The organism is Streptomyces sp. NPDC058457 (genome assembly GCF_042720695.1).
In the GTDB taxonomy this organism is placed as follows: Bacteria; Actinomycetota; Actinomycetes; order Streptomycetales; family Streptomycetaceae; genus Streptomyces.
Genome location: NZ_JBHXLU010000048.1, coordinates 1 through 55140, shown reverse-complemented (window position 1 = coordinate 55140; position 55140 = coordinate 1). Strand labels below are relative to the sequence as shown.

At 70.0% G+C, this 55140-nt stretch carries 58 protein-coding genes and 2 pseudogenes; 13 read left to right on the top strand and 47 right to left on the bottom strand.

Translation table 11 applies throughout. The features are described 5' to 3' along the window. Nucleotides 1–398 precede the first annotated feature (398 nt). The 3 genes from ACFWPS_RS31360 (at nt 399) to ACFWPS_RS31350 (ending at nt 2489) form a co-directional block, all read left to right on the top strand. Complete coding sequence (locus ACFWPS_RS31360) at nt 399–1232, top strand: mycofactocin-coupled SDR family oxidoreductase (RefSeq protein ID WP_383710990.1); 834 nt, start codon at nt 399–401, stop codon at nt 1230–1232. 116 nt (nt 1233–1348) lie between these two features. Continuing rightward, on the top strand, nt 1349–2107 hold the full coding sequence (locus ACFWPS_RS31355; RefSeq protein WP_383710987.1) for an enoyl-CoA hydratase/isomerase family protein: 759 nt from the start codon (nt 1349–1351) through the stop codon (nt 2105–2107). Nucleotides 2108–2285: 178 nt separating this feature from the next. Then, nucleotides 2286–2489: a hypothetical protein gene (locus ACFWPS_RS31350; RefSeq protein WP_383710984.1), complete on the top strand. Its 204-nt coding sequence runs from the start codon at nt 2286–2288 to the stop codon at nt 2487–2489. Between the two features lie 30 nt (nt 2490–2519). Here ACFWPS_RS31350 and ACFWPS_RS31345 read toward each other — a convergent pair whose 3' ends face one another. Continuing rightward, nucleotides 2520–3755 (bottom strand): lactonase family protein, encoded by a 1236-nt coding sequence (locus tag ACFWPS_RS31345; protein WP_383710981.1) that lies wholly within the window; start codon nt 3753–3755, stop codon nt 2520–2522. Between the two features lie 261 nt (nt 3756–4016). On the opposite strand from ACFWPS_RS31345, the gene ACFWPS_RS31340 reads away from it, so the two are divergent. Then, complete coding sequence (locus ACFWPS_RS31340; protein WP_383710978.1) at nt 4017–4709, top strand: VOC family protein; 693 nt, start codon at nt 4017–4019, stop codon at nt 4707–4709. 60 nt (nt 4710–4769) lie between these two features. Further along, nucleotides 4770–5003 (top strand): ROK family protein, encoded by a 234-nt coding sequence (locus ACFWPS_RS31335; protein WP_383710977.1) that lies wholly within the window; start codon nt 4770–4772, stop codon nt 5001–5003. A gap of 221 nt (nt 5004–5224) precedes the next feature. Here the strand turns inward: ACFWPS_RS31335 and catC are convergent, their stop codons facing one another. The 22 genes from catC to ACFWPS_RS31225 form a co-directional block, all read right to left on the bottom strand. Beyond that, nucleotides 5225–5503 (bottom strand): muconolactone Delta-isomerase, encoded by a 279-nt coding sequence (gene catC, locus ACFWPS_RS31330; RefSeq protein ID WP_383710974.1) that lies wholly within the window; start codon nt 5501–5503, stop codon nt 5225–5227. Nucleotides 5504–5518: 15 nt separating this feature from the next. Next, on the bottom strand, nt 5519–6370 hold the full coding sequence (gene catA / locus ACFWPS_RS31325) for a catechol 1,2-dioxygenase (RefSeq protein WP_383710971.1): 852 nt from the start codon (nt 6368–6370) through the stop codon (nt 5519–5521). A 35-nt stretch (nt 6371–6405) separates the two neighbouring features. Continuing rightward, nucleotides 6406–7509: a mandelate racemase/muconate lactonizing enzyme family protein gene (locus tag ACFWPS_RS31320; protein ID WP_383710969.1), complete on the bottom strand. Its 1104-nt coding sequence runs from the start codon at nt 7507–7509 to the stop codon at nt 6406–6408. Continuing rightward, complete coding sequence (locus ACFWPS_RS31315; protein ID WP_383710967.1) at nt 7506–8675, bottom strand: amidase; 1170 nt, start codon at nt 8673–8675, stop codon at nt 7506–7508. Before ACFWPS_RS31315 ends, ACFWPS_RS31320 begins: the two co-directional genes overlap by 4 nt. Then, a complete protein-coding gene (locus ACFWPS_RS31310) occupies nt 8672–9187 on the bottom strand; it encodes a flavin reductase (protein WP_383710965.1) in 516 nt (171 codons plus the stop codon). The genes ACFWPS_RS31315 and ACFWPS_RS31310 overlap by 4 nt, the downstream gene beginning before the upstream one ends. A gap of 38 nt (nt 9188–9225) precedes the next feature. Beyond that, nucleotides 9226–10179 carry a PDR/VanB family oxidoreductase gene (locus tag ACFWPS_RS31305; RefSeq protein ID WP_383710962.1) on the bottom strand — a complete coding sequence of 318 codons (954 nt, stop codon included), beginning with the start codon at nt 10177–10179 and terminating at the stop codon, nt 9226–9228. 43 nt (nt 10180–10222) lie between these two features. Beyond that, on the bottom strand, nt 10223–10984 hold the full coding sequence (locus tag ACFWPS_RS31300; RefSeq protein ID WP_383710959.1) for an SDR family NAD(P)-dependent oxidoreductase: 762 nt from the start codon (nt 10982–10984) through the stop codon (nt 10223–10225). Next, nucleotides 10981–11496 carry an aromatic-ring-hydroxylating dioxygenase subunit beta gene (locus ACFWPS_RS31295; RefSeq protein WP_383710955.1) on the bottom strand — a complete coding sequence of 172 codons (516 nt, stop codon included), beginning with the start codon at nt 11494–11496 and terminating at the stop codon, nt 10981–10983. The genes ACFWPS_RS31300 and ACFWPS_RS31295 overlap by 4 nt, the downstream gene beginning before the upstream one ends. Continuing rightward, nucleotides 11486–12739, bottom strand: coding sequence for a Rieske 2Fe-2S domain-containing protein (locus ACFWPS_RS31290; protein ID WP_383710953.1), 1254 nt, complete (start codon nt 12737–12739; stop codon nt 11486–11488). Before ACFWPS_RS31290 ends, ACFWPS_RS31295 begins: the two co-directional genes overlap by 11 nt. Then, a complete protein-coding gene (locus tag ACFWPS_RS31285; protein ID WP_383710951.1) occupies nt 12736–13095 on the bottom strand; it encodes a hypothetical protein in 360 nt (119 codons plus the stop codon). The genes ACFWPS_RS31290 and ACFWPS_RS31285 overlap by 4 nt, the downstream gene beginning before the upstream one ends. 47 nt (nt 13096–13142) lie before the next feature. Further along, complete coding sequence (locus ACFWPS_RS31280) at nt 13143–14252, bottom strand: acyl-CoA dehydrogenase family protein (RefSeq protein ID WP_383710949.1); 1110 nt, start codon at nt 14250–14252, stop codon at nt 13143–13145. A gap of 114 nt (nt 14253–14366) precedes the next feature. Next, nucleotides 14367–15593, bottom strand: coding sequence for an amidohydrolase family protein (locus ACFWPS_RS31275; RefSeq protein WP_383710947.1), 1227 nt, complete (start codon nt 15591–15593; stop codon nt 14367–14369). After that, a complete protein-coding gene (locus tag ACFWPS_RS31270) occupies nt 15593–17038 on the bottom strand; it encodes an ATP-binding protein (protein WP_383710946.1) in 1446 nt (481 codons plus the stop codon). The genes ACFWPS_RS31275 and ACFWPS_RS31270 overlap by 1 nt, the downstream gene beginning before the upstream one ends. Next, nucleotides 17035–17637 carry a response regulator transcription factor gene (locus ACFWPS_RS31265; protein ID WP_383710944.1) on the bottom strand — a complete coding sequence of 201 codons (603 nt, stop codon included), beginning with the start codon at nt 17635–17637 and terminating at the stop codon, nt 17035–17037. The genes ACFWPS_RS31270 and ACFWPS_RS31265 overlap by 4 nt, the downstream gene beginning before the upstream one ends. Before the next feature lies 1 nt (nt 17638). After that, nucleotides 17639–17911, bottom strand: a complete 273-nt coding sequence (locus tag ACFWPS_RS31260; RefSeq protein ID WP_383710943.1) for a hypothetical protein — start codon at nt 17909–17911, stop codon at nt 17639–17641. After that, entirely contained in the window at nt 17908–18339 is a 432-nt protein-coding gene (locus ACFWPS_RS31255) for a nuclear transport factor 2 family protein (RefSeq protein WP_383710941.1), read from the bottom strand. Before ACFWPS_RS31255 ends, ACFWPS_RS31260 begins: the two co-directional genes overlap by 4 nt. Further along, complete coding sequence (locus ACFWPS_RS31250) at nt 18339–19166, bottom strand: ATP-binding cassette domain-containing protein (RefSeq protein ID WP_383710939.1); 828 nt, start codon at nt 19164–19166, stop codon at nt 18339–18341. Before ACFWPS_RS31250 ends, ACFWPS_RS31255 begins: the two co-directional genes overlap by 1 nt. Beyond that, nucleotides 19163–20947: an ATP-binding cassette domain-containing protein gene (locus tag ACFWPS_RS31245; protein WP_383710936.1), complete on the bottom strand. Its 1785-nt coding sequence runs from the start codon at nt 20945–20947 to the stop codon at nt 19163–19165. Before ACFWPS_RS31245 ends, ACFWPS_RS31250 begins: the two co-directional genes overlap by 4 nt. Then, nucleotides 20944–21885 (bottom strand): ABC transporter permease, encoded by a 942-nt coding sequence (locus ACFWPS_RS31240; RefSeq protein ID WP_383710933.1) that lies wholly within the window; start codon nt 21883–21885, stop codon nt 20944–20946. Before ACFWPS_RS31240 ends, ACFWPS_RS31245 begins: the two co-directional genes overlap by 4 nt. 39 nt (nt 21886–21924) lie before the next feature. Further along, a complete protein-coding gene (locus ACFWPS_RS31235; RefSeq protein ID WP_383710930.1) occupies nt 21925–23436 on the bottom strand; it encodes an ABC transporter substrate-binding protein in 1512 nt (503 codons plus the stop codon). A gap of 109 nt (nt 23437–23545) precedes the next feature. After that, on the bottom strand, nt 23546–24436 hold the full coding sequence (locus ACFWPS_RS31230; protein ID WP_383710927.1) for a sugar phosphate isomerase/epimerase family protein: 891 nt from the start codon (nt 24434–24436) through the stop codon (nt 23546–23548). Nucleotides 24437–24474: 38 nt separating this feature from the next. Continuing rightward, a complete protein-coding gene (locus ACFWPS_RS31225) occupies nt 24475–25584 on the bottom strand; it encodes a Gfo/Idh/MocA family protein (RefSeq protein ID WP_383710924.1) in 1110 nt (369 codons plus the stop codon). A 340-nt stretch (nt 25585–25924) separates the two neighbouring features. On the opposite strand from ACFWPS_RS31225, the gene ACFWPS_RS31220 reads away from it, so the two are divergent. Next, nucleotides 25925–27127: an ROK family protein gene (locus ACFWPS_RS31220; RefSeq protein ID WP_383710922.1), complete on the top strand. Its 1203-nt coding sequence runs from the start codon at nt 25925–25927 to the stop codon at nt 27125–27127. Nucleotides 27128–27537: 410 nt separating this feature from the next. Here ACFWPS_RS31220 and ACFWPS_RS31215 read toward each other — a convergent pair whose 3' ends face one another. The 4 genes from ACFWPS_RS31215 to ACFWPS_RS31200 all read right to left on the bottom strand — a co-directional run bounded on the left by ACFWPS_RS31215 (nt 27538) and on the right by ACFWPS_RS31200 (nt 31333). Next, on the bottom strand, nt 27538–28863 hold the full coding sequence (locus ACFWPS_RS31215) for a lipase family protein (RefSeq protein ID WP_383710919.1): 1326 nt from the start codon (nt 28861–28863) through the stop codon (nt 27538–27540). 154 nt (nt 28864–29017) lie between these two features. Then, a complete protein-coding gene (locus tag ACFWPS_RS31210) occupies nt 29018–29152 on the bottom strand; it encodes a hypothetical protein (protein WP_383710916.1) in 135 nt (44 codons plus the stop codon). A 194-nt stretch (nt 29153–29346) separates the two neighbouring features. Further along, on the bottom strand, nt 29347–30366 hold the full coding sequence (locus ACFWPS_RS31205) for an aldo/keto reductase (RefSeq protein WP_383710914.1): 1020 nt from the start codon (nt 30364–30366) through the stop codon (nt 29347–29349). A 55-nt stretch (nt 30367–30421) separates the two neighbouring features. After that, on the bottom strand, nt 30422–31333 hold the full coding sequence (locus ACFWPS_RS31200; RefSeq protein ID WP_383710912.1) for a helix-turn-helix transcriptional regulator: 912 nt from the start codon (nt 31331–31333) through the stop codon (nt 30422–30424). Nucleotides 31334–31640: 307 nt separating this feature from the next. Between ACFWPS_RS31200 and ACFWPS_RS31195 the strand changes: the two genes are divergently transcribed. The 5 genes from ACFWPS_RS31195 (at nt 31641) to ACFWPS_RS31175 (ending at nt 36757) form a co-directional block, all read left to right on the top strand. Further along, nucleotides 31641–32675 carry an alcohol dehydrogenase catalytic domain-containing protein gene (locus ACFWPS_RS31195; RefSeq protein WP_383710909.1) on the top strand — a complete coding sequence of 345 codons (1035 nt, stop codon included), beginning with the start codon at nt 31641–31643 and terminating at the stop codon, nt 32673–32675. Between the two features lie 118 nt (nt 32676–32793). Then, nucleotides 32794–34236, top strand: a complete 1443-nt coding sequence (locus ACFWPS_RS31190; protein ID WP_383710907.1) for an MFS transporter — start codon at nt 32794–32796, stop codon at nt 34234–34236. Beyond that, complete coding sequence (locus tag ACFWPS_RS31185; protein ID WP_383710904.1) at nt 34236–35120, top strand: aldo/keto reductase; 885 nt, start codon at nt 34236–34238, stop codon at nt 35118–35120. Before ACFWPS_RS31190 ends, ACFWPS_RS31185 begins: the two co-directional genes overlap by 1 nt. 41 nt (nt 35121–35161) lie before the next feature. Beyond that, a complete protein-coding gene (locus tag ACFWPS_RS31180) occupies nt 35162–36229 on the top strand; it encodes an NAD(P)-dependent alcohol dehydrogenase (RefSeq protein ID WP_383710901.1) in 1068 nt (355 codons plus the stop codon). 156 nt (nt 36230–36385) lie between these two features. Next, entirely contained in the window at nt 36386–36757 is a 372-nt protein-coding gene (locus ACFWPS_RS31175; RefSeq protein ID WP_383710898.1) for a DUF2255 family protein, read from the top strand. Nucleotides 36758–36896: 139 nt separating this feature from the next. Here ACFWPS_RS31175 and ACFWPS_RS31170 read toward each other — a convergent pair whose 3' ends face one another. The 8 genes and pseudogenes from ACFWPS_RS31170 to ACFWPS_RS31135 all read right to left on the bottom strand — a co-directional run bounded on the left by ACFWPS_RS31170 (nt 36897) and on the right by ACFWPS_RS31135 (nt 43371). Further along, a complete protein-coding gene (locus tag ACFWPS_RS31170) occupies nt 36897–37637 on the bottom strand; it encodes an alpha/beta fold hydrolase (RefSeq protein WP_383710896.1) in 741 nt (246 codons plus the stop codon). Between the two features lie 423 nt (nt 37638–38060). Beyond that, a pseudogene (locus tag ACFWPS_RS31165) lies at nt 38061–38273 on the bottom strand (IS5/IS1182 family transposase); the annotation flags it as partial. Nucleotides 38274–38325: 52 nt separating this feature from the next. Then, complete coding sequence (locus ACFWPS_RS31160) at nt 38326–38949, bottom strand: hypothetical protein (RefSeq protein ID WP_383710894.1); 624 nt, start codon at nt 38947–38949, stop codon at nt 38326–38328. 478 nt (nt 38950–39427) lie between these two features. Continuing rightward, complete coding sequence (locus tag ACFWPS_RS31155) at nt 39428–39790, bottom strand: hypothetical protein (protein ID WP_383710892.1); 363 nt, start codon at nt 39788–39790, stop codon at nt 39428–39430. A 763-nt stretch (nt 39791–40553) separates the two neighbouring features. Continuing rightward, on the bottom strand, nt 40554–40793 hold the full coding sequence (locus ACFWPS_RS31150) for a hypothetical protein (protein WP_383710889.1): 240 nt from the start codon (nt 40791–40793) through the stop codon (nt 40554–40556). Between the two features lie 15 nt (nt 40794–40808). Then, on the bottom strand, nt 40809–41477 hold the full coding sequence (locus ACFWPS_RS31145; protein ID WP_383710887.1) for a 3-oxoacid CoA-transferase subunit B: 669 nt from the start codon (nt 41475–41477) through the stop codon (nt 40809–40811). Next, nucleotides 41474–42169: a 3-oxoacid CoA-transferase subunit A gene (locus ACFWPS_RS31140; protein ID WP_383710883.1), complete on the bottom strand. Its 696-nt coding sequence runs from the start codon at nt 42167–42169 to the stop codon at nt 41474–41476. Before ACFWPS_RS31140 ends, ACFWPS_RS31145 begins: the two co-directional genes overlap by 4 nt. Next, a complete protein-coding gene (locus tag ACFWPS_RS31135; protein ID WP_383710881.1) occupies nt 42166–43371 on the bottom strand; it encodes a thiolase family protein in 1206 nt (401 codons plus the stop codon). The genes ACFWPS_RS31140 and ACFWPS_RS31135 overlap by 4 nt, the downstream gene beginning before the upstream one ends. A 71-nt stretch (nt 43372–43442) precedes the next feature. Here ACFWPS_RS31135 and ACFWPS_RS31130 point away from each other — a divergent pair, with 71 nt between their 5' ends. Next, a complete protein-coding gene (locus ACFWPS_RS31130) occupies nt 43443–44357 on the top strand; it encodes a LysR substrate-binding domain-containing protein (protein ID WP_383710879.1) in 915 nt (304 codons plus the stop codon). 1217 nt (nt 44358–45574) lie between these two features. Next, a pseudogene (locus ACFWPS_RS31125) lies at nt 45575–46029 on the top strand (transposase family protein); the annotation flags it as partial. Nucleotides 46030–46101: 72 nt separating this feature from the next. Here ACFWPS_RS31125 and ACFWPS_RS31120 read toward each other — a convergent pair. From ACFWPS_RS31120 to ACFWPS_RS31065, 12 genes are all read right to left on the bottom strand, one after another. Next, nucleotides 46102–46509, bottom strand: coding sequence for a nuclear transport factor 2 family protein (locus tag ACFWPS_RS31120; RefSeq protein ID WP_383710877.1), 408 nt, complete (start codon nt 46507–46509; stop codon nt 46102–46104). Between the two features lie 2 nt (nt 46510–46511). Next, nucleotides 46512–47318 carry an MBL fold metallo-hydrolase gene (locus ACFWPS_RS31115; RefSeq protein WP_383710874.1) on the bottom strand — a complete coding sequence of 269 codons (807 nt, stop codon included), beginning with the start codon at nt 47316–47318 and terminating at the stop codon, nt 46512–46514. 43 nt (nt 47319–47361) lie between these two features. Continuing rightward, on the bottom strand, nt 47362–47979 hold the full coding sequence (locus ACFWPS_RS31110) for a DsbA family protein (RefSeq protein WP_383710871.1): 618 nt from the start codon (nt 47977–47979) through the stop codon (nt 47362–47364). 177 nt (nt 47980–48156) lie between these two features. Then, on the bottom strand, nt 48157–48666 hold the full coding sequence (locus ACFWPS_RS31105) for a MarR family winged helix-turn-helix transcriptional regulator (RefSeq protein WP_383710868.1): 510 nt from the start codon (nt 48664–48666) through the stop codon (nt 48157–48159). 208 nt (nt 48667–48874) lie between these two features. Beyond that, a complete protein-coding gene (locus ACFWPS_RS31100; RefSeq protein ID WP_383710865.1) occupies nt 48875–49642 on the bottom strand; it encodes a carboxymuconolactone decarboxylase family protein in 768 nt (255 codons plus the stop codon). Between the two features lie 34 nt (nt 49643–49676). Then, entirely contained in the window at nt 49677–51155 is a 1479-nt protein-coding gene (locus ACFWPS_RS31095) for an aldehyde dehydrogenase family protein (protein WP_383710863.1), read from the bottom strand. 35 nt (nt 51156–51190) lie between these two features. Then, complete coding sequence (locus ACFWPS_RS31090) at nt 51191–52039, bottom strand: NAD(P)-dependent oxidoreductase (protein ID WP_383710860.1); 849 nt, start codon at nt 52037–52039, stop codon at nt 51191–51193. Next, nucleotides 52036–52815 (bottom strand): SDR family oxidoreductase, encoded by a 780-nt coding sequence (locus tag ACFWPS_RS31085; protein WP_383710857.1) that lies wholly within the window; start codon nt 52813–52815, stop codon nt 52036–52038. Before ACFWPS_RS31085 ends, ACFWPS_RS31090 begins: the two co-directional genes overlap by 4 nt. Continuing rightward, nucleotides 52812–53597, bottom strand: coding sequence for an SDR family oxidoreductase (locus ACFWPS_RS31080; RefSeq protein ID WP_383710854.1), 786 nt, complete (start codon nt 53595–53597; stop codon nt 52812–52814). Before ACFWPS_RS31080 ends, ACFWPS_RS31085 begins: the two co-directional genes overlap by 4 nt. Nucleotides 53598–53638: 41 nt before the next feature. After that, on the bottom strand, nt 53639–54289 hold the full coding sequence (locus tag ACFWPS_RS31075; RefSeq protein ID WP_383710852.1) for a TetR/AcrR family transcriptional regulator: 651 nt from the start codon (nt 54287–54289) through the stop codon (nt 53639–53641). 139 nt (nt 54290–54428) lie between these two features. Continuing rightward, the gene (locus tag ACFWPS_RS31070) at nt 54429–54665 is read right to left on the bottom strand and encodes a ferredoxin (RefSeq protein WP_383710850.1); all 237 of its coding nucleotides are present in this window, start codon (nt 54663–54665) and stop codon (nt 54429–54431) included. Next, on the bottom strand, nt 54665–55140 hold a 476-nt coding region (locus ACFWPS_RS31065; RefSeq protein ID WP_383710847.1), incomplete at its 5' end, for a cytochrome P450. The genes ACFWPS_RS31065 and ACFWPS_RS31070, both read right to left, overlap by 1 nt.

Below are 55140 nucleotides of genomic sequence, written 5' to 3'. Positions count from 1 at the left end.
CGGCGCGCCGGCCGACGCGGTGACAGGATGCGATGGGCGAACACGGTCGGCCGCCCGGTCATGGGTTCGGCTCCGGGGCCGGCTTGGCACGGCCCCATTTTTCGCGGTGCGCTCCTGACGTCCGTAGCACCTGGGCGACCGTGGTGTTCCCAAGTTCACGTTCCACTGAGCGGGCATCTCTCGGCTCAGGCCTGTCGTCGCCGATCACACTGCTGGCACGAGCGGGGGTCCGGTCGACGCCTGTCCCACCATTTCGATACCCGCGGAAACGCGGACAGCTGGACCGGAGCGCACCCGCCGTCCAAGCAGAAGGCAGGGCATGGCGGGAAAGCCACGCCGCCGGACAGCGAGATCGCCCAGATGCCCGAGACGTCGGCCGATCGTTGGAAGGAGAAGCGATGCCCGAGAGCCTGGCAGGAAAGGTCGCCTTCATCACCGGAATCGCCCGGGGACAGGGGCGGGCCCACGCTGTGCGGCTGGCTCAGGAAGGGTGCGACATCATCGGCGTGGACATCTGCGCGGACATCCCGACGATGACGTACCCGAACGCCACACCGGGCGATCTCACCGAGACGGTCCGGCTGGTCCAGAAGGAGAAACGACACATCGTCGCGCGGACCTGCGACGTACGCGACTTCCCCGCCCTGCAGACAGCGTTTGAAGAAGGGTTCGCCGAGTTCGGGCGCGTGGACATCATCATCGCCAACGCCGGCATCATCAGACTGGGTGACGAATCCGACGACTTCCTCGCGGACTGGAACGACGTGATCGACGTCAACCTCACCGGCGTCTTCCACACTGTCCGGGCCGCCCTTCCGGCGATGCGCGCCGGCGGGCGCGGTGGCTCGATCGTGATCACGAGCTCGTCGGCCGGACTCAAGGGCACACCCTCGCTCAACACCAGCGGGATGGCCTACACCGCCGCCAAGCGCGGCCTCGTCGGACTGATGCAGAACCTGGCGGGCGCTCTCGCCCCCGAGTGGATCCGCGTCAACACCATCCATCCGACGGGAGTGTTGAGCGGCATGAGCCAGAACCCGGCGATGGACGCCCTCATGGCCCAGGCCGCCGCCGGCGAGAACAATCTCGTCTCCGGCATGCAGAACGCCCTGCCCATCGACATCCTGCAACCCGAGGACGTGGCGAACGCCGTGGCCTACCTCGTCTCAGAACAGGCGCGATTCATCACGGGCGTCCAGTGGCCCCTCGACGCCGGCTTCGCCATCCGCTGAGGCCACCGGCCCGCTCTGTCCATCACGCCTTCGGCAGAACCGCACACCACCCACTGGCCCGCGCCACGCGCTCTGGCAGCCCGGCGGGCCCCTAGCCTCCCCAAGGAATTCTCGGCATGGAGACCCCTCAATACTTCGAAGCCTTCCCCGACTTCGCCTTCGAGCGCACGCGGAGCGGAGTCCTCACCCTACGGCTGCACAGCGCCGGCGGACCGGCACTGCTCAGCTCCCGCCTGCATCGCGATTTCCCCCGTGTCCTCAGGCAGATCGCCGACGATCGAGCAAACAAGGTCCTCGTCCTGACCGGCACCGGCGATCACTTCATGACCGAGATGGACCTGACCGAAGATCGTCAGGCGTTCAAACCCCTCAACTGGGACGAGATCTTCTGGGAGGGACGCCAGGTACTACGGGCCTTGGTCGACCTTCCCATGCCCATCGTCGCAGCCATCAACGGTCCTGCCACCATCCACTCGGAGTGGGTCCTGCTGGGCGACATCACCATCGCCGCGCAGACCACGCACTTCCAGGATCTTCCGCACCTGAGTGGCGAGGTCGTGCCGGGTGACGGGATCCATGTCGTGTGGGAAGAGATCCTGGGCATGAACCGGGCCCGCTACGCGGCCTTGACCCAGCAGGTGATCCAGGCCGATGAGGCGCTGCGGCTCGGTATGGTCAACGAGGTGGTTCCATCGTCCAAAGTGCTCCCCCGAGCCGTCGAGCTCGCCGAGGCACTCGCTGCCAGGCCATCGCTGCTGCTACGGCTGACACCGCTGGCCTTGCGGCAGCGGTTGGCGAAGCGGCTGGAAGAGGGCACGACCCTGGGCCTGGCATTGGAGGGCCTGTCCATGGCCGACAAGCCTTACCAGAACTGACGATCAGCTGGGCAGCCGCAGGCAAGAGCCCGGCCTACCAGCGGACATCGAGGAAGAGCCCGCACCCGAGGTCGTTGTCGGACACAACACGGCGGCGTTCGCCGTCGGGACCGGGCGGGTCGGCGTCCGAGTCCGTCCCGCCGCGCCGGAGACGCCGCTCCAGGCGCTCAACGACAGGGTGACGGTTCTTGCCCGGCTACCCCTGCCCGAACCACACGCCCGCTGCCCGACGCCCCGCTACGGCTTCGCGCCGGACGGCCTCACCGACGCCCCGTCCGTGATCGCGCGGATCGGTGAGGTCGTCCGCACCTGCATGGCGGACATGAGCGGCTACGACCGGATCACCTGCGCGGCGCCGAAGACCCTGCGCCCGCTCCTGTGACCAGGTCCGACTCCTGCGCCATTGCGGCTGTCAGGGACCGGCCGTTCGCGCCGGGGTACGGAAGCCGATCGAGTCGGGATACGGCACAGCCACGGCCGTGCCGGTGTCCGTCAGCTGCCCGGATCCCCGGTCCACCAGGAACAGGTCGACCGTGCCGCTCGCCTCGTTCGCGACGAACAGCCACCTTCCGCCGGGGTGGAGAGCGAGGCTCCAGGGGGTGACACCGGCGCAGGAGATGCGCTGGACCTCGGCGAGCAGGCCCGTCCCGCGGTCCGCGGCGAAGACGACCAGGGTGTTCTCGCCCCGGTTGGAGGTGTAGAGGAACCGACCGTCACGGCTGATGACCAGTTCGGCGGCGCTGGTCGTGCCCGTGTGGCCGGGCGCGTTGGTTGTCAGGCTCTGGAGCTGGGCCAGCGTGCCATGTCGGGCGTCCCAGCGCAGGGCCTGGAGGTCGGCGGTCAGTTCGTTGAGCACATAGACGGTACGGCCATCGGGGTGGAAGGCGAGGCGGCGGGGTCCCGATCCCGGCGCCGTCGCATAGGTGCCGGGGCCGTCAGGCGTGGCGTCGGACAGGGCGCGGGTGGCCTGGTCGTAGCGGTAGACGAAAACGCGGTCGGCGCCGAAGTCGGCGACCAGGGCGAACCGTCGGCTCGGGTCGATGACCATGTGGTGCGGATGCGGGCCCAACTGCCGTGGGCTGGGTCCGGAGCCTGTGTCCTGCACCCGGGACGCGACCGTGCCGAGCCCGCCGTCCGCGCCGATCGGCACGGTGGCCGCCGTACCCGCCGCGAAGTCAGCGACCAGCAGGGTCCGCGAGCGGCGGTCCACGCCGATGTACGACAGCCCGCCGCTGCCGGTCGGCACGCTCTCCGTCTCGACCTCGCCGATCTGGCGCAGGCCACCCGAGGCGTCGTCGATCTCGAAGACCCGGATGAATCCGCCCTGTTCGCTGCCGGCCACGTACAGGACCGGGCGGGTCGGGTGCACGGTCACCCAGTTCGAGCTGACCTGCGCGACGGACCCGATGGGTGTCATGGTCCCGTGGACGGGGTCGAAGCGCACCGCGTACACCTGGCGCTGTCCCCAGGTGCCGATGTAGACGAGGTCCGTGGTCCCGGTCGGCGCCGCCTCGGTCGGGGCGGCGGCGAGCAGCGGGACGGCCGCCGTGGTCGCCGAGACCGCCAGGACGCCGAGCACGGTTCTGCGGGACGGCGCGTACGGCGCGTACGGCCGGAGCCGGTGAGATAAGCGCGGGGAGTCGTTCATCGAGAAGGTGGTCCTTTCCTCGCTTGTCGGAGAGACCGTGGCTCTGGGCCGGCCGGGTGTGCGACGGCGGGCGGCCAGGCCGAGTCGTTCGAGCGCTCAAGTGTCGAGAGCGGTCAGCCCGCCGTTGACGGCGAGTGCCGTCACGACCGGGGCTGATCAGTCTGGCGAACTCGCTCACCACGTCAAGGTTCTGGCCCGCCTGGGCCTGTTTCGGAAGTACCGGCGGGCGGGTCCGGCAGTGCGGGCTGCGAGGATGCGGCCATGGAGCAGATACTGAGTCGGCAGGAAGCATCGGAGGCGGTCCAGAACTACGGGTGGCGCCTCTTGCTGGGCACTTTACGAACGTCGGTCCGGGTCAGGTCGTTGGCTCAGGCGATGGGCTTGGCGGCGGACGCTGTCGTGGTGTGCGGCAACGACGCCGACCGGCACCTTCGGGTCGATGTCCGCCCCGATCGGGTCGTCTTCACTCTGCAGTCGTCGGACCGCGCAGCGGTTACCACCCGGGACGTCGAACTCGCGCGTCGGATCTCCGCCACCGCTGACAGGTCCGGGCTTCTGGCAGAGCCAGAAATCGGAACGGGGGCGCCGCGGTCCGTCCAGCTTGTGGAGATCGCGATTGATGCACTGAATATCGCGGGGATTCGGCCGTTCTGGAAGGCAGTGCTGGGCTATACGGATGAGGTGGGTGCCGAGGGACCGGAGGATCCGCTCATCGACCCGGTCGGGCAGGGCCCGGCCGTCTGGTTCCAGCAGATGGACCGGGCGCGGCCACAGCGCAATCGCATCCACTTCGACATCTGCGTTCCGCATGACGAGGCATCCCGGCGGATCGAGACCGCGCTGGCGGCTGGGGGCCGACTTGTGTCCGCGACCCGCGCCCCCGCTTTCTGGGTACTTGCCGACCTGGAGGGGAACGAAGCCTGCGTGACCACATGGCAGGGCCGGGACGGCTGAGACTTCCTTCGAACGCGCCCTGGACGAGCCTCACTCGGGTCAAGACCGTCTCTGCCCGCCATGACATGGGGCAGCACGGTGGTGTGGGTCCATGCGTGGGACGGCATCGGTGCCGGTGTCGTCCTCAACGGCGAGTTGTTCACCGGCGCGTCCGCTACTGCCGGCGAACTCGCTCATGTCCAGGTCATGGACGACGGCCCCTGCTGCCCGTGCGGCAATCGGGGATGCCTCGCCGCACAGGCGCCCGACCGGACCTGCACGCAGCACTGGGGCAGCTCTACGGGAGACGGCTGACCCCCGCCGAGGTGGACGTACTCGTCACCCACGGGGCCCACTCGCCATACGCTTCTTCCGCGACTTCGGCCGCTTGGCGGCCCGTCCCCTCTCAGGCACCGTCACCCTCCTCAACCCGGACACGTCGTGATCGAGGCCGAACTCCGGGCCGCTGCCCGACACGGTTCGTCGGCGTTCCTGGTGCGCGGAGAACCGGTCCTCGGCGCGCCGGGCGGCCAGGCCTATCTGACGTCGGACGGGTGCCGGGCCAGCGCTGTGACCGTGATGTCCAGGTAGGGAAAGAGCGGCAGTCCCCACAGGACCTCGTTGAGGCGGTCGTTGTCCGTGACGTCGAAGACGCTGAGGTTCGCGTACTGACCAGCGCAGCGCCACAGGTGCAGCCATTCGCCGGAGCGCTGGAGCTTCTGCGCGTACTCCCGCTCGGCAGCGAGGGTCGCCGCCCGGACTTCGGTGTCCATGTCGGGTGGCAGGTTCACGGTCATCCGGACGGCGAAAAGCATGGTGACTCCCGGTGGTCAGAGGACGGCGAGGGTGAAGTCGTAGGTGACCTCGTTGCCGCCGGTGCCGTCAGGTCGCGGGGCGAGGACGAGTTCGGGCTTCACCGCGGCGGCCACGTCGGCGTCGATGTACGCGCCGTCCTTGAAGTAGAGCTGTGTGGTGAGCGTCTGGTGGCCGGGCGCCGACACCTTCAGGTGCAGATGAGCCGGGCGCCAGGCGTGCCAGCCGGCCGCGGCGATGAGGCGGCCGCAGGATCCGTCGGTGGGGATCTGGTAGGGGGCGGGCTGGATCGTGGTCACCGCGAACCGGCCGTCGTCGTCGGTGACGATGCGGCCACGGAGGTTCCACTCCGGGATGCCGGGAGCGAACTGTGCGTACAGCCCGGCGTCGTCGGCCTGCCACATCTCCAGTACGGCACCGGGGAGCGCCTCGCCCGTTGCGCCGGTGACCTGCCCCTGGAAGAGGAGCGGGGTACCGGCCTCGCCGTCGCGCATCGGCAGGGTGGCAGCGCTGGGCAGAGCGGGGGCGCTGGGCACGTAGTACGGCCCCTCGATGGTGCCCTTGCTGCCCTCGCGGGACGCGGTGGCGACCTCCTCGACGACGTGCTCGATCCACACGTCGAGGAAGAGCGGCCACTCGCCGTCCTGTCCGACGGAGATCAGCCACGACTTGAGGGCGTTGTACTCGTCGTACGTCACCTGGTGGCGGCGGATGACGTCGTGCACGGCGGTGATGACCGCGGTGGACAGGGTGTCGACGCGCGCGGTGTCGACGTCCTTGGCGGGTGCGCCGGTCTTGTCGGTCAGGAAGCGTTCGGTGGCCGTGGCTCCGGACGCGGCGGCGGTGGCTTTGAGAGTGGTTTCGGACATGGTGGGGCGGCTCCATTGCCTGGTGGTGGGTTGTTTCAGCGGTCCTGGCGGTAGCGGTCGAGCTTCTCCGGGTCGATCGCCACGCCCAGGCCGGGGCCGTCGGGCACGGCGAGCGTGCCGTCGGTGATGGCGATCGGTTCGGTGAGCAGGTCGTCGCTCATGTCCAGGAAGTTGGAGAGTTCGCCGGCACGGCGGGACGAGGAGGCGTGGGCGGCGCCGAAGGCGACCGTGCACACCGTGCCGAGCTGGCCGTCGATCTGGTTGCCCATCACCACCTCGGCGCCCATGCCCTCGCACTGGAAGAGGACCCGCTGCGAGTCGGTGAATCCGGTGCGGGCGGTCTTGATGCTGATCGCGGTGGCGGCGCCGTCGAGCAGCGAGCGGGTCACCTCGGCCGGTGTGGTGGCGGACTCGTCGGCGACGAACGGTACGGGGCTCTGTCGGACCAGCCACCGGCGGCCGAGCACGTCGTCGGCGGGGCACAGCTCCTCGGCGAGGGTGATGCCGAGTCCGTCGAGTTCGCGCAGTGCGGCGGCCGACTCGGAGGCGGTCCAGCCACGGTTGCCGTCCACGTACAACTCGGCCTCGAGGCCGAGTACTTCGCGCAGGGCCCGGCACACGTCGAGGTCCAGCCGGGCGGGGCGGCGGCCGACCTTCACCTTGAAGACGGTGATGCCGTACGTGTCCCGCATCCGCTCGGCCTCGGCCGCCATCCGCTCGGGGGCGTCGAAGCCGAGCATGTGCGCCACCCGCATCCGGTCGCTCCAGCCGCCGAGCAGGGTCGAGACGCTCAGGCGCAGGACCTGGCCCGCGAGGTCCCAGAGCGCCATGTCGATCGCGGACTTGGCCGCCGGGTTGCCGACCGTGCGGTGCAGCAGGGCGTGGATCTGTTCGCGGGCGAGGGCGTCCAGGCCGGTGAGCTGCGGGGCGAAGATCTTCTCGATCACGCCGGTCACGGACGCCTGTGTCTCGCCGTAGGTGAAGGGCCGGGGCGGGGCGTCGGCCACGCCGGTCAGGCCCTCGTCGGTGTGCACCCGGACGAGGACGTGTTCGGCGGTGTGCACCTCGCCGCTCGCGAAGCGCAGTGGCTTGGTGTACGGGATCGCGTACGGGACGGTCTCGATCGCGGTGATCTTCACCGTACGGCCTCCTCGACGGCGCGGGCCACGCCCAGCAGGCGCCCCACCCGGTCGGGGTGGCCGACCAGTTGGAGGCCGAGGGGAAGGCCCTGCGGGTCGCGGTGGCCGGGGACGGTGACCACGGGCAGGCCGAGCAGCTGCCAGGGGCGGCTGAGGACGGGGTTGCCGGTGGCTGTCAGGCCCCTCGGGGCGGGGCCGGGGGCGGCAGGGCCGAGGATCGCGTCGACGTGGGCGAGGAGGTCCAGGGCGGCGGTGCGTGCGGCGTGCGCCGTGGCGAGCGCGGCGCGGTACTCGTCGTCGGTGGTCCTGCGCCCGCGTTCGAGGAGTTCGTTCAGGTGCCGGCTCAGCGACTCCGGATGCCTGGCCTCGGCGGCGAGGCTGCGGGCAGCCTCGTAGGCCATCACGACGGCATGCGCGTCGGTCAGTTCCACGGCGCTGAAGGGCAGTTCCGTGCCGTCGGCGCGCAGCGCGTGCCCGGTGTGGCGCACGGCGTCGAGCATCGCCGGTTCGACGTCGGTGAGTTCGACGCCCTGCCATACCAACAGCCTTACGGAATCGACGTCTTCGGCCGTGGTGCCGTCGATGGCCGCGATCACCTTGGCGAGTTCGGAGACGCCGGGCGTGAGCAGCCCCGGCGCGTCCAGGCTCGGGCTGAGCCCGGTGAGGCCGCGCGTGGACCAGGCGCCCACGGGGGCGACGTAGCCGGTGACCCCGCAGAAGGAGGCGGGCCTGGTCAGCGACCCGGCGGTCTGTGAGCCCAGGGCGAGGGGGACCACGCCGGCGGCGACAGCGGCGGCCGAGCCGCTGGAGGAACCGCCGGGTGTGTGGGCGAGGTTGTGCGGGTTGCGGGTCGGACCGGGATGGAAGTAGGCGAACTCGGTGGTGACCGTCTTGCCCAGCGGTACCGCGCCCGCCCGGCGCAGCCGGTCCACCAGCCAGGCGTCGGCAGCGGCGATCCGGCCCCGGCGCAGCGGCGAGCCGCACTCGGTGGGCAGCCCGGCGACGTCGATGATGTCCTTCACCCCGAACGGCATGCCGTGCAGTGGCCCGTCGGGTGCGCTCGGCGCCGCCGCGCGGGCGCCCTCGGCGTCCACCCGCACCCAGGCGCGGATCTCCGGTTCGGTCTGCTCCAGACGCCGTAGCGCATCTTCCACGGCGGCGGTCACGACCGGGCTCCTTCCGTTACGAAGGGGGCGGCGTCGAGGCGGTGGAAGGCGCGGTTGAAGTAGACGAGGCTCTGGCCGCCGGAGCGGGTGCGGATCTGCCCGATCTCGACGAAGAGCACGCTGTGGGAGCCCGTGGGGACCGTGTGCTTGATCGTGCCGACCGCCGTGACCAGGGCGTCCTTGAGGACAGGTACGTCCTGGGTGTGGTCCCAGATGTCCCAGGTGAAGCGCTCGGCCATGGGCACCTTGGTGGCGCCGGCGAAGTGCAGGGCGAGTTCCTGCTGCTCCCCGCCGAGGACGTTGAGGCCCACGCGTCCGTTCGCCTTGAAGACGTCGTGCATGGCGCTGGAGCGGTTGACGCAGACCAGGACGGTGGGCGGGGCGTCGGTGACCGAGCAGACGGCGCTGAGCGTGATGCCGCAGCGGCCGTTCGGGCCGTCGGTGGTCAGGATGTTCACGGCGGCCGGGAGGTGCGCCATCGCCTCGCGGAACTCGCTCTGGTCGGTGGTCACGGCGGTGCCGCTCCTCTCGTGATTGGGTTCGGACTGGCTCACCACAGCTCCACCACCAGCCGCGACGACTTCGCCCGTGAGACGCAGGCGGCGATCTGGTCGCCTGCCGCCTTCTCCTTGGCGGACAGGCAGTGGTCGCGATGGTCGGGTTCGCCCTCGATCACCCTGAGGACGCAGGTCCCGCAGATGCCCTCGCGGCAGGACGTGTCCAGCGGGACGCCGTTCTCCTCCAGTACCTCGGCGATGCTCCTGCCGGGCGGCACCGCGTAGACCTCGCCGGTGTCGAGCTCGACCTCGAAGGCGGTGTCGCCGGCCGTGTCCTGCCGGGAGCCCGCCTGGAACAGCTCCGAGTGGATCCGCTCCTCCGGCAGGTCACGGGCGGCGAGTTCGCGGACGTACGCCATGAAGTCGTGCGGTCCGCAGGTGTAGACGTGGCTGTCCTCCCCCAGCCCCGTGAGCGCGGCGGCCAGGGCGTCGCCGGAGGCCTGCCGGCCGAGCCCGAAGTGCCGGACCACCCGGTTCGCGAAGGTCGACTCCTCCAGCAGCCCGGCGAAGGCCGCCTCCGCACGGCTCCGCGCCACGTAGTGCAGCGTGAACTCGGCTCCCCTGTCGTGCAGTTCGTACGCCATCGCCAGCAGCGGTGTGATCCCGATGCCCGCCGCCAGCAAGTGGTGCCTGGCCCCGTCGGTCGCGAGGCCGAACAGCTGCCTGGGTGCGCCCACGGTCAGCTCCGTGCCCGGTTCGGCCTTGTCGTGCAGGGCCTGGGAGCCGCCGCGGGAGTCCGCCTCCCGCTTGACGGCGATGGTGTAGGCACCGGAGTCGTCAGGCGGGCCGCACAGGGAGTACGGGCGGGTGATCCCGGTGGGTCCGGTCACGTCGATGTGCGCGCCGGCCGGATAGGGGGCTAGGGCGACGCCGTCGGTGCGGACGAGCCGGAGGACCTTGATGGTGTCGGTTTCGTCGTGGGTGTCGGTGACGGTGACTGTGAACATCCGTCTGCCTTCGGGTGGTTCGGGTGGGGAGCTGACGGCGTTGTCAGCGCATGTACAGGCCGCCGTTGGCGTCCCAGCAGGCGCCGGTGACCGCGTCCGCGTGCTCGGAGGCGAGCAGGACGGCCATGTCGGCGATGAACCGAGGACGGCCCAACCGCCGTACCGGAATGGACTCTTCGATGGCCGCGAGTTGCTCGGGCGGGACCATTTCGCGGACGACCGGCAGGTCCTGCGGGCCCGGCGAGATGGCGTTGACCGTCACTCCGGCCGGGCCGAGTTCACGGGCGAACACCTTGGTGAGGGTGGTCACTCCGCCCTTGGCCGCCGCGTAGTGCGCGCCGGTCGCCGTGCCGCCGTTCTGGCCGGCGAGCGAGGCGATGTTGACGATGCGCCCGTAGCCGCGTTCGGCGAAGTAGGTGCCGAAGACCTGGCAGCCGAGGAAGGTGCCGTTGAGGTTGGTGGACACGATCTCGTCGAAGCTCTCCGGGCTGATCTCCATCAGCGCCTCGGCCTTGGCACGTCCGGCGTTGTTGACCAGGACGTGCACGGCGCCCCAGCGTTCGACGAGCTGGTCGCGGGCCCCGGCGAAGGCGTCCTTGTCGCGGACGTCGAGCGCGAGTCCGACGGCGTAACGGCCCTCCGGGTCGAGTTCGGCCGCCGCCTTCACGGCGGCCTCCTCGTCCAGGTCGGTCAGGGCGACGCAGTAGCCGCGGTCGTAGAGGCGTGCGGCGATGCAGGCGCCGAGGCCGCGGGCCGCGCCGGTCACCAGGGCGACGTGCCTCGCGTCCTCCTCGTGCGGGCTCACAGCAGGAACCCCGATGCCGTGACCGCGTCCTCGGAGTTGACCAGCCGGACGATCTTGCGGGCGATGCGCGGACCGTCCCCGGGGAACACGATCCGGTGGGTGACGTCGGCGGCGAGGACGAAGGTCTCCTCACGCTTGTAGCCGACCAGAATCTGCGCAGCGGACACCTCGATCGCGTCCTCCTCACGGCCGGTCACGACGAACCTGGACACCGTGCGGACCGTGCGGGCGGCCGCCGCTGCGGAGATGGAGAAGCCTCCGGTGAGGCGCTCGACGCGCATCCGGCGCATCCGGTCGTCGTCGTAGACGAGGTTGAGGCGGTCGGCGAAGTCGGTCGCCTCGCGGTCGATGGGGACGACGTACTCGCCGCCCTCGGCCCACAGTCCGTCCCACTCCTCGTAGCGGCGGCTGTCGAGGAGATGGGCCTCGCGCCAGATCAGGGAGACGGCGGCGAGGGCGGCAGGGTCGTCCAGCGGGATTCCGACTGCCGTGCTGACGGCTTCAGTCGCCATCGGTCATCATCCTGTTCCACATGTCGTACGCCTCGCGCATCCCGGTCTCGTCGGTCGCGTGGGAGGTGGGCTGGCCGAGGTCGTCGGGCTTCTCACGGCCCAGGCCGCGGTTGACCAGGATCGGCATGTCGACCCCGCCGGCCACGCCGCGCTGGACGCGGTTCCAGGCCTCGGCGTCGTCGGGGCTGCCGAAGCCGAACGGGCCCTGGAAGTGTTCGTGGATGCGCAGCCGTTCGCGGTTGACGATCTCGGGGCCGCCGTCCAGGCCGAGCGCCACATGCCGGATCTCCGTCTCCGCGACCGAGATCGGGCGCAGGACCCGGAAGAAGGACATCGACATCGCCACGTTCGGGAACAGGTTGAGGTTGAACCCGGCGCCGTGCAGGGAGCGGACGATGCGGCGCACCTTCTCCGGGGGCAGGTCCTTGGAGAGTTCCTCGACGATGTGGCTGAAGCGGTCCTGGAGCTTCTCGGTGCCGTCGTCGACGTCCAGGTCGGCGTGTTCGGCGACGGAGACGGAGACGCTGTGGCCGTTGCCGATGGCGTGGGTGACCGCGGTCTCGTCGGTCATGATCGACAGCATGCTCGCGGTCTCCGCGTCGACGGAGGCCATCCAGGAGCGGTGCACGATCGGGAAGTGGTACCAGTCGGTGGTGTTCTCCAGCTGGATCTTCCAGTTCCCGTTGAACCGGAACCGGTGCTCGCCCTGCACCTTGATCGGGTAGCCCGCGCCCTGCTTCATGAAGCGGTCGATCCACAGCCGGGCCCCGCCGAGGAACTCCTCCAGCGGCTCGATGTCCTCGTTGAAACTGGCGAAGACCATGCCCCCGTACGAACCGACCTTCAGGCGCTGCAGCGGCAGGTCCTTCTTCTCCACGACGTCCTCGTAGCCCTCGGGGTACGGGATGCCGCGCAGGCTGCCGTCCAGGCTGTACGACCAGGCGTGGTAGGGGCAGGTGAAGCCGTTGCCGTTGCCCTTCGGGGTCTCGCAGACGCTGGCGCCGCGGTGCCGGCAGCGGTTGAGCAGGACGTTGACGCCACCCCGGCGGTCCCGGGTGACGATGACGGGACGGCGGCCGACCCAGGCCATCTTGAAGTCGCCGGCCTTGGCGATCTCGCTCTCGTGGGCGACCCACACCCAGGTGCGGTGGAAGATGCGGTCCATCTCCCGTTCGAAGAGGGCCGGGTCGGTGTAGAGGCTGCCGGCGACGCGGTCGGACTCGACGAGCGGTGAGTTCGTCATCGGGTCACCTCCGGCTGGGGCAGCGGACGGCCGAGGCGGGCCTCGATCTTCATGTACCGCCACAGGCCGTGCTCGCCGACCTGGACGGTGCGGAAGAGGTTGCAGGCCGCGGCGACGGCCGGCTGGTCGACGACGTCGGCGAGGACGTAACAGGTCCACGGCCAGGAGTCGGACGGGCCGACCATGTGCTGGTCGTCGTCCATGGTGCCGAGGACGGTCACGCCCGGCAGTTCGTGCAGCTGGGTGAGCATGCTCATGAAGCCGTCCCAGACCGACTTGCCCTGACCGGTGGGCAGGTCGAAGAAGTTCTGGTTGACGCCGATGCAGAACAGCACCCGCAGTGGCGCGTCGGACATGGGTTTCCTGCCTTTCAGAGGCCCTGCAGAGGTCTGTCGGAGGCCTGTCAGAGATAACCGGGGAAGGGCTGGACGCCCATGAGGACCGCGCCGGCGCCGTCGTACATGCCCTCCTGAAGGAAGGCGTGCTGCGGTACGACCGATGCGTCGCGCAGGTAGCGCTGGAGGGGGCTGCCGTCGGTGACGGCGCCGATGCCGCCGAGCTGGTAGGCGGCCCGGACGACCTCGAAGGAGGTCTTGGCGAGGTGCGCGGAGGCCAGGCGCAGCGCGCTCGCCTGGACGTCCGTCGCCGGGTCGCCCGTCACGGCGGTGGCCCAGGCCTCCTCGGTTGCCTCGTAGAAGAAGGCGCGAGCGGACCGGAGTTGGGCCTCAGCCTGCCCCACCGCGATGCGGTAGGTGGCGCGTTCGGCCGGCTTGGGGGCACCGGTGTAGCCGGAGCGGGCGCCCTGGGCGATGACGAGGTCGAGGGCGGCGCGGGCCACGCCGAGACCGACGACGGCCAGGACCTGGGCGGCGTAGGGGACGGTCGGGTAGCGGTAGAGGGGTTCGTCGACGGTCGGTTCGCCGCCGCGCACGAACGTCCACTCCTCGGCTACGACGGCCCCGTCGACCACCAGGTCGTGGCTGCCGGTGCCGCGCAGGCCGATGACGTCCCAGTTCTCGGCGATCTCCACCTGCTCGGGCCGCAGTACGGCGGTGAGCGGCCGGCCGGCCCGGTCCTCGCCCGCCTTGATGCCGACACCGAGGACATCCGCGCCCTTGCAGCCGCTCGCGAACTTCCAGCGGCCCGAGACCCGGTAGCCGCCCTCGACGCGCTCGGCGGGCTGGACCGGGAACAGGCCGCCCGCGAAGGCGATGTCGGGTCCGTCCGCATACAGCTCGGCCTGCGTGTCGAGCGGCAGGGCGGCCAGGTAGATCGCCGAGGATCCGAAGCTCGCGACCCAGCCGGCCGAGGCGTCGACCACCGATATCCGCTCGATCAGGCGGAGGAATTCGGCGGGCGGAAGCGCGTCGCCGCCGAAACGCTTCGGAACGCCCGCCCGATAGATTCCCGCACGCTTGAATTCAGCGATCGCATCCGGCGGGACGTGCCGCTTCTCCTCGAACTCGGCCCGCCGTTCGGCCACCAGAGCCAATAGCTGATCGAAATGCGTCATGAGGGATTCTCCTCGCATTGCCGGGCGGTTCTCTCGCCCGCCACACCATCACGCTATGCCTGGCAACCTGCCGTCCACCATTGGGAATTGACCGTGGCCGGTAGGGGAAATCCCCTATTCGTCAGCGTCCAGGAGGTTCTTCCGCACCGTTCCCGACCTCGCGACCAGCGCCACGTTCTCCGGCCGCCCGAGGACGGCGATGTCCTGCACCGGATCACCGTCGACGACCACGAAGTCGGCCGTCTTCCCCGCCTCCAGGGACCCCAGTTGCTCGTCGAGACCGAGGAGCCGGGCCGCGTTCAGCGTGCCCGCCGTGATCGCGTCGAGCGGATCCATCCCCAGTTCCACGAGGTACGACAGCTCCAGCAGGTTGCGGGCGTGCGGAACGACCCCGGCGTCCGTGCCCAGAGCGATCGGGACACCTCGGGCGATCGCGTGCGCGATGTTCTCCTTGCTGATCCCGGACCAGCGGCTCTTCTTGCGGAAGTGGTGCTCGGCCATGGCGGCCCGGTCGAGCGGGGCGAAGACGGTGGACAGGGTCGGGACGAGGAACGCGCCCTGTTCCAGGGCCAGGTCGCACAGCTCGTCGGTGATTCCGTAGCCGTGCTCGATGCTGGTGACCCCGGCCTGGAGGGCGTTGCGGATGCCGGCGGTGCCCTGGGCGTGCGCGGCGACCGGTTTCCCACGGTGCCGTTTCGCCTCCTCGACGACGGCGCTCAGCTCGTCCCGGGTCAGTCCCTCGTCGTCGGGGTCGTCGTGCGGGCTGCCCATCCCGCCGGTGGCGCAGACCTTGACGAGGTCCGCGCCCGCGCGCAGCATTCGCCTGGCCGCGATCCGGACCTCGTCCGGGGTGTCGGCGATCTCGCCCAGGTATGGGGCGGCGTCGATCCCGCCGGGCAGCGTGCAGTCGGCGTGCCCGCCGGTGTGACCGATCACCTTCACAGCGACCTGGAGCCGGGGGCCCTCGATCAGGCCCCGCTCCACGGCGGTGCGGTATCCGGCGGGCACACCCCCGAGGTCCCGGACGGTCGTCACGCCCGCGTGCAGGGTGGCGCGCATCCGCTCGGCGATCTCGAACGTCTCCACGGTCGGGTCGGCGGCCAGTCCGGCGAGCAGGCCGCGCCCCGGGGTCATGCACAGGTGCACGTGGCAGTCGAAGAAGCCGGGCAGCAGGGTCCGGCCGCCCAGGTCGGTCTCCGTCGCCGCCGGGGCGGGCGGTGCGTGCGAGGCCGGGCCCGCGTAGGCGATGATCCCGTCGTCGTCCACGACGAGGACGGCGTCGGGGACGGGGGCGGCTCCGGTTCCGTCGAAGAGCGTGGCGTTGTGGTAGCGGACGGGCATCACGGCTCCGTGGGTGGCTGGTGGGTGGGGACGGCCGGCAGCGTGAACCGGAAGACCGAGCCGCGCGGTTCGTTCGCGTGGACGTCGATGGCGCCGCCGTGGCGGGTGATGATGCGGTGGCTGAGGGCGAGGCCGATGCCACTGCCGTTCTCCTTGGCGGTGAAGACGCCTTCGAAGATCCGCTCGTCGGGCGGCGGCCCGTGGCCCCGGTCGCGGACCGCTAGTTCGGCCCGGCCGTCCTCGGCGCGCCGGGTGGTGACCGTCACCGTGCGTTCGGTCTCCGGCAGGCCGGCCGTCTCGTCCACCGCGTTGAAGGCGAGGTTCATCACGACCTGCCCGATGAGCACGTTCTCGCAGCGCACCGGCAGCGGCTCGGCGGTGAGGTCGAACTCGACGGTCACCGCGTGCTCCCGGGCCCGCAGTTCGACGAAGTAGGCGCAGTCGCGCACGATCGCGTTGAGGTCGGTCAGCTGTTCCGACTGTTCCAGGCGGCCGACGTACTGGCGCAGGCTGGCCAGGATCCGCCGGGCCCGGTCGATCTGCCGGACGGCGTTGTCCAGCCCCCAGAGCACGGACTCCTGGTCGGTACCGAGCCGGCCGCGCGTTCCCTCGACGAAGTTGTAGGCGGCCGCCAGCGGCTGGCTGACCTCGTGGGCGATCGCCATCGCCATGTCGCCCATGGCGTTGTAGCGGGCCAGGTGGTCCAGGTGCTGGGTGTCGCGTCGGTGCTGCTCCTCCGCGCGGACCCGGTCGGTGATGTCGTAGAAGAGCAGCATCCGGCCGCGCAGGTCGCTCTCGATCTCGATGTGCTGGCAGGTCGCGGCATACCAGCGGGGCGTCGCGCCGGGTGCGGCGAACCGGTAGCGGCCCTCGCGCTCGGGGACGCGTTCGTCGCGGCAGTAGGTGCTGAAGTCCGCCCCGTCGAGACCGCCGCCGAGCAGTCTGGTCGCGGACTCGCTGGCGAAGAGCACGCGGTCCGTGTCGTCGAGGACGACGATCCCTTCGGCCAGGCCGCCGAGGAAGGCGCGCAGCCGGTGCTCGGTGCGGAACAGGTCGCGCTGGACCGCCTTCTCCTCGGCGATGTCCCGGAACTGGACCATCACCGCCGTCCGCGCCGTCAGTTCGACCCGGATCGCGATCGCCTCGGTGAGGATCTCCTCGCCGCTCTTGGCGCGGTAGCACCACTCGGTGGTGCTGACGCCGTGCTCGACCGCGCGGCCCAGCCAGCGGTGGCCGAGTTCGCGGCTGTACTGACGGGCGTTCTTGCTCATGTCCGGCGCCTTGAGGGGCTTCAGCTCGTCGACGGTCCAGCCGAGCAGGTCGCAGGCGGCCCGGTTGGCCCAGAGGATGTCGAAGGTGCGGGCGTCGTGCAGCAGGACACAGTACTTGAGTGCTTCGGTCAGTTCACGGAAGTCGGCCGCCGCGAGCCCCTCCTCCGGGATCACCGGGCGTCCAGCCGGAGCACGTCCCGGACCAGGGCGGCGATGCTCTCCGCGCCGGTCTTCTCCCGGATGCGGGCCCGGTGTACGTCGACGGTCTTGGCGCTGATGCCGAGCCGGCCCGCGATCTGCTTGTTCGGCGCGCCCTCGACCGACAGGGCGAGCACGTCCCGCTCCCGTGCGGTCAGGGTGTCCAGTCTGGCGCGCAGCTCGCTGCGTCGGGCCTCGCGGGTGAAGCGTTCGCGGGCGGTGCGCCGCGCCGCCTGGACCACGTCGAGGAGGTGCTGGGGGTCGTACGGCTTTTCCAGGAAGTCGACGGCTCCGTGCTGCATGGCACGGACGGACATCCGGATGTCGCCGTGCGCGGAGACGAAGACGACCGGCAGGGGCGAGCCCGTCTCGTTGAGGAGCTGCTGGACGTCGAAGCCGCTGAGTTCGGGCATGCGGACGTCCACGACCAGGCAGGCCGGCCGGGTGCGGTCGTAGGACCTCAGAAAGGTCCGGGCGTCGTGGAAACGCTCCGAGTGGATACCGACCGACTCGAGGAGCCAGGCGAGCGACGCGCTCAGCTCCTCGTCGTCGTCGACGACGTACACGAGGCACATCTCAGCCGTCCCAGGCCGCCTGGGCGGTCCAGTACTCGCTGCCGTCGGCGCTGACGCCGTGCCGCCACTCGGTGGTGCGGCGCAGCGTCGGCTCGACGCGGGCGGTCGCCGCGTCGGCGCCGTGCGGGCCGACCTCGTCGACCGTCCAGTGGACCCAGTTGACCTCCCGGCCGGTGCGGTCGTGCGTGAACAGGTCGACGTGGTGCCAGCCGTAGCCGTGAGTGTCGGCGTAGCAGGTCAGGAACATGGTGCGGTCGGTGGTCGTGGTGGTCATCGCTCCTCCGGCAGCGGTGTGGTGAAGAGTCGCTCGGTACGGAAGACGGAGATGCGGGGGCGGTCCCCGGCGAGCCGGAAGGTCACGTCGAGACGTGCCACCGTCATTTCGGCGTCGCCGGACTCGTACCGCGACAGCTGCTGCATGAGCCAGCTGCCGTGCGCGGTATCGCCGTCGTCGTCCACCGTGCCGGGGAACAGCAGGTGGACGTTGGTGCGAAAGTGCGGTCTTGGCGGCAGATAGCCCGACAGCATCGAGACGATCGCCGCGCGGCCCTCGGTGCGGCCGAACTTCTCGGCGTAGGCACCGCCACCGCCCTCCCACACCGCGTCCTCGGTGAACAGGTCGCCCAGATCACCCTGCTCCCGCGCGGGCACGTCGCACAGGGCGAGGTAGCGGGTCAGGGTGTGCACCACGGTGGTACTCATCACGAAGCGGCCAACTTGAGGCGTTCCGCCCTGCGTTGCGCCTGCCGCTCGGGGTCCGGCACCGGAGCGGCGAGCAGCAGCCGCTTGGTGTAGGGGTGTTCCGGGCGCTCGGTGACCTGGGCCGCGTCGCCGGTCTCCACGATCTCGCCGCGGTAGAGCACGGCCACCCGGTGGCTGATGTGCCGTACGACGGACAGGTCGTGGGTGACGAAGAGGTACGCCACGCCCGTCGTCTCCTGGATCTCGATGAACAGGTCGAGAACCCGGGCCTGGGTGGTCAGGTCGAGGGCGCTGACCGGTTCGTCGCAGACGATCAGCTTGGGGTCGCGGCACAGGGCGCGGGCGATGGCGATGCGCTGCCGTTGGCCGCCGGAGAACTCGCGGGGCAGCCGGCGGGCCGCGTCCTGCGGGAGGTACACGTGGTCGAGCAGCTTCTGCACCCGGTGCTCCGCATCGGCGCGGGCCACTCCGGTCACCTGCAGCGGTTCGGTGAGGATGTCCATGACCGTCATGGCCGGGTTCAGCGAGGTGTAGGGGTCCTGGAAGACGACCTGGATGTCCTTGCTGACTTCCCGCCTCTCCCGCTTGCCGAGCCGGGAGATCGGCCGGCCCTGGTAGCGGATCTCGCCGCCGGTGACGGGGGCGAGGCCGAGGACCGCGCGGCCCAGGGTGGTCTTGCCGGAGCCCGACTCGCCGACCAGGCCGAGCGTCTCGCCGGGCGCGATGGACAGGGAAACGCCGTGCAGGACGGGGAACGGCCTTCTGCCACGGCCCTTGCCCGGGTACTCGACGACGACGTCGTCGACTTCGAGCAGCGGAGCGGTCATGACGTCATCTCCTTGAGGGACTTGGAGGACTTGAGGGGCTTGGCGGGCGTGCCCAGGGCACCGCGGGCGGGGCCGCCTTCGAGCGTCGAGTCGAGGAGCATCCGCGTGTAGGCATGCTCGGGCGACGCGAAGATCTGCCCTGCCGGGGCGGTCTCGACGATGCGTCCCTGCTGCATGACGGTGACCCGGTCGCAGATGTCGGCGACGACGCCGAAGTCGTGGGTGACCAGGATCATCCCCATCTCCCGCTCCTGCTGGAGCGAGCGCATCAGGTCGAGCACCTCGGCCTGGACGGTGACGTCGAGCGCGGTGGTCGGTTCGTCGGCGATCAGCAGCTGTGGGTCGCAGGAGACGGCGCCGGCGATGAGGACGCGCTGGGCCATGCCGCCGGATATCTGGTGCGGGTAGGACCTGAACACCCGCTCCGGGTCCGGGATGCCGACCCGGGCGAGGAGTTCGAGCGCCTTGGTGCGGGCTTCGGCCCGGGACAGCCCGAGGTGCTTGCGCATGGGCTCCACGAGCTGGAAGCCGATGCGGAAGCAGGGGTCCAGGTTGGACATGGGCTCCTGCGGGATGTAGCCGATGCCGCGCCCGCGCAGGCCGTTGATCGCGGCGAGGTCCAGGCTCTGCAGTTCCTTTCCGTCGAAGACGAGCTGGTCGGCCGTCACGTCCGCCTCGTAAGGGAGCAGTCCGAGGACGGAGAACGCGGTCTGGCTCTTGCCGGAGCCCGACTCTCCCACCAGGCCGAGGACCTCGCCGCGGGAGACGGTGAGATTCACCCCGTCGACGACGGTCTTCTCGCCGTAGCCGACCCGCAGGTTCTCCACGGTGAGCAGCCGGTCGGGCGAGGGCGCGGCGGCAGGAGCGGCCTTGCTGCCTGCGGTCTTGGGAGGCGCGGTCTTGCGGCGTACCACCGCTCCCCGGGGCTGGGAGGTGCCGAGCGCGTCCCGCACCGCGTTGCCGAGCAGGCTGGACGACAGGATCGTCAGGCCCATGGCGAGGCCCGGCCACACCAGCAGCATGGGCTCGTTGTAGACGTTGGTGAAAGCGTCGTTGAGCATCGCGCCCCAGCTGGCCTGGGACGCCTTGCCCAGGCCGAGGAAGGCGAGGCCGGCCTGGATGCCGATGGCCAGGGCGAACACCTGCGTGGCCTGGATGACGGACGGCGCGACGACCACCGGCAGGATGTGCCGGCGCATGATGCGCGCGTCACCGAGTCCGGAGACGCGGGCGGCGTCGACGTACAGCTCCTCGCGGACCGCGAGCACGGAGGCGCGGATGAGGCGGAAGACCATCGGCGCCATGATCACCCCGAGCACGGCCATGGCGACGTCGAGGTCCTGGGAGACGGCCGCCATGACCACGAGCATCACGATGATCGCGGGTACGGCCATGATGACGTTGACGATCCAGCCGGCCACGGCGTCGAACCAGCCCCGGTAGAAGCCGCTGACCAGGCCGAGCGGCGCACCGACCGCGAAGGCGACCAGGACGGCGATGGTGCCGCCGACGAGGCTGGTGCGGCCGCCGTACAGCAGGCGGGCCAGGACGTCGCGGCCGACGCCGTCGCCGCCGAGCGGATGGGCGCCCGACATGGGGGCCAGAGTGTCGGCGAGGACGCTGCGGGCGGGGTCGTGGCCGGTGAGCAGCGGCGCGGCGATGCTCGCCGCGATCACCAGGCCCAGGATGACCAGACAGGCCACGGCGACCGGGTCACGCAGCGCGCGGCGCAGCAGACCGTCCCGCTGCGGGAGGGCGGCCGGGGTGTCCACGGCGGTCATGAGACACGTACCTTCGGGTTGAGCCAGCCGTACGCGATGTCCAGCAGCAGGTTGACGGCGACGACGATCATGACGGTGACCACGACCGTGCCGAGCAGCACGGGGGCGTCGCCGCGGACGGCGGCCGAGTTGGCGAGGGTGCCGATGCCCGGCAGGCCGAACACCTTCTCCACCACGACGGCGCCGCCGATCAGGCCGATGAACTGCAGGGCGAGCACGGTCAGGGCGGGCGGGGCCGCGTTGCGCAGGGCGTGCCGGAACACGACGCTGCGGGTGGTCAGGCCCCGGGCTCGCAGGGTGCGCACGAAGTCGGCCCGCAGGACGTCGATCAGGGCGCCGCGTACCTGCATGGCGGTGGCCGCGGTGGCGGCGACGGCCAGGGACAGGGCGGGCAGGGTGATGGAGCGCAGCCAGTCGCCGGGCGAGTCGCCGAGGGCGACGTAGCCGGTGGCCGGCAGCCACCCGAGCTGCACGGCCAGGGTGACCGCGAGGACCAGGGCGATCAGGAAGCTGGGTACCGCGGTGCCGAGCACCGCGGCGAACTGCACCACGCGGTCGATCCAGCCGCCGCGCAGGGCCGCCGCGGTGCCCAGCGCCACGCTGAGCACCGCCGCGACGAGCATTCCGGCGAGCACGATGGAGAGAGTCACCGGCAGGGTGTCCGTCAGGGACTGGTTCACCGAGTCACCGCTGAACCACGAGGTGCCCAGATTCCCCTGCGCCGCCTGTTCGATCCAGTGCCAGTAGCGCTCCACCAGGGGCTGGTCGAGGCCGAGTTCATGGCTCTTGGCGGCCACCGCCGACTGCGTCGCGGTCTCCCCAAGGATGTTACGGGCGACGTCGGTGCCCGTGAGGCTGAGCAGCAGGAACGTCACGGTGGCCACGACGACCACCAGGACGGCGCCGGCGGCGATGCGCCTCAGCAAGAAGACGAGCACGGTAGGTTCCTCCTTCCGTGTGCCGGAACGGACCGGTGGCTACTGCTTGGCCGCCGGGGAGTAGTTGTAGACGGGCGGGTACTGGGAGCCGGGCTGCGGTGTCACCTTGACGTCCTTGGCGGTGGCGTACGCGTAGGTGATCACGTTCCAGGGGGCGTCCCAGGCCTGGTCGACGACGTAGGTGTTGAGCTCGCCGAAGAGCTTCTCCCGCTCCGCTCCGGTCGACTGACCGATGCGCGAGATGAGGTCGTCGGACTTCGCGTCCCCGTACTTGAAGGGGTTCCAGGTCGACGTCTTGGTCAGCTGCAGCTGGACCTTGTCCCAGGCGTTGGCCGCGCCGAGCTTGAAGTACGACATCGCGTACTTGCCGGAGAGGATGGAGCTGAAGACCTGGTCGCCGGGCACGTTGTCCAGCTTGACCTTGATGCCGATGTCCTCCAGCGCCTGGTCGAGGGCGGCCTGCTCCTGCGGGAAGAACGAGGACAGGTCCGGCATGGTGACCGTGAAGCCGTGCGGGTAGCCGGCCTCCGCCAGCAGCTTCTTCGCCTTCGCGGGATCGTACGAGTACGTGGTGTCCAGGCCGGCCTGGTAGCCGTCCTCGCCCTTGGCGAACAACTGCGTGGTGGCCGTGCCGAGCCCGGTCTTGGCGGACTTGATGATGGCCTGCTTGTCGAAGGCGTGGTTGAGCGCCTGCCGGACCTTCACCTTGCCCAGGGCGGGCACCTTCTTGCCGGCCCGGTCCCAGATGAACAGGCCCTCGACGTCACCGGACTGGTACGTGGCCACGTTGAGACCCTTGCCCTTGACGGTCTTGACCCGGTTGAGGTTGAGGGTGCCGCCGTTGACCTGCCCGGACAGCAGAGCGTTGGTGCGCGCGGTCGGGTCCGACATGTACTTGATGACGATCTTGTCGTAGGGGAACGCCTTCGCGTTCCAGTAGTCCGCGTTGCGCGTGTAGGTGTACGTCTGGCCGGCCGTGGTCGCCGAGGTGTCCAGCTTGTACGGGCCAGAGCCGACCGGGGTCTTCGGGTCGGTGAGCGCCTTGGGACTGACGATCATGCCGGAGACCTGGCCCAGGGCGGGCAGCAGCGAGGCGCTGGGGTGACTCAGCTTGATCGCCACGGTGTGGGAGTCGACGACGTCGACACCGGTGATGTCCTTGATCTCACCGGCGGCCGAGGCGGTGCCGCTCTTGGTATGCAGCAGGTTCTCCTTGACGGCCTGTGCGTCCAGCGCGGTGCCGTCGGTGAATTTCACGCCGCTGCGCAGCTTCAGCGTCAGGGTCGTCTGAGGCTTGTCGTAGGACCAGGACGTGGCCAGGTTGGGGGTGGCGTCCCCCTTGCTGTCCAGCCGGACCAGGGTGTCGTAGACGGGCTGGTAGTACTGGGCTTCGGGGCCCATGCTGGCCTTGGCCAGGTCCCACGGCGTGGCCGTGACGGACTCGGCGAGGGTCAGCGTCTTGCTGCCGCCGGAGGCCTGGGTGCCGCCGCCGCAGGCGGTCACCGACGCCGTCAGAAGTCCGGCCCCGACCAACACCAATGTCTTGCGCATGATCTCTCCACTTGTCTCATCCCTCAGATTCTGCTGTGTCTGCCGGGGTCACCGCGTTGCCGGACCTCCCCGGGCTGCACCACATGCGCGCCGCGTAACCAGGTCATGGCTACGCGTGCTGCTTCACGGCCCACTCTCCGCAGAGCCGTACGCTTTCCTCCGGCGTCGGCCGGGCTCCCCGGTCGACCTCGATGATCAGCCAGCCGTCGAAGTCCTCGGGCAGCGCGTCGACGAAGCCCTCGATGTCGGCGTTGCCGTGGCCCGGCTCCGACCAGAGCCCGGCCAGTACCGTCTTGCGGTAGTCCCAGCCGGCCTCCCTGGCCCGGGCGGCGAGGCCGAGGTCGAGGTCCTTGATGTGCACGCTCGCGACCCGGTCCGCGTAGTCGCGCACCAGCTGGGCGGGGTCCGCGCCCGCCCAGGCCAGGTGACCCATGTCCGGTCCGAATCCGAGGACCGAGGCGTCGACCGTGTCGAGGATGAAACGGGTCTCCAGTTCGGTCTCGGCCCAGGTGCCCACGTGCGGGTGGAAGGCCGGGGTGATCCCTTCCGCCCGGACGATGCCGGCGATCTCGGCGAGCAGGTCCCGCACCCGCTCCAGCCGGCCCTGCTCGGCCAGGTGCCCGACGGCGGGCCGGGCCACGCGCTCGGCGTCCTTGGCCATCCCCATGGCGAGGAAGACGGTGGGCACGCCGAGTTCCGCGTGCTGTGCGGCGACCCGCGCCGCCGAGTCCCGGAAGCCCTGCCGCTCGCCCTCGTCGTCCGTGAGGCGCACCGGTATGTAGCCGGGCGCGGCGCTGATGCCGTGGTCGGCGAGCTTCGCAGCGTACGCCTTGGGGGTCAGGTCACCGGGAACGGCGCTGTGCAGGGCGGTGATGCCCGCATCGCGGATGGCCGTCAGCTGCTCGTCCAGCGACGGGGCCAGGGACGGGTCGATCCAGCCGTCGGCGCTCGCGACCCACTGGAGGGGGTTGATGGCGAGGCGGTCCTGCCTGATCTTCATGGTCTGCGGTCCTCTCGGAGGGTGGGGCGGGGCGCCGGTCAGAAGGTGGGGCGGGGCGCCGGACGGTCGCAGCTGCTCTGCAGGGCGACGAAACGGTTCTCTCGCTGGGAGGTCTCGAAGCTCTCCAGCACCTCCAGGGTGTGGAAGGCGAACTGCGCGTCGGCGCGGTGCGGTCCGCCGTCGACGGCACCGGCGAGATCGGCGACGCCGAGTCCCCGGCGGTGCTGTTCGGGGGTGTCGACGGCGCCGAAGAGTGCGGTGACCGGGGTGAGGACCTGCCAGTCCTGGTCCCCGTGCCGCTTCAGGCGTACGTCGCCGTCGAAGAAGTTGGGGTTGGGCAGCGCGAGGGTGCCCTCGGTGCCGTAGATCTCGATGCGCGGGAGTTCGGTGTCCCAGACGTCGAAGCTCATCAGGGTGGTGCCGATGGCGCCGGAGGCGAAGGTGAGAGTGGCCGAGGCGTGGGTGGGGACCTCGACGGTGACCTCGTCCACCACCCGCCCGGGGCTGGTGACCTTGCGGACCGGCGCGCCGATGCGGGTGGCGGCCGAGACCTGGGCGACCGGGCCGAGGCAGTTGATGAGCGCGGCCAGGTAGTACGGACCCATGTCGAGCACCGGGCCGCCGCCCGGACTGTAGAAGGCGCGCGGGTCCGGGTGCCAGGTCTCGGAGCGGCTGGAGCGGACGAAGGCGGTGGCGCCCACGGGCTCGCCGATCCGGCCGGTGTCGATCGCGTGCCGGGCCGTCTGCACGGCGCTGCCGAGGAAGGTGTCAGGGGCCGACCCCAGCAGCGCCGTGCCGCGCGAGGCGGCGTCGAGGACCTCGCGGGCCTCGGCGACCGTGGCCGCGAGCGGCTTCTCGACGTAGACGTGCTTGCCGGCCTCCAGCGCGGCGATGACGGTCTTGGCGTGGAACTGCGGCGGGGTGATGTTGACGACGATCTCGACGGAGTCGTCGGCCAGCAGTTCCTCGCCGTCACCCCAGGCCGGGACGGCGTACTCGGCCGCGGCCGCCCGGGCGCGGGCCGTGTCGACGTCGGCCACCCGGACCACCTCGAGCTCCGGGATGGTGCACAGTCCCTCGACGTAGCGGCCGAAGATGTTGCCGGCACCGAGGATCCCGATGCGGTGCCGTGCCTGCTGCTGAGCCATGGGACTCCTGTGGTCCGTGAGGGATTGACGATGTGCCGTGTGGATGGGCCCACTCGGGCGACGACCGATCGGACCGGGGCACTCGTCGGCGCTCCGCCCGAAGGCGACCGCGGGCTGAACGCCGCGTTGCGGATCACCATCGTTTAGTTCGCAAGCAAGGCACAAGAGGAGTCATTTAATTTTTTTCAAGGCCTAAATACGATCGAATTCCGGGAGCATGTCCGCTTAGATCCTTAATCGTCGCCAGGCAGGCCATGACTCTTGACGGGCCTAAAGCAACCGCATTACGTTCACGTGAATGCATAAAGATGAGAGTCGTCCTGATGACGCGGTGGGCAGCATGGCGGTGCCTCTCGCGCTGCGGCGGGTGCTGGGGCTGGTGGTGTCCGGCGCCGCGACCAACCGGGCCGAGATCGCCCGGCGCAGCGGTCTGGCCCGGTCGACCGTGGGACAGCAGGTGGACCATCTGGTCGGCACCGGGATCCTGGAGGAGGTCGAGTCCAGACGGTCCGTGCGCGGTCGGCCCCCTCGGGTGCTGGAGATCAGTTCGCAGGCCGGAACCGTCGCCGTCGTCGACGTCGACAGCGCGGAGTCGCAGGTTGCGATCGCCGATCTCAGCCGCCGAGTGATCGCGCGGGACACCGTGGCCGTCCCGATCGGCTCAGGACCCCGGCCGGTGCTGGACGCGGTGACCGGCAAGCTGCAGGAACTCCTGGAGAAGCACCGTCGCGATCCCGCGCGGGTGCGTGAGGTGGTCGTCGGCCTGCCCGGCCCGGTCGACTTCGAGCAGGGGTGCTCGGTGCAGCCGACGGGCATGCCCGGATGGGACGGTTACCCGGTCGCCGAGCACCTCCGGGGGCGCTTCGGCGCCCCGGTCGTCGTCGACAACGACGTCAACATGATGGCGCTCGGCGAGGTCACCCAGGCGGGCATGGAGACACCGCTGCTGTGCATCAAGATCGCCGGCGGGATCGGGTCGGGCCTCATCACGGCGAGCGGTGCCGTCTACCGCGGCGCCGACGGGGCCGCCGGCGACATCGGCCACATCCGGGCCCCCGGCGGCGGCAACGTCCTGTGCGGGTGCGGGAACGTCGGCTGCGTCGGCGCGATCGCCTCCCACCGGGCCGTGCTGCGCGGCCTGGGCATCCCCGAGTCGACCGACGAGGACCCGCTGTACGGGACCCGTGAACTCGCCCGGCGCATCGCCGACAGCGACCCGACCGCGCTGCACGCCGTGCGTCAGGCCGCCACCGAGATCGGCGAGGTGGTGGCGATGCTCGTCCACATGTTCAATCCGCGCACCCTGGTCCTGTCCGGCCCGCTCAGCGAACTCCGCGACGACCTGGTCTCCGCCGTACGAGCCGCGGTGTACCAGCGCGCCCTCCCGCTGGCCACCCGCAAACTGACCATCACCGCGACCCAGCTCAAGGGCGCCTCCGGCCTCCACGGCGGCATCGCACTCGCCACCCAGGACGTGTTCAGCCCCGCCGGAATCGCCAGACTCCTGGGCGACGAGCCACGACTCGAAGGTTCGCCGGGTTGATGGTGACTTCTTGCTTCCCTCCAGTGCTTGTGGTGGACGGCGAGCTGTCGCCGGTCGCGATCCGGCCACTCGGAACGCTCGGCCACCTGCGCGGCCTTGGTACCGGCGTCTCGGCCTGGACCTGGTTCGCGGCACCAGGCACCGGACCGCCGACAGCATGGTCCTCACCTTTGCGAAGCGGGAATCCTGGCGCACTCCGCTCTTTGCCGCGCTGCCGACACCGCCCGCGTCGACGGCATCAGCCAACCCGGCCTGACCACGGAACAGCAACGGCCCAAGACTCCCGCAGCAGCCACGACGTCACACCTGACCAGCACAGACCCGCACAAGAGGTTCGGACGGAGAACAGCGCTTGAAGACTGATGGCGAGGTGGGAGGCGTGCATGGGCCGCTCCCACCTCTGCGGTTGATCAGGGCTGGACAGGCATGCTGGAGCAGTTGGAGGTGGTCGTCTTGCCGGCGAGCCGGTCGGTCAGCCAGTCGATCGCGTCGCTCTGGTCGGTGAGGAGCGGGGCGAAGTGGTTGAGGAGCGCGCTGAAGAGATTCGGCAGTGTGACGGCCTTGTAGGTGACATCGCCTCCCTTGTGGCACCAGTCGACGGCGAGTTGCCGCGCCTGGGCGTGCGGAACGAGGTTGTCGCTGACGCCGGTTGCGATACGGACGGGCCCGGACGGTTCGAGGGTGCCGATGCGCTGGCTGTCCAGGAACGACTGGAGCGCGGGCGTACCGGCGATGATGTCGCTGATGGACCGCCCGTCGGTCGTCCACTTGGTGCTCTTCGAGTAGGCGTAGCCGAAGATCGCGTCTCCGACGCACATGGTCGACAGATCGGCGAGGGCGGCCTTGCCGGCGGCGTTGAGATGCGCCTCGGCGATCGGCTTCAGCGCGGGGTCGGACTGGAGGAAGCCGTTGAGTGACCAGCCCAGCGCGCCGGCCAGTTCGCTTCCGTCGATGGCCTTGGTGACCGAGGTCAGATCAGCGGGAGGAGCGCCTGCGTAGGTGCCGGCGAGCGTGACGTCGGGGGCGTACGACGCCTGGAGTTCGGCTGCGGCGGCGGTCGCCCCGCCGCCCTGGCTGTAGCCGAACAGCCCCACCCGGGACGCCTTGGTGACGGAGGCTCCGGCGACCGAGCGGGCGGCGCGGACGGCGTCCAGCACCGCGTGCCCCTCGTCGACGCGGTTGACGTAGGTGTGCAGCCGGTCGGTCACGCCGAGGCCGACATAGTCGGTGACGACCACGGCGATGCCCTTCGCGAGCAGACGGTAGATCGCGAGGTCCTCGTAACCGACGGAAACCGTCTGGCCGTTGACCGTCAGGGGATGTTCGAGCCCCAGAGAAGCGGCGCACTGGTCGCCCTGCCCCATGGTGCCGGGCGCCACCACGACCAGGGGGCGTGCCCCGCCGCCCCGCCATGCGGCGGCCGGTTCGATATAGGCGCCGGTCACGGCCACCGGCTGACCGGCCGAGTCCGTGGACTTGTACATCAGACGGGTCGCGCTGCCGGGGAGCGACCCTTCGAGGCCGGGCAGGCTGAGGGCGAGTGTGAGCGGCTCGCTGCGGATCAGGGTGCCGTCGGCGCTGGGCAGGTCGGTGGGCGGGTTGTAGAACGCGGGGATGGTGACTCCCCTGGAGACCACCTCGTCCGCCGCCGATGCGGGGAAGGACGACAGGGCCTGGACGCCCAGGCAGGCGGCAGCGGTGACTGCTGCGGCCAGAAGTCGTCTGCGTGCGGGCATGGCAAACCTCCTGTGAAGCGGCTGGCAGTGAGGTGCACAGGGAAGCGGCAATGAAACGCGGCCGTCCCATGGCGCGTTCATGCCGCTCGGTGGCGGTTCGCCAGAACCTTACGCGCGAGTAAGTTACTCGTGATAGCAGCCGCTGGGTTACGGTTCAGTAATTTGACGGCATGTCTAACTCCACCTGCACAGCCTCGCCGCTCAGGAGCACCATCGCGTCATGGCCCGGCGTGCCCGGTTCGGCGTAGAACGCCACCAGAAACCGGCCGTTGGTGCCGTTCAGCGTCATTCCCTGGAATCCGAGGGTGAGGTCGGGTCCGTCCGGATCGGTGGTCTCCGCCCCCCGCTCCAGCCGTGCGCGGACGGCTTCGTCGGTGGGTCACGGACGGAAGGCAGCGGGCCCCCGAGCCGACTCTCCACCCGCCGTCCTGCGTCCCCGGCAGGCTGCCCTCGGACAGCAGCCGGGCACCGGGCCAGATTGTGTCAGCGTCGGCGCTGGTCGGCTCGCAGGTCGAAGTCGCCGTAGCTGTTGTCGGCGGGGTTGACGGTCACCCCGGGTGCCACGATCTCGTCGATGCCGTCAAGGACGTCGGACGAGAGGGTGACGTCGGCGGCGGGCAGGAACGCCTCCAACTGCTCCATGGTGCGCGGTCCGATGATCGCCGAGGTGACACCCGGGTGATTGATGACGAAGGCGACGGCCAGCTCGATCAGGGTGAGGCCGGCCTTCTCCGCCAAGAGCGCCAGCTGTTCGACGGCGTCCAGCTTGCGCTGGTTGGCCGGGCTGGTCATGTCGAAGCGGGCGGCGGGGCGCGCCGCGGAGGCCGGACCGGAGGTGTTGTCCTTGCGGTAGCGGCCCGAGAGCCACCCCCCGGCCAGGGGGCTGTAGGTCAGGGTGCCCATGCCGTGGCGCCGCACGGTGGGCAGGACGTCCTCCTCGATGCCACGGACCAGGATCGAGTACGGCGGCTGCTCGGTCACGAACCGCTCCAGACGCCGCTCCCGGGAGACCCACTGGGCCTCGACGATCTGGGAGCCGGCGTAGGACGAGGAGCCGATGTAGCGGACCTTGCCCTGGTGCACGAGGTCGGAGAGGGCACCGAGGGTCTCGTCGACGTCGGTGTCCGGGCTGGGGCGGTGAACCTGGTAGAGGTCGATGTGATCGGTGCCCAGACGCCGCAGGGAGTTCTCGACCGCGCGCATGATCCAGCGCCGCGAGCCCCCGCGCTGGTTGGGGTCGTCCTGGCCCATCGGCATGAAGAACTTGGTCGCGAGGAACACGTCCTCGCGACGGTCCTTGAGTGCCTTGCCGACGATCTCCTCCGAGACACCGCCGGAGTAGACGTCGGCGGTGTCGACGAAGTTGATGCCCGCGTCGAGGGCGCGGTGGATGATCCGTACGGAGTCGGCCTCGTCCTCGTTGCCCCAGGGGCCGAACATCATCGCACCCAGGCAGAGCGGGCTGACCTGGACGCCGGTGCGGCCGAGCGGTCGGTACTGCATGAAGCTGTTCTCCTCGTTCGGGTGGTCAGTCGTTCCCCGGTCAGTCGTTCCCCGGTCAGTCGTTCCCCGGTCGGTCGTTCCCCGAGGGGACGACCGTGCCGGTGCTCGCCCAGCTGGCGAGGAGGCCGAGTGCCTCCCGCTCTCGCGAGTCCGGCTCGGGGGTGTAGAAGTTGAGTCGCAGGCCGGGGTCGGACGGCAGGTCCATCGCCTCGTAGGGCAGCGCGAGATCACCGACCAGCGGATGGTGCAGGTTCTTCACGCCGGAGCGGTGGAACTTTACGTCGTGGCGTGCCCACCGGCGGGCGAAGTCGTCGCTCCTGGTCGTCAGCTCTCCGACCAGATCGGTCAGCGCCTTGTCGTGGGGCGCCCGGCCCGTCTCGGTGCGCAGGAAGGCCACCGCGTCGTCGGCGCCCTTGTCCCAGTCGACCCAGAAATCCCTGCTCGCGGGGTCCAGGAACATGAAACGAGCGGTGTTGACCGGCCCGCGCTGGGCGAAGAGCGGGGAGTCGAAGACCGGTGCGTACAGCGCCCGGCCCAGCGCATTGGCGGCCAGGACGTCGAACCGGGCGTTGCGTACGTACGCCGGCACGTCGGCCATGGAGTCGAGCAGCCGCAGGATCGTGGGCCGCACGCGAGACGCGGTCACCATCGGCCGCCTGCCCGACGGGGTCGCCGCGCGGGCCAGGTCGTAGAGGTGGGTGCGTTCGGCCTCGTCGAGTTGCAGTGCGTGCGCGAGGGCTTCGAGCACCGAGTCGGAGGCGCCGCTGAGATTCCCGCGCTCCAGCCGGACGTAGTAGTCCACGCTCATGCCCGCCAGCAGAGCGACCTCTTCGCGGCGCAGACCCGCGACCCGGCGGTTCCCGCCGTAGACCGGCAGCCCGGCCCGCTCCGGGGTGACGCGCGCCCGTCGGGTGCTCAGGAACTCCCGCACCTCGGCGGCCAGGTTCTTCTTGTCGCTGTCGGCCATGGTCAGACCCCGGGAGCTTGTTCCGCGACGCCGTCGGCGGGCATGACCCTGGCCCAGCCGGCGTCGGGCGCGGAGTGGGTGAGGGCTTCGGTGGCGGCCAGGGGCACGGGGACCTCCTCTTGATCGGGCGGCGTGGATCTGCGCCGGCCACTTCACCGTAGGTCCGTCGCCGAGCGCGTGCGAGGTACTGCCATTACCTGGAACAGCAGTGACTCCCACCTGTGCGGCTGCGCGCGGTTCTCTGAGGAAGGCCGAGGACCGCGAGTCCGAAATGGGCCCGAACCCGAAACCGACCTGAAGGAACACCGTGCGCGCAGCACTCATGTACAAAGCCGGCGACGTCCGCGTCGGGCATGTCGCCGACCCGTCCCTCAAGGAAGCCACCGACGCGCTGGTCCGCATCACCACGGCCTGCGTGTGCGGCAGCGACCTGCACCCCTACCGCTCCATGTCCGGCTCCGACGGCCCCGTCCGCATGGGCCACGAGTTCATCGGCGTGGTCGAGGACACCGGCAGCCAAGTCAGGACGGTGCAGAAGGGGGACCTCGTCGTCGCTCCGTTCGCCTACTCGGACGGCACCTGCGCCTACTGCCGGGCCGGGCTGCAGACCTCCTGCGAGCACGGCGGCTTCTGGGCCAGGAACGGCATCGACGGCGGTCAGGGCGAAGCGGCCCGCGTGCCGCTGGCCGACGGCACCCTCGTGAAGCTGCCGGTCGGCGCCGACGACGCGCTCGTCCCGTCCCTGCTCACCCTGTCCGACGTGCTCGGCACCGGCCATCACGCCGCCGTCCGCGGCGGCGTGCGGCGCGGCAGCACGGTCACGGTGATCGGGGACGGCGCCGTCGGTCTGCTCGCCGTGCTCGCCGCCAAACGGCTCGGCGCCGAGCAGATCGTCCTCATGGGCCGACACCGGGCCCGTACCGACCTCGGCCGGGCGTTCGGCGCGACCGACGTCGTCGCCGAGCGCGGCGGCGAAGGCATCGAGAAGGTACGCGAGCTCACCCGCGGCGGCAGCCCGATCGTCCTCGAAGCCGTCGGGCACCGTCCCGCCTACGAGCAGGCGTACGGCGTGGTCAGCCCCGGCGGCACCATCAGCCGCGTGGGCGTGCCCCAGTACGAAGAGGCCCCGGTCGGCTTCGGCAGCCTCTTCGGCCCCAACATCACCCTGACCGGAGGCCCCGCCCCGGCCCGCGCCTACATCGACGAGCTTCTCCCCGACGTCCTGGAAGGCCGTATCGAACCGGGCCGGGTCTTCGACCGCACCGTCGGTCTCGACGAGGTCGCCGAGGGCTACCGGGCCATGGACGCACGCCAGGCCCTCAAGGTGCTGGTACGGCCGTGAACAGGCACCCTTTGATCAGCACGGTGGACGCTTCCGCGCGCCTCGGCTGCACCCCGTCCGCCGTCCGGGCGATCACCGGAACCGACGCCGGGAAGCCGACGATGAGGCCGGTGACGCGATGACCACCACCGCGCAGGGCGCGCCGGTACCCGCGACGGAGCGATCGAGCGGAGCTCCGGTCCACGCGACGCTGATCCTCGCGATCATCTGCGTCAGCTACTTCATGGTCGTCCTCGACAACTCGATCGTCTTCACCGGGCTGCCGCAGATCCGCTCCGACATGGGGTTCTCCGAGACCGGCCTGTCCTGGATCACCAACGCCTACGTCCTGGTGTTCGGCGGACTGCTGCTGTTGGGAGCCCGGGCCGGTGACCTGTTCGGTCATCGCAGGGTGTTCCTGTTCTCCCTGGTCGTCTTCTCGCTGACCTCGCTGCTGGTGGGCGCGGCGCAGACCCAGTGGTGGCTGATCGGCGCCCGGGCGCTCCAGGGCATCGGCGCCGCGGTCCTGGCCCCCTCCGCCTTGTCCCTGCTCACGCGCAGCTTCGCAGAGGGCCGGGCCCGCAACCGGGCGATGGCCGCCTACAGTGCTGTCGCCGGTCTCGGCGCCGCCGTCGGCCTGGTCGTCGGAGGGCTGGTCGCCGACCTGGTCTCGTGGCGCGCCGGGTTCTTCCTCAACGTCCCGATCGGCATCGTGATGACGGTGCCGGCGGCACGGTTCCTGCACGAGACCGAGCGCCGTCAGGGCCGCTTCGACGTGGCCGGGGCACTGCTGGCGACGCTGGGCTCCACCGCACTGGTTCTCGGCATCGTGGACGCCGCCGACTTCGGCTGGACCGCTCCCGCCACCCTGATACCGCTCGTGGCCGGCGTGGTGATGCTCGGGCTGTTCGTCCGGGTGGAGCGGCGGGCCGCACAGCCGATCGTGCCGCTGCGGCTTTTCGCCAGCCGGGCACGAAGCGGTGCCTACCTCACCCGAATGCTCTACATGGGCGCGATGATGGGCTTTTTCTTCTTCACCGCGCAGTTCGTGCAGAGCGTCTACCACTGGACACCTCTGCAGGCCGGCCTCTCCTTCCTGCCGATGACGCTGGTCAACTTCGTGCTCGCCGTCCAGGTGCCCCGGCTGCTGGAACGGGTCGGCAGGCCGCTGGTGCTCCTGACCGGGGTTGCCCTGACCACGGTGGGCATGGCCTGGCTCAGCCGCCTCGGCCTGCACACCTCCTACCCGACGGGCGTGGCGCTGCCGATGGTGCTCATCGGCGCGGGCCAGGGCCTGGCGCTGGCCCCGCTGACCTCCAGCGGCGTCGACGGCGTCACCCCCGCCGACGCGGGAGCCGGCGCGGGCCTGGTCAACACCGTGCACCAGATCGGCAGCGCGCTGAGCCTGAGCATCCTGACCGCCATCGCCGCCGCTGTCTCCACCGGCCACACGGCCGCCGACACAGCGGCCCGCTCGGGCACCGCCCTGACCGGCTCCACCGTCCTGCTCGCGCTGGCGGTCGTGACCGTCCTCACCCTCATCGTGCCCGCACGGGCCACCCGCGACGAAAGGTCCCTGTGATGCAGACCCTCACCCTCAACAACGGCGTCGAGATGCCCGCCCTCGGACTCGGTGTCTTCCAGACCCCGCCCGCCGAGACCACGGCAGCCGTCAGGTCCGCGCTCGACCTCGGCTACCGGCACCTCGACACCGCCGCCGCCTACGGCAACGAGCGCGAGGTGGGCCAGGCCGTCCGCGACTCCGGGGTACCTCGCGAGGACGTCTTCATCGAGACCAAGATCTGGATCAGCGACTACGGGTACGACGAGACCCTGCACGCCTTCGACAAGAGCGCCGCCAAGCTCGGCGTCGACCGGATCGACCTGCTGATCCTGCACCAGGCGCTGCCCTCCGGCTTCGACCGGACCCTCGCCGCCTACCGCGCCCTGGAGAAGCTCCTGGCCGACGGCAAGGTCCGCGCCATCGGCGTCAGCAACTTCATGGCCGGCCACCTGACCACACTGCTCGACGTCACCTCCGTCGTCCCCGCGGTCAACCAGCTGGAGATCCACCCCTACTTCCAGCAGCGCGCCGTACTCGACTTCGACGACCGGCACGGCATCGTCAACCAGGCGTGGTCCCCCATCGGCGGGATCACCTTCTACCCGGGCTACGGCGAGGACCGCAAGAGCGTCCTCCAGGATCCCGCCGTCACCCGCATCGCCGAGGCGCACGGCAAGAGCCCCGCCCAGGTGCTGCTGCGCTGGGGTATCCAGCAGGGCCGCTCGGTCATCCCCAAGTCCACCAGGCGCGCACGCATCGCCGAGAACATCGACGTCTTCGACTTCGAGCTCACCGCCGAGGAGCTCACCGCCCTCGACGCGCTGGAGACCGGCCGCCGCGGCGGCCCCGAGCCCGAGAACGTCACCCTCGCCGCCTACGGCCGCGCCATCCCCGAAGCCTGACCCGACCGTCCAGAACCACCGTTCCCTCAGAAGGACTCACCGTGTCCACCACCGTCAAGGCGTTCGGCGCCCATGACATACGTCAGCCGCTCGTCCCCCTCACCATCGAGCGCCGCGACGTCGGCCCGCACGACGTCAGGCTCGACATCCTGTACTGCGGCGTCTGCCACTCCGACATCAACTTCGTCGGCGGCGAGTTCGGCCCGCTGCCGACCAGCCCGCTCGTCCCCGGCCACGAGGTCGTCGGCCGGGTCTCCGAAACCGGTTCCGAGGTCACCCGCCACCAGGTCGGCGACCTGGTCGGCATCGGCTGCATGGTCAACTCCTGCCGCGAGTGCGAGAACTGCCGGGCCGGACAGGAGCAGTACTGCCTGAACGGGCACACCCTGGTCTTCGGCAGCCCCGACCCGGCCGAGCCCGGCGCCCACACCCAGGGCGGCTACTCGGAGGCGATCGTCGCGCCCGAGGACTTCGTCGTCCGCGTTCCCGACGGCCTCGACCCGGCCGCCGCGGCCCCGCTGCTGTGCGCCGGCATCACCGTCTATGCGCCGCTCAAACGGTACGGTGCCGGCCCGGGCGCCAAGGTCGCGGTCGTCGGCCTCGGCGGCCTGGGCCACCTCGGCGTCAGGATGGCGAAGGCCATGGGCGCCGACGTCACCGTTCTCTCGCAGTCCGACCGCAAGCGCGACGCCGCCACGGCCCTCGGCGCCGACCACTACGCCGTCACCGGCGACGGGTCCGCCTTCACCGACCTGGCCAACACCTTCGACGTCATCCTCAACACCGTCAGCGCACCGGTATCGCTCAAGGACTACTTCGGGATGCTGCGGCTGCACGGCACCATGGTGAGCGTCGGCGTGACTACAGAGCCCATGCCACTGGAAGTCTTCCCGCTCCTCCAGAACGGCCGCGCCTACGCGGGCTCGCTGTTCGGCGGCATCGCCGAGACGCAGGAGATGCTCGACTTCGCCGCCGAGCACGGCGTGACCGCCGAGATCGAGCTGATCGGCGCCCAGGACATCAACACCGCCTACGAGCGGATCCTCGCATCCGACGTCCGCTACCGGTTCGTGGTCGACGGCGCGACCTTCGCCGAGCTGAAGGCTTGAGGCACCGCCCTCGGTCCCGTCCCCTGACGGTGTGCCCCAGAGCAGACCGTCAGGAGAACGCCCGGCAGATGCTCGAACGCACCCCCCGCCCCCTTCCCCCGGCACCGTGCGCAGAGAGCGCCCCCTGACACCCGTGACCAGCCTGGAGGAAAGACCATGACGCACTGGAACGACGCCGACCTGGCGAGGGTCGGCGCGGCGGAAGAGCTGGACCTGGAGTCCGAGCGCGCCGACGGCACCCTGCGCACCCCCGTGACCATGTGGGTCGTCCGCGCCGGCGACCATGTCTACGTCCGCTCGGTCAAGGGCACCGTCGGCCCCTGGTACCGGGGCACCCGGTCTCGCCGCCAGGGCCGTATCAACGCCGGCGGTGTGCGGCAGGACGTCACCTTCCGTCCTGCCGATCACGACGAGTACGCGGCGGTGGACGCCGCCTACCGGGAGAAGTACGGCCGGTACACGAGCATCGTCGAGCACGTCCTGACCGACCGCGCCCGTGAGTCCACCCTCCGCCTCGAACCGCGCTGACTCACTCCTCCCTCTGCTGATGCCGGACAGAAAGCCGAGGAGTGTGCTGGTCGCGTGATGTCGTGGCAAGGAGGCGGCCCGGTCGGTCCGGGGCCGCCTCCTTGCGTGTTGCGCCACGGCCGGTCGCTGCCGGCTCGGCCTAGGCGTCGAGGGACTCCGCGGCCTCACGGATCACACCGAGGACGAAGTCAGGATGCGAGAGCATGGGAACGTGACTGCTGTCCACGGGGCGGATATGGGCGCCCATGCGCTCGGCGGCGGACCGCTCCAGGTCGGGGGGCACGGTACGGTCGTCGTTGGCGACGATGAACCAACTGGGCTTCGTCCGCCAGGCGGTGCCGGGAACCTGCTGGTTGAACAGGTCCGCCACTGGCACAGCGCCCGTCGCCAGAACGAGCTTCTGCTCCGCCTCCGGGAGGTCGCCGCAGAAGTGCGGGGCGCCCGAAGACTTGAGCCACACGCGGCCGTCAGCGACGTCCACGTGCTCGAAGATGGGCGTGCGGGGGAATTTGTCCAGCTGTTCCTGCGACGTCTCGTCCTCGTCCGGGGCGAGCGCGGCGATGTACACCAGAGCGCCGACGCGGTCGTGGGTGCCGGCTTTGGTGATCAGGGTCCCACCGTAGGAGTGACCGACCAGCACGATCGGGCCGGGGACGTGGTTGAGCGTGAAGTTGACGCACGCGACATCACTTTCGAGCGAGTCGAGGCCGTGCTGTGAGGCGAACACCTCGTGCCCTTCAGCCTGGAGCGTGGGGATGAGCTTGTTGAAGCACGACCCATCCGCCCAGAGTCCGTGGGCAAAGACAATGCTGGGCTTACCCGCCATGGCATTTCCTCCTACGGAGACATCAAATATGAAACATTGCACCACAATGCGCATTCAGTGCCCATTTTTACGTGATGGCCAGGCGTGTCACCCCGTCCCAATCGCTGGGCCCGGAGGTTGAACGTGTTGTCGTGGTGGTCATGTGTTGATACTCAGGCCCGTTACGACGAGGCAGCCGTCCGTGAGGTCGCCGCGGTACCGGTTGCGGCGCAGGCCGCGTCGGATGCGCTGGATGAGGTGTTCTGGCGTACTGAAAGGGCACGCCGGTCCCCACGAGAACGGCCTTGTCCAGGCCGGGGAGCCGTCCACCTGTATGCAAAGCCTCCGCCGCCAACCGGGTTCGGGGCAGCCGGGCGCTCTCCCGCCGTCTCGGATTCGTCTTCAGCTCGTACAGAAATACGCACCCTGAAGACCCGCCACACCAAGGCGTCACCGATGGAGCGCAGTTGGCGTGCAGCGCGCCCGAAATGCCGAACAGGGGGAAATTTGGCGCATGGTCAAGTTCGTCCGCCAGTAGGCCGAGACCAACAACGTCCGATCCTCCGGCGGAAGGCCCCACGGCCGGCCCTTGCAGACCGCGTCGGCGCCCCCACGGCGCAGCACGGTCACCAGCTTGCCGAACTGGCGCGGGTACAGCCCGGTGAACGGGGCCGTCCAGGAACGCTCCGCCGCCGTAGCCACACCAGCCACACCAGCCACACCAAGATCGTTCCATGGAGCGGTCGGGTGCTTGACCTGCGTTTCAGCTGCCGCTCAAAGGAGACTCCCACGTGGGATCGTGCCAGGATCTTCGCATGAGGTGGTCAAGCAGGTGCTCCGCCGTGGTGGAGGCGGTCTGCTGCGGCGCGCCGACCGCGGTCAGGGCGGCGGCGAGCCTTGCCGGGGCCGCCTCGGCCAGGTCCAGGTCGGCAAGAAGGGGAAGAACCAGCAGGAGGCGGGCGGCTGTGTCCTGGACACCTTCGGCCATGGGGGACGGACAGTCGGCGATGCGGACCAGTTCGTGCCACGTCAGCCCGATCCCCGAGAAATCTCCTTCCCAGCTGGCGATCTGCCGGGCGTAAACCCTGTCTGGACCGGTGAGGAGGTAGTCGGTGCCGTAGTCGCCGACCATGTTGCGGTAGATCACCACAGCTCCGGGACCCTCTTCGGCCGGCACCCGGAAGACCGGCCAGTGTTCGGGATCGAAGAGGACCTCGGACAAGGCATCGGCATCGGCGCCGTCATCGCCGAACCAATCCGGAACCGGACGCTCGGCACACGCCCCGTCACCGCACATCGCCAGCAGGTAGTTCGACCAGAAGCCCGGACGGGCCAGCAGCGATTCGCCCGGTACCAGCGGGCTGTCGTCGTATCCCTTGATCAGCACCCTTGGATCCTGTCACCAGCCACTGACATGGCCCGATCCGGGAGTGGTACGAGCGCCGCCCGGTTACAGGACCGGTCTCAGGCGACCATGCCGATTCTTCCAATGGGCGACCACCAGCCCGCAGCAAGGTTCAACTCGGATGTCGGCGATCCCACCCCTCTCGTCACGAGCCCCTATAGGACGAAGAAGAAGATCATCCGCTGCCTCAAGCGGTACCTCGCTCGCGAGATCTACCAGATGGTCAAGAGCAACCCAGAGCGCGTCCAAGCCGCAGAACGTCCGCCTGACGCACAGCCCCAGTACAAAGCCCGGCCGGGATGCTCGGGAGGCTCCCGGCCGGAAGGGCGCCCCCTGATGCTTAGATCGGCAGGGGGTGTCTCCGCACAGTAAACAGCCCGAGCCCTCGCATACGAAGAGCGTGGCGGCCGCGCTCAGCCAGATCAGCCAGCGTTAGCGGGACTGCCGGCCGGGAGGGGGATCACTTGTGTGGGCGTTCGGGAGTTGCGCAGAGGGCAAAAGCGGTGAGCCTCTGGCTTGTCTGGCCTGTGTTGACGGCCACTGCCCTCCACGTGTTCGGCCCACCCTGTCCATCCGGCCCCGCAGCATAGGACCCGGTCACTTTCAGATCTGGGCTGATCGTTCCGAAGCCGCCGCCGGTAAGGGTGGTTCCTTTCGGGCACGTGGCGTCAGCGGCACCGAACGAATTGGGCGCCACCAGGACGGCGGGCCCTTCGACTTGCTGCGTGGTGAAGCCGCCCCCGTCTTCTCCGGCGGCTGCGACTCCAGCACTCGCGGCGAGTACGACGCCGACAGCGGCGCCGAGAGCGGCGATCTTGGGCATGCGGGACATGGTGACTCCCTCACAGTGGGTCGGATTGTGCTTCGTGGCTGCAAGAGAATCGTGTGCGACCTGGCGACCAGCCGCTTGCTGGAAGATCTGTCCGGGTGACGGCCCTGTTCTCGTATAGCCGCGGCCAAGTGGCATCTCTGGTCATCTGCCTTTGCCAGTCGGCCAGTTCACCGTCGCGGCAAACCGCGCATGTACCGCGACGGGCCCGACGGCCGTCACTCGCCGCTAGATGTCCGCCTGCCTTGCGCGAATCCCTACCGTCGCATCTGGCCGACGCGCGACACCATGAGGCGCTACATGGAACAGCGCGGCCTGGATCAGCTGATCCGGCTCATGGACGCTCACGGCTTCTCGGCTTGTTGATTTCGGTGTCTCGGGGTCTGGATTTGCGTTGGGACTGGTGACGCGGTCCGTCCGAGTTGGTACGCCGGAGGCATGCGGTAGTCGGACGGGGGCGGGCTGAGAGCCGAGCAACGCAGGCGCCAGGGAGAGGTACGGCTGCGGGCCGTGGACCTCTTCGAGGAGGGGCCCTCCACCTTGATCGTGGACACCTCGACACTGGATCCTGAGTCCAGGAGAGGAGCCCCAGGTGCTGAACCTCTCTCGCTCGGGGTTCCACCGCTGGTTGAAGACCGCGCCGGCCAGGGCTGCGAGGAAGGCCGCCGACGCGGGTGTCGCCAAGCCGCTCTGATAGGCGACGCCGAGTTGAGCGCGCTGAGTCTGGTCATCGCGCGTTGGATGTGGCTGCGCACGGTCAGCGGGCTGAGGACCAACTGGTCGACGACCTCGGCGTTGGACTTGCGTACGCCGCCAAGGCAGTGACCTCACGTTTCGCGGTGGTCAGCGCTTTGACGGCTTCGGGAAGCGCGAGGAAGTCGTCGGTGTCCGGGGTGGCCAGGAAATCGGAAATGAGAGACCGGGTGGCAGCGGGCGACAGGAGTGAGTCGCCAGCCGCCACGGTGCGGATGCCCGCCGGCAATTCGCCAGCATCCACCTCGCAACCGTAACCCTAGGACGAGGTGATGCCGAGCCGGTCCGCGAGCCCGTGGGGGCTGACGCCGTACGTCTCCCGGATCCGTACGCCGTCGGGGCCGACGTCGAAGACGCCGTGGTCCGTGTAGACGCGGCTGACGCAGCCGAGGCCGGTGAGCGGGTAGGTGCATCGCGGCACGAGCTTCGGTTCGCCGGAGCGAGTGAAGAGCGTCATCATCACGTAGACGTCCTTGGCGCCGATGGCGAGGTCCATTGCACCGCCGACGGCGGGGATGTCGTCGGGCTTGCCGGTGTGCCAGTTGGCGAGGTCGCCGTTGAAGGCGACCTGGTAGGCACCGAGGACGCAGACGTCGAGGTGTCCGCCGCGCATCATGGCGAAGGAGTCGGCGTGGTGGAAGTAAGCGGCTCCGGGCAGCTCGGTCACCGGGACCTTGCCGGCGTTGGTCAGGTCGGGGTCGACCGCGTCGCCCTCGGCCTTCGGGCCCATGTTGAGCATGCCGTTCTCGGTGTGCAGCACCACCCCGGAGCCGGCCGGCAGATGGTCGGCGATCTTGGTGGGCTGCCCGATGCCGAGGTTGACGAAGGCGCCGGAGGGGATGTCGCGTGCGAGGACGGCGGCAAGCTCGTCCATCGAGAGCCGGTGGTCGGCGTACGCCTGAGCCTGAGCGCTTGGCGTCGTGGTCATCGTGCCCCCTGCACGGTGTAGTGACGGGCTTGCACCTGCACGACTCGGTCGACATAGATGGATGGGGTGACGACGGCTTCGGGGTCGAGCTTTCCCGGCTCGACGACCTGGTCGACCTGGACGATGGTCGTCGTCGCCGCGGTGGCCATGACCGGACCGAAGTTGCGGGCCGTCCTGCGGTAGACGAGGTTGCCCAGCGTGTCCGCGACGTGCGCGCCGATCAACGCGTAATCGCCCTTGATCGGGTACTCCAGCAGGTACCTGCGGCCGTCGATCTCGCGCTCCTCCTTGCCCTCGGCCAGCGGTGTGCCGACCGCGGTCGGGCAGTAGAACGCCCCGATGCCGGCACCAGCCGCGCGCATCCGCTCGGCGAGATTTCCCTGCGGGACCACTTCGAGCTCGATCTTCCCCGCGCGGTAGAGGCCGTCGAAGACCCAGGAATCGGCCTGTCGCGGAAAGGAGCAGAGCACCTTGCGCACCCGGCCCGCGGCCAGCAGCGCGGCCAGCCCGACGTCGCCGTTGCCCGCGTTGTTGGACACGATCGTGAGCTCCTTCGCGCCCTGCCGGATGAGCGCTTCGATGAGATCGAACGGCATCCCGGCCAGGCCGAAGCCGCCGACGAGGACGGTGGACTCGTCCTCGATCCCGGCGACCGCAGCTTCGGCGCTCTCCACTATCTCCGCCCGGCTCACTGGGCCGCGCCCGTCACGTCGCAGTTTTCGAGTACGACGGCCAGCCCCTGGCCGACCCCGATGCAGATCGCGGCGACGCCGTAGCGCTGCTTCGTCTCCCGCAGCACCTTGGCCAGCGTGGCGAGGACGCGACCGCCCGAGGCGCCCAGCGGGTGCCCGATCGCGATGGCGCCACCCTTCTGGTTGACAATACCGGGGTCGATCTTCCATGCGTCGAGGCAGGCGAGCGACTGCACGGCGAAGGCCTCGTTGAGCTCGACCGCGCCCACCTGGTCCCAGCCGATCCCGGCCCGGGCCAGCGCACGGTTCGCGGCCTCGACCGGGGCGTAGCCGAAGGCCTGCGGCTCCAGCGCCATCACACCGCGACCGGCGATACGGGCGATCGGGGCGGTCCCGATCGTGGCCGCGGCCTTCTCGCTGCCCAGCAGCACCGCGGCCGCACCGTCGTTGAGCGGGCTGGCGTTGCCCGCGGTGATGGTGCCGCCCTGCTCCGGTGTGCGGAAGACCGGCTTGAGCCCTGCCAGCACCTGCGGTGTGGATCCGGCCCGGATGCCCTCGTCGCGGGTCAGGTCGACGCCGTCGATTGGCACCACCAGGTCGTCGTAGAAGCCCGACTCCCAGGCAGCATGAGCGAGTTGGTGGGATCGGGCCGCGAACTCGTCCTGCCGCTCGCGGGAGATCCCGAAGCGTTCCCGGAGCAGCTCGTTGGCCTCGCCGAGGCTGACCGTCCACTCCTTCGGCATCCGCGGGTTGACCAACCGCCAGCCGAGCGTGGTCGAGACGGCGGTGACATCGCCGGCCGGGAATGGCTTCGCCGACTTGGGCAGCACCCAGGGCGCGCGCGTCATCGACTCCACACCCCCGGTCAGCACCACGTCGGCGTCGCCGGACTCGATGGTCCGGCTGGCCGTCATCGCCGCGTCGAGGCTGGAGCCGCACAGCCGGTTGACCGTGGTGCCGGGCACGCTCACCGGAAGCCCGGCGAGCAGCGCCGCCATACGGCCGACGTTGCGGTTCTCCTCGCCGGCGCCGTTGGCGTTGCCCCACACCACGTCGTCGATCTCGGTGGGGTCGAGGCCCGGCACCCTGGCGAGCGTGGAGGTGATCGCGGCGGCGGCGAGGTCGTCGGGGCGGACGCCGGCCAGCGCTCCGTTGAAGCGGCCGAACGGAGTCCGCGTCGCCGCGTACATGAAAGCAGTCATGGCAACGACGCTAATCAGGGAGCACGATATTCTGAAGTACGCATATCCGAGCCGATTGATATGGGTGACATATGGATCTGCGGCACCTGCGATACTTCGTAGCGGTGGCCGAGGAGCGCCACTTCGGTCGCGCCGCCGAGCGGCTCCACATGGCCCAGCCGCCTCTCTCCCAGCAGATCCGCCAGCTCGAGAACGAGCTCGGCGTCGAGCTGCTCCACCGCACGACACGCCGCGTCGACCTCACGGAGGCCGGCCGGGCCTACCTGGAGCGGGCGCGCGGGATCCTCGCCGACGTCGAAGAGGCGGCCCACCAGGCACGGCTCGTCGCGGCCGGCTCGGTGGGCCACCTCGCTATCGGGTGCGTGGGCTCGGCGACGTACAGCCTGCTGCCCGCGCTCTCGCGGCGGCTCTCGGAGGAACTGCCAGGAGTCGACTTCTCCTTCCGTGGCGAGATGCTCGCGCCCGACCAGGCCGAGGCGCTGCGCACCGGCGCGATCGACATCGCCCTGCTGCGCCCTCCGGTGGCGGACCTCTCCCTCACCGTGCACACCCTGCGCCGGGACCGGCTGGTCGTCGCCGTACCGGTCGCCCACCCCCTCGCCCGCCGGAAACGAATGCGCGCCGCAGACCTTGCAGGTGCCGACCTGATCGTGCACTCCGCCGACCGCCGGTCGGTGATGTACGACGTCGTCCTCGGCCTTCTGCGCGATGCCGGAGTCGAGCCGCACATTCGCCATGAGGTCGGCGAGACCTCGACGCTGATCACGCTCGTGGCCGGCGGTCTCGGCGTAGCGGTCGTACCAGAGCCCGTGACCGCGCTGGCGCTCGACGGCGTCACCTATCTGCCCCTGACCGGAGCCGACGCACACGTGGAACTCGCCGTCGCCCACCGCGCCGACCGCTCCGAACCGCACCTGGCACGCACCGTGGGGATCATCCGGTCAACGTTCCGACATACGTCCAGTCACCTCCGACGCACTCGGTAGCCTGCCGCCGACGCGCCCTCGGGAAGTCGACCGCAATGGCCTGACGCCGCTGTTCGACGAACGAACAAAGGGGTTCAGGGAGCGACGCCGGCCACGGAGAGTTCGACATGCTCGGTACGTGCGGCGATCGCCGCTGCCGTGAAGGATGAGGCATCACAGGTCAGCCAGTCAGGTCAAGGCACCCACGTCCGGTCCGGACCAGCGGCCTCCTCATCGCCAGCGAGTACGTTCGCTGGCAGGAACGGCCGGTACCACGAAACGACGGAGGCCCCGACCGGTGAACCGATGGCCCGGTCGCCCCAGCTTCGCCGAGGAGGTCAATCTCGCGGTGGACGCGGCGGCGTCCACCCTCCCGGCGGGGGCGAACCTTCCGCCGGCCGCACGGCGGTCGGTTCCGGAGCGTGCCACCGTTCTGCTCGGCGAGCGCACCATATTCGCCACGATGAGCCGCGAGATGGACGCGGCTCTCCCCATGCGGCTTCAATGGCGCACATCGCGAACGGGACGCTCGTCGAGGCGTCGGCCAGGCCCAGGACCAAGCCGCCACGGTCCGGTCGCTGCACGATGCGGGCGCGCCAGTCGGAGCGGTCAACCTGATCAGCAACGCGCCCGAGGACGGTCCGGGCGTCGTCGAGGCTCCGATCGCGCATCCCGCCCTGACCCGTGTGTGGTTCACGGGATCGAGCCGGCCGGCCGGATCATCGACGGTCGCCACCTGACCTGGCTACGGCGAGGCGATTTGAGGTCTGGCACGAATTCCGTGTGACGGTTGCCGACCGTGATGTCAGAGGCATGCAGTGGGATGGCAGAACTTGGTTCTCATCGTGCTGGAGATCGTCTCAATGCCTGCTGCGTACCTGTCCCCGACGCGAGCCTTGGCCGAGGCTGGTCAATGTCCTCCGGCTCATCGAGGGTTCTGAGGACGAGCCAATGGATCCGGCGACGCCAGGCTTCGGACTCCTGGAGGACAAGGGCTGATGCGGATCCGCAGGCGGGCGGGACCCGTTGACGGAGAAGGCCGAAGCCGGCGCACCCGAACATCTGCCGTCTGAGCATCTTGATCCGATCGGCTGCTCCCTCGACCGGGCCGGAGTTCCAGCCGGTCATCAGGCCGGCGGTCATCACGTCGCAGCCGCTGTTCAGGCCCACGGCGAAGCTGCTGATGCCCGGCAGGTCGGCGTCCGTGGCCTCGGTGATCCAGTTGGGCAGGCGAGTGCGGTGTCTCCTCGTCAACCACCTGCCGTGTCATCCGACGGCCGGGCGCTGCTCGCACTCGAAGTCGTCTCCCGCCCGGCCGATGCCGCGGAACGGACGTGGATCGTGGACGCGGACAGCAGGCTGGTGAGCGCCGCCACGCGTCCGCTGCCGGGTGCCACCGCGGACGCCCACGCCTGGCGTGATCCGGGCTCAGCCGACACTGCCAGGGCGTGAGCGTGCGCGGAGACGGTGCGTACCTCAACTACGGGACGGCGGTGCCGCACCGCAAACACCCGGGACGCGCTCTGCGGAAGGGCCAGCAGGCGACATCGCCGAGCACCGCGGGGTTCGTGCCCGTGTGGGACGTGCCATCGGCCGGATGAAAATGCTCCGCGACCGCCGACAGCGCGGCGAGGGTCTCCATCGCACGGTCGGGGCCTTCGCCCACATGCACGGCCTCCTGCCCGCCGCATGAGCGGACAACTCCGTTCGCCAGCTCTGACCTGCCCGGACGCGGCCTTCTGCAACACCCCTGGCGGGACGGGCATCACGTCATGGCGTCGCGGACGAGCGCAGTGTCGACGAACTGTTCAAAGCGTACGATGACTCCTCCGCGTACGACGAAGTGGTGGGCGACGCGGACGTCGATCGGCTTCCCGGTGGTCTTGTTGACGGCGCTGTAGCGGGCGAGGACGACGACGTTCTCGCCGTCGACGACGTAGGTGTCGTCGTGGGCGGTCCAGTCGTCCCAGTCCTGGCCGAGCTTCTCCATGACGTTGGAAGTGACGCCGTCAGGGGTGCGGTAGGTGCCGGCGAGCGGGAAGCCGGCCATCTCCTTCCACTCCACGTCGGGGGCGAGGGTGGCTCGCAGTGCTTCCAGGTCGCCGTCCGCGGAGGCGAGGTACTGGCGTCGTACGACGTCCGCGGGAGCGGTGGAAGTGGCGAAGTCGCTCATGTTCAGCCCCACTTCATCTCGCCCTTGGCGACCTTCGCGCCGATCTGGGCGGCGATCAGCATGCCATTGTCCGGGTAGCGCGCCACGAGCGCCTCGGTGAGCGCGGCGCCGTCGGCGGCCTTGCCGAGTTCCTCTTCGAAGGCGAGGAGGTAGTCGCGGGTGGCGGTGATGGCGGAGGGGTCCGCCGCCGTACCGGGCAGACGGTGGCCGGGGACGACCAGCTCCGGGTCGAGAGCGGCCATCTCGTCCAGCACCGTGATCCACGCGGCACGGTCGTCGGGGGTGGGGGTGTCGGCGACCCAGACGTGCTCCTGCTGGAAGAGCAGGACGCCGCCGAGGAGAGCGCGGTGCTCGGCCTGCCACAGGTAGTGGCGGTCGGGCAGGCCGGCCGGGCCGCCCTTGAGCTCGAAACGGTGGCCCTCCAGGGTGAGGTCGCCGGTCAGCGGGGCGAGGTCGACCAGCCGGGTGGGCAGGTTCGGGCCGAGGACCGCCCAGGCCTTGAGCTTGCCCTCATAGGAATGGGCGATGTGCTCGATGACGATCGGGGTGGCGACGAAGACGGCGTCGGGGAAGGCGTCGGCGAGGACCTCGGCGCCGAAGTAGAAGTCGGGGTCGCCGTGGCTGACGAAGACGGTGGTCAGCTTCTTACCCGAGTCGAGGATCGCGGCGGCCAGGCGATGGCCGTCGGCGCGGGTGAACGCGGCGTCCACCAGCAGCGCCTCGTTCTCGCCGGTGACGAGGGTGGCGGTCTTGTTCTTGCTGCCTGCGGGGAAGTCGAGGTCGAGGACCTTGAAGGTCAGGGTGCTCATGGATGACTCCTTGCGAGGAGAAGGGTGGGTGGGGACGGAAGGCTCAGGGGGTACGAAGGGCCGCCAGCCGTCGGTCGACCTCGTCAGCGGTGGCATGGCCACGGGCCACGGGAGTGACGGAGTCGCCGTCGACGGCCAGCAGCGTGGGGAAGCCGGTGACTCCCAGCGAGGCGCTGAGATGGAAGTCGGCGGTCGCTGCCACCCTCGCCTCGGCCCCTTCGAAGGCGGTGACCACGGCGTCGGCGTCGAGCCCGGCCTCCTCGGCGACCTTCCGGTAGGTCGCGGGGTCGGAGAGGCTGAGGCCGTCGACGTAGAAGGCCCGTTGCAGGGCGGCTGCCAGCTTGGCCGCGTGGGCCGGGGCGGCCTGGCGCAGGGCGGCGACACCGCGCGCGGCGGCCTCCGAGTCCATCACGAACGAGCCGTCGGCGATCAGCCGCTCGTAGCCCTCGCCGAACTCGGCACCGGTCAGCTCGGCGATCTGGGCGTTCGAGCCCTGGACATAGCCGAACTCGCGGATCGGTACCCGGCGTGATCCCGTGAACAGGCCACCGGACACGACCTGGACGGGCAGTGCGGGATGGCGGGAGGCGACCTCGTTCAGCGTTCCGGAGAACCCGTGAGACCAGCCGCAGTAGGCGTCGAAGACGTAGACGAGCTGCATCGATAACCTCGGCAGACGAGTGGCGCCCGCCGGGCGCGAGCGATTTACCTGAGAACACAGTAACTGACGCGTCAGGTATTTATCCACTCGCGTGACGCCTGCCACGCTCGACCTCGGCCATGTCGGTACATCGGCGAAACTGTCCAGCCGTACCTTCGGCGGGACCGCCGGATTCCGTCAGGGCAGGCGGGGAAGCTCGTCCCGCGCGGAGTGGCTGAGGATCCGAATGTCCTCGGCGAACCGATCGCGGTCCTCGGGAGGCAAGGGGGTCACGAAGTAACGCCGGATGTTGTCCCTGTGCAGCCGGGCCGCCGTTACGGTGCTCTCCTCGCCGACCGGCGTCAGTCGCACCAGGCGACCGCGTCTGTCGCCGGGATCCTCGGCCCGCTCGACCAGCCCGGCCGCCTCCATCCGGTCGACCAGACGCGTCACCCCGCCCGTGGTCAGCACCTGCTCCTGGGCGATGGCCCGCATCGACAGCCCGGGGTCGCCCGCGCGCCCGAGGATGAGCAGCACCTCGAACATCAGATGGCTGATCCCGCACTCCCGCTCCAGCGAACGCCCCAGGATGTACTCCAGCCGATTCGCGGCGCCCTGCAACCGTCCGAACGCCAGCACCAGCGCGTCGTTCGCGGCGTCCTCGGGAGTCGAGATCTCCGCTCCTTCACCGCCGCTGTGTTCCTCCATGCCATGCATCCATTGATCATGCCTTGGCGGGGACGCTACAAGCCAACGCACCGTAGAGGTCTGTGTTGCCGACGCGAGATCAGGCACGACGAAAATGTGGCGCGCCTTGGGATGAAAAAAGGGGTGCCCGCAGCACCCTTCCGCGCCGCCACAACGAGGGCGCGAAGCACATCGGGTCGGTTCACGCGGATTCGGGACGCCCGCTTCGTCAGTCCGGCTTGGCAGCCCACGCCGCCTCGACCGCGTCGGCGAGAGCCTCACCCTTGGCGAAGCCGTAGTAGGCGGCGAACTGCAGCACGATCTCGTCCATCTCCTCCTTGGTGATGTCGCCGGAGTGGAGCGCGGCGGTGACATGCGACCGCAGCGGGACGGGCGAGTCGTCGAGGGCTACGCAGGCGACGGTGATGATCCGGCGCTCGCGACGGGTCAGTCCGGGGCGCTGCCAGACGTGGCCGAAGACGAAGTTCAGGATGCCGGCCTGCCGGTAGGGCGAGTTGGCGGGCGGGGCGGGCACGAGGTTGACGTCGATGAACTCCTCGACGCCACGCTTGAGTCGTTCCTCCCAAGCGCCGGAACCGAGCGTGTCGTTGCCCAACTGCGGCCAGGATGGTGTCTGTTCGCCGCGTTCGCGGTGGACGCGGTCCCACTGCCGGGCGATGGCACCCTCCAGGTGGGACGCTTTGGGCCAGCCGCAGTACACCGCGAAGTGCAGGACGAACTCCAGCATGGCCTCCAGGCCGATGTCGCCGGACACGAGCGCCGCGTGGACGTGGTCCTCGATGGGCTGGGGCGCGTCGGCCGCGGCCACGCAGGTCAGGGTCACCCAGCGGCGGTCGCGGCGGCTCAGGCCAGCGCGTGACCAGACCTCGGTGTAGAGGAAGTCGCGTGTGGCGCGACCGAACGGGGTGCTCGCCGTGGGGGGTTCGTGGTCGGGCAGCACCTCGGTCAGGGTGCGTACCACGGGGGTGTCGTCCATCTCGGCCTCCTGGGAGGGGGGTTCTGGTGCGTCGTCACGCACGGATGAAGACGTTCTTGGTCTGGAGGAACTCGTAAAGGCCCTCCTTGCCGCCTTCACGGCCGTAACCGCTCTGCTTGTAGCCTCCGAAGGGGGCGCCCGGCGGCTGGCCCGAGGCACCGTTGACCAGCACGGTGCCCGACTGGAGCTGCGGGACGACACGCTGGACGCGCGAGACGTCGTGGGTGTACAGGGTGGTGCCGAGGCCGTAGGGGGTGGAGTTGGCCAGCTCGACCGCTGCGTCCTCGCTCTCGAAGGGGATCATCAGGGAGAGCACGGGGCCGAAGACCTCGTGCTGGCCGACCTCGCTGAACGGGTCGACGTCGGCGAGGACGGTCGGGTCGATGAAGTAGCCGTCGCGGTTGTCCGATGGCAGAGTCGAGCGATCGGTGGCGTGGCCGCCGACGATGACGCGGCTGTCCTGGGCGGCGCGTTCGATCATCCCGAGGATGCGCTCGTGTGCCGCCTTGCCGACCACCGGTCCGAGGGCGGTCGTCTGGTCGAAGGGGTCTCCGACACGCAGGGCGGTGGCCGCCTCGCCTGTGGCGGCGACCACCCGGTCGTACACGTCGCGGTGCACCAGCATGCGGGTACTGAGGTTGCAGCCCTGGCCGGAGAGCTGGAAGCAGGAGCGGACGGTCTCGGCGACCGCCTCGTCGAGATCGGCGTCGGCGAAGACGATGCTCGCCGTCTTGCCACCGAGTTCGAGCAGGACGGGCTTGAGGGTGTGGCGGGCCGCGTCGAGAATCTTCCTTGCGGTCGGGATGCCCCCGGTGAAGGAGATCTTCGCGACGTCGGGGTGCCGGACGAGCCGGTCGCCGGCTTCCGGGCCGCCGGGCAGGATGTGCAGCACGCCCGGGGGCAGCCCGGCCTCCAGGGCGATCTCCGCGAACCGGGCCACGGTGAAGGGGGCCAGGTCGGGAGCCTTGACCACCACGCAGTTGCCCGCCGCGAGAGCGGGGGCGATCTTCATGCCGACCGACACGATCGGCCCGTTCCAGGTCAGGATGACACCGATGACGCCGTAGGGCTCGGGGACGGTGTAGTCGAGGCCTTCCGTCACGCGCGGGCTCGGTGGGATCGTCGCGCCCTCCAGTTTGTCGGCCCAGCCCGCGTAGTAGCCGAACCACCCCGCGGACAGGTAGGCCAGTGCGGCCGATGTCCGGATGGGGACGCCCAGTTCGAGGGTGTTGAGGCGAGCCAGCTCGGGCACGCGCTCCAGCATCAGCTCCTCCACCCGTTGGAGGATGCGGCGGCGACGGTCGGGGGACATCGCCCGCCATTCGGGGAATGCCTGCCTCGCCGCCGCGACGGCCGTGTCGATCTCCGGTGGCCCGGCCAGCAGGACCGCTCCGTTCGGCCGGGCGGTCGCGGGGTTGATGTGGTCCTGCTGGCCGACGGAGGTGCTGTCGAGCCAGGTGCCGTCGACGAGGGGGCTGGCGGTGCCGAGGTCGTGGGACAGGGATGTGGTCATGTCGTGCCGCCTTGGGTCGTCCGGGTGGGCGGTGATCAGGGCGCCGGGAACTCGCCCAGCTTCGACAGGGTGTGGGCGGTGAGGTCCGTCAGCGCCGGGGGGCGGGGGGCCCGGGCCGTGTCGGCGACGTCGAGCAGTAGGTTGACGTCCTTGCGCAGCAGCGGCAGGGCCCGGCGCAGCCCGGCGGTGTTGAACCCGGACGCCGCGAGGATGGCGGCCGCGCGGCTGCCTCCCGTACCGTGGGCCAGAACCTGAGCGACGGCGCCGCGGTCCATGCCCAGGCCGTCGGCCAGGGCGAAGGTGTCCAGCGCCAGGCCGGCCTGGGCGGTGAACACGAAGTTGTTGAGCAGCTTGGCGAGTTGGCCGCTGCCCAGCGGGCCGAGATGGATCACCGGGTCGGCGAAGGTGTCGAACACCGGCCGGCAGCGGGCGACGTCTGCCTCCTGTCCCCCGGCCATGACCAGCAGCCGGCGCTGGGCGGCGGCCCCGCCTCCCCCGCTCACCGGCGCGTCCACCACGGCGATCTCCCGCTTGGCGGCCTCGTCGGCGACGCGCCGGCAGGTGTCGGGGTGGACGGTGGAGTGGATGACGACGACGCCGCCGGGGGCCATGCCGGTCAGTACTCCGTCGGGTCGCAGCAGTACGTCCTCGACGTCCGTGTCCGCCACGACGCACAGGCACACGATGTCGCTGGCACCGCCCAGGGCGGCCGGTGTCGTGGCCACGGTGGCGGCGGTGTCGGTGAACGCGTCGGCTGCTGTGCGGCGGCGCGCCCACAGCGTCAGAGGGAAGGCCTCCTCGGCGATCCGGCGGGCCATCGGGGCGCCCTGGCTGCCCAGTCCGATGAAACCGACCCGTGTCGCGGGTGTCCTCGCGCCTGTCACAGCCGGGTGACCCAGCCGCCGTCGACGCTGATCGTCTGCCCGTTGATCCATTCACCCGCCGGGGAGGCGAGCAGAAGCAGAGTGCCGAGGAGGTCTTCGGCGGGCGCGGACTTCTTCCCCGGGATGGCGGCCGTGAGGGCGGCGCGTGCGGGGTGGTCGGCGGGCAGACTGCGGAGACCGGGCTCGTTCTCGACCAGGCCGGGGGCGATGGCGTTGACGTTGATGCCGTGCGGGCCGAGGGAGCGGGCGAGGCCTGCGGTGACGTTGACAAGGGCGAGTTTGCTGACGCCGTAGATGCCGCCGCCCATGAAGGCGCCGGCGGAGACCTGGTTGATGATGCGTCCGCCGCCGCGCTCGACCATCGACGCCTTGACGGCGCCCGCGCAGACCACGGCGCCGAACACGTTGACGCGCATGACGCGGTCGAACCAGTCGCCGGGCAGGTCCAGGATGTCGACCTGGGGGATCTCGGCCATGAGGGCGGCGTTGTTGACCAGGATGTCGATGCCGCCGAACGCGGCGGTGGCCTTCGCTGCCATGTCGGCGGCGGAGGCGCGGTCGGTGATGTCGACGCGCACACCGAGCGCGTGCAGTCCGTCGGCGGCCAGGGCCTTGGCGGCCTGTTCGGCGCCGTCGCCGTTGAGGTCCGCGAGGACGACACGGGCACCGGCCTCCGCCAGTGCCCGGCCGTAGACCTGGCCGATGGCGCCCGCGCCACCGGTGACGAGGGCGACCTTGCCGTCCAGGCGAAGCCGGTCGAATGTGCTGCTGCTCATGGGGTGTCCTTCGTCAGGCGGGACAGGTAGGCGTCGACATCGGCACCGCGCTCGCGCAGTTCGTCGGCGGCTTTCGGCGCGGTGAGGATGAGGAAGCGGTCGTGGCTGACGCCTTCGACGACAAGTTCGCCGACCGCGTCGGCGTCCAGAACGGGGAAGTCGGGTCCGCGGGGCGGTGCCGGTTTCCCGTAGAAGGTGATCTGCTCGACGATGTTGGTGGCCACGCCGGCCGGGCACAGGCAGGAGACGCCGATACCGCGTGGGCGCAGGTACAGCGCGAGTGCTTCGGACAGGCCGACGATCGCGTGCTTGGTCGAGGTGTAGGGAAGCCGGTCGTATCCGTAGGGCAACAGCCCTGCGGTGGAAGCGGTGTTGACGATGTGCCCAACCCCCTGTTCCAACAGGCCCGGCAGGAATACGAGGTTGCTGCGGACGACGCCCAGCAGATTGACGTCGACGACGCGTTGCCACGCTGCCAGGGGGATGTCCTCGACGGGTCCGACGGCGAGGATGCCGACGTTGTTCATCACCAGGTCGATACGGCCGAAGCGGTCGAGGGCCAACTCGCGGACCGCTGCCAGGTCGTCGAGGCTGGTCACGTCGCAGACGGCGGCGACGGCCCGGGCCCCGAGTTCGCCGGCGACCGCGTGCGCCCGCTCGCGGACGAGGTCGGTGACGACCACTCTCGCGCCGCGCCGGGCGAAGGCGTGGGCGGCGGCGCGGCCGATCCCGCTTCCCGCGCCGGTGACGACCGCCACGGAGTTGTGCAGATCGATGCTCATCGGACTTTCGTCTCCCCGCTCGCGGGTGGGAACGCGGACGATCAGGGGTACAGCGGCAGAACCGGCTCGCTCGGGTCGTTCTCGCTCAGCACGGACGAGGTCGTGGCGGAGACCGGAGCCTGAAGGAAACCGATCAGGCCGTCCAGAAGGTCGCCGACGTGCACGGCGAAGGGCAGCACACTCCCGCCACGGGAGCGGGTGCGCTCGCGGTTGGCAGCGGCGTGCACGCCGAAGGCCAGGGCCTGCGAGATGCGATGGCCTCGGAACGGCTCGGGAAGGTGTGGCAGCAGCGCGCCGACCCGATCGACGAAGTCGACGGTCGGCCCGCTCAGTTCGGCCGAAAGGCGTTCGAAGACGTCTCGGCGACCGTACTGCTGGAGCATCGCCACAAAGCTGAGGTAGTGGCTGCCCTCCTGCTCGCCCTGTTCCAGAACGGGCAGGATGTGGCACTCCACCCACGACCTGAGACCCTCCGGGCGCCGACGCGCGACCAGCAGCCCGCGCCGCTCGTTCAGATACGGCAGGCGGTACTCGAAGATCTCCTGGACCAATCGCTCCTTGGTTCCGAAGTGGTACTGCACCGCCGTGTTGTTGCCGTTCCCGGCCGCCGCGCTGATCTGACGCAGAGACACCCCGTCGAGGCCGTGCTCGGCGAAGAGCCGCTCGGCGGCCAGGACGATCTGTTGCTTCACGGGCGGTTGAACCACGACACCAGACCCCCTGGAGAGCAATGCTTCCAAAAATGGAGAATCTCATTTCCGCACAGCAGGAATCTAGTTACGCCATGGTGTGAAGTCAACTGCCTTAGCAATAAATCGGATGGAGACAGGTTCAGACGACGGGCGGCGGGAAGACCCGCTCGCCGGTGTCCGCGTTCGTGATGCCGATGGCCTCGATCGGGCACGACTCAGCCACCTCCAGCACCTCCTCGGATGCCGGCAGGATGGCGGACCTCGCGTGCCCCTGACCGTCCTCGTCGAGTTCGAACTCCTCGGGCGCGGAGGCGGCGCACAGGCCGGTGCGGACGCACATCCTCTTGTCGATCCCGACGGTCCACCGTTCCGCCATCACCGGCCTCCTTCGATGACGAGCGGCAGGGTCTTCCAGCCGCGGACGGTCGAGGTCTGCGCCAGCTCCGCGTGATCCCAGTCGACGTCCCAGCCGGGGAACCGTTTGAGGATCTCCTCCGCCGCGATGCGGCCCTCCAGCCTGGCCAGTGCCGCACCCAGGCAGTAGTGGGCGCCGACGCCGAAGCTCATGTGCTGGGTGACCCGGTGGATGTCGAAGCGGTCCGGGTCGTCGAAGCGGCGGGGGTCGCGGTTGGCGGCGGCCTGGATGAACAGGATGGCACTGCCGGCCGGGACCGTGCGGTCGTACAACTGCACGTCCTTGGTGACGTAGCGCGCGGTGAACGGACCGGTCGGCTCGAAGCGCAGGATCTCCTCGATGGCGTTGGGGACGAGCGAGGGGTCGGCCGCCAGCTCCCTGCGTGCCTCCGGGTAGCGGGCCATCAGGGCGCCGAACCAGCCGATGAGGCGGCCCG

What these genes read in the sequence shown, in the direction of transcription:
- ACFWPS_RS31355 (WP_383710987.1), top strand. Translation starts at nt 1,349, where the DNA reads ATGGAGACCCCTCAATACTTCGAAGCCTTCCCCGACTTCGCCTTCGAG.
- ACFWPS_RS31205 (WP_383710914.1), bottom strand. Translation starts at nt 30,366, where the DNA reads ATGCAGTACCGACCGCTCGGCCGCACCGGCGTCCAGGTCAGCCCGCTC.
- ACFWPS_RS31185 (WP_383710904.1), top strand. Translation starts at nt 34,236, where the DNA reads ATGCAGACCCTCACCCTCAACAACGGCGTCGAGATGCCCGCCCTCGGA.
- ACFWPS_RS31215 (WP_383710919.1), bottom strand. Translation starts at nt 28,863, where the DNA reads ATGCCCGCACGCAGACGACTTCTGGCCGCAGCAGTCACCGCTGCCGCC.
- ACFWPS_RS31085 (WP_383710857.1), bottom strand. Translation starts at nt 52,815, where the DNA reads ATGAGCAGCAGCACATTCGACCGGCTTCGCCTGGACGGCAAGGTCGCC.
- ACFWPS_RS31135 (WP_383710881.1), bottom strand. Translation starts at nt 43,371, where the DNA reads ATGACTGCTTTCATGTACGCGGCGACGCGGACTCCGTTCGGCCGCTTC.
- ACFWPS_RS31230 (WP_383710927.1), bottom strand. Translation starts at nt 24,436, where the DNA reads ATGAAGATCAGGCAGGACCGCCTCGCCATCAACCCCCTCCAGTGGGTC.
- ACFWPS_RS31360 (WP_383710990.1), top strand. Translation starts at nt 399, where the DNA reads ATGCCCGAGAGCCTGGCAGGAAAGGTCGCCTTCATCACCGGAATCGCC.
- ACFWPS_RS31070 (WP_383710850.1), bottom strand. Translation starts at nt 54,665, where the DNA reads ATGGCGGAACGGTGGACCGTCGGGATCGACAAGAGGATGTGCGTCCGC.
- ACFWPS_RS31250 (WP_383710939.1), bottom strand. Translation starts at nt 19,166, where the DNA reads ATGACCGCTCCGCTGCTCGAAGTCGACGACGTCGTCGTCGAGTACCCG.
- ACFWPS_RS31260 (WP_383710943.1), bottom strand. Translation starts at nt 17,911, where the DNA reads ATGACCACCACGACCACCGACCGCACCATGTTCCTGACCTGCTACGCC.
- ACFWPS_RS31265 (WP_383710944.1), bottom strand. Translation starts at nt 17,637, where the DNA reads ATGTGCCTCGTGTACGTCGTCGACGACGACGAGGAGCTGAGCGCGTCG.
- ACFWPS_RS31100 (WP_383710865.1), bottom strand. Translation starts at nt 49,642, where the DNA reads ATGGACGACACCCCCGTGGTACGCACCCTGACCGAGGTGCTGCCCGAC.
- catA (WP_383710971.1), bottom strand. Translation starts at nt 6,370, where the DNA reads ATGTCCGAAACCACTCTCAAAGCCACCGCCGCCGCGTCCGGAGCCACG.
- ACFWPS_RS31285 (WP_383710951.1), bottom strand. Translation starts at nt 13,095, where the DNA reads ATGTCCGACGCGCCACTGCGGGTGCTGTTCTGCATCGGCGTCAACCAG.
- ACFWPS_RS31340 (WP_383710978.1), top strand. Translation starts at nt 4,017, where the DNA reads ATGGAGCAGATACTGAGTCGGCAGGAAGCATCGGAGGCGGTCCAGAAC.
- ACFWPS_RS31190 (WP_383710907.1), top strand. Translation starts at nt 32,794, where the DNA reads ATGACCACCACCGCGCAGGGCGCGCCGGTACCCGCGACGGAGCGATCG.
- catC (WP_383710974.1), bottom strand. Translation starts at nt 5,503, where the DNA reads ATGCTTTTCGCCGTCCGGATGACCGTGAACCTGCCACCCGACATGGAC.
- ACFWPS_RS31105 (WP_383710868.1), bottom strand. Translation starts at nt 48,666, where the DNA reads ATGGAGGAACACAGCGGCGGTGAAGGAGCGGAGATCTCGACTCCCGAG.
- ACFWPS_RS31080 (WP_383710854.1), bottom strand. Translation starts at nt 53,597, where the DNA reads ATGAGCATCGATCTGCACAACTCCGTGGCGGTCGTCACCGGCGCGGGA.
- ACFWPS_RS31130 (WP_383710879.1), top strand. Translation starts at nt 43,443, where the DNA reads ATGGATCTGCGGCACCTGCGATACTTCGTAGCGGTGGCCGAGGAGCGC.
- ACFWPS_RS31110 (WP_383710871.1), bottom strand. Translation starts at nt 47,979, where the DNA reads ATGCAGCTCGTCTACGTCTTCGACGCCTACTGCGGCTGGTCTCACGGG.
- ACFWPS_RS31255 (WP_383710941.1), bottom strand. Translation starts at nt 18,339, where the DNA reads ATGAGTACCACCGTGGTGCACACCCTGACCCGCTACCTCGCCCTGTGC.
- ACFWPS_RS31335 (WP_383710977.1), top strand. Translation starts at nt 4,770, where the DNA reads ATGACATGGGGCAGCACGGTGGTGTGGGTCCATGCGTGGGACGGCATC.
- ACFWPS_RS31275 (WP_383710947.1), bottom strand. Translation starts at nt 15,593, where the DNA reads ATGCCCGTCCGCTACCACAACGCCACGCTCTTCGACGGAACCGGAGCC.
- ACFWPS_RS31145 (WP_383710887.1), bottom strand. Translation starts at nt 41,477, where the DNA reads ATGACCACGACGCCAAGCGCTCAGGCTCAGGCGTACGCCGACCACCGG.
- ACFWPS_RS31220 (WP_383710922.1), top strand. Translation starts at nt 25,925, where the DNA reads ATGGCGGTGCCTCTCGCGCTGCGGCGGGTGCTGGGGCTGGTGGTGTCC.
- ACFWPS_RS31305 (WP_383710962.1), bottom strand. Translation starts at nt 10,179, where the DNA reads ATGTTCACAGTCACCGTCACCGACACCCACGACGAAACCGACACCATC.
- ACFWPS_RS31280 (WP_383710949.1), bottom strand. Translation starts at nt 14,252, where the DNA reads ATGACGCATTTCGATCAGCTATTGGCTCTGGTGGCCGAACGGCGGGCC.
- ACFWPS_RS31345 (WP_383710981.1), bottom strand. Translation starts at nt 3,755, where the DNA reads ATGAACGACTCCCCGCGCTTATCTCACCGGCTCCGGCCGTACGCGCCG.
- ACFWPS_RS31210 (WP_383710916.1), bottom strand. Translation starts at nt 29,152, where the DNA reads ATGACGCTGAACGGCACCAACGGCCGGTTTCTGGTGGCGTTCTACGCC.
- ACFWPS_RS31115 (WP_383710874.1), bottom strand. Translation starts at nt 47,318, where the DNA reads ATGAGCACCCTGACCTTCAAGGTCCTCGACCTCGACTTCCCCGCAGGC.
- ACFWPS_RS31170 (WP_383710896.1), bottom strand. Translation starts at nt 37,637, where the DNA reads ATGCGCATTGTGGTGCAATGTTTCATATTTGATGTCTCCGTAGGAGGA.
- ACFWPS_RS31120 (WP_383710877.1), bottom strand. Translation starts at nt 46,509, where the DNA reads ATGAGCGACTTCGCCACTTCCACCGCTCCCGCGGACGTCGTACGACGC.
- ACFWPS_RS31225 (WP_383710924.1), bottom strand. Translation starts at nt 25,584, where the DNA reads ATGGCTCAGCAGCAGGCACGGCACCGCATCGGGATCCTCGGTGCCGGC.
- ACFWPS_RS31175 (WP_383710898.1), top strand. Translation starts at nt 36,386, where the DNA reads ATGACGCACTGGAACGACGCCGACCTGGCGAGGGTCGGCGCGGCGGAA.
- ACFWPS_RS31290 (WP_383710953.1), bottom strand. Translation starts at nt 12,739, where the DNA reads ATGACGAACTCACCGCTCGTCGAGTCCGACCGCGTCGCCGGCAGCCTC.
- ACFWPS_RS31095 (WP_383710863.1), bottom strand. Translation starts at nt 51,155, where the DNA reads ATGACCACATCCCTGTCCCACGACCTCGGCACCGCCAGCCCCCTCGTC.
- ACFWPS_RS31235 (WP_383710930.1), bottom strand. Translation starts at nt 23,436, where the DNA reads ATGCGCAAGACATTGGTGTTGGTCGGGGCCGGACTTCTGACGGCGTCG.
- ACFWPS_RS31200 (WP_383710912.1), bottom strand. Translation starts at nt 31,333, where the DNA reads ATGGCCGACAGCGACAAGAAGAACCTGGCCGCCGAGGTGCGGGAGTTC.
- ACFWPS_RS31155 (WP_383710892.1), bottom strand. Translation starts at nt 39,790, where the DNA reads ATGCCCAAGATCGCCGCTCTCGGCGCCGCTGTCGGCGTCGTACTCGCC.
- ACFWPS_RS31245 (WP_383710936.1), bottom strand. Translation starts at nt 20,947, where the DNA reads ATGACCGCCGTGGACACCCCGGCCGCCCTCCCGCAGCGGGACGGTCTG.
- ACFWPS_RS31295 (WP_383710955.1), bottom strand. Translation starts at nt 11,496, where the DNA reads ATGGCGACTGAAGCCGTCAGCACGGCAGTCGGAATCCCGCTGGACGAC.